49 protein-coding genes (2 of these 49 cut by a window edge) are annotated in these 56,559 nt (G+C 68.1%); 18 read left to right on the forward strand and 31 right to left on the reverse strand.

What is annotated here, in order from left to right:
- Nucleotides 1-469 carry the end of a multidrug effflux MFS transporter gene (locus FHP25_RS03360; RefSeq protein ID WP_178133245.1) on the forward strand. 743 nt of this gene lie to the left of the window's left edge, so only the last 469 of its 1,212 coding nucleotides appear in the window; the start codon falls outside the window, past its left edge; its stop codon occupies nt 467-469.
- A 15-nt stretch (nt 470-484) separates the two neighbouring features.
- Here FHP25_RS03360 and FHP25_RS03365 read toward each other — a convergent pair whose 3' ends face one another.
- The 3 genes from FHP25_RS03365 to FHP25_RS03375 form a co-directional block, all read right to left on the reverse strand.
- Entirely contained in the window at nt 485-1,450 is a 966-nt protein-coding gene (locus tag FHP25_RS03365; RefSeq protein ID WP_147845485.1) for a peptidyl-alpha-hydroxyglycine alpha-amidating lyase family protein, read from the reverse strand.
- A gap of 101 nt (nt 1,451-1,551) precedes the next feature.
- A complete protein-coding gene (locus tag FHP25_RS03370) occupies nt 1,552-2,226 on the reverse strand; it encodes a pyridoxamine 5'-phosphate oxidase family protein (RefSeq protein ID WP_147845486.1) in 675 nt (224 codons plus the stop codon).
- Between the two features lie 216 nt (nt 2,227-2,442).
- Nucleotides 2,443-3,987 carry an ABC transporter substrate-binding protein gene (locus FHP25_RS03375; RefSeq protein ID WP_147845487.1) on the reverse strand — a complete coding sequence of 515 codons (1,545 nt, stop codon included), beginning with the start codon at nt 3,985-3,987 and terminating at the stop codon, nt 2,443-2,445.
- A gap of 143 nt (nt 3,988-4,130) precedes the next feature.
- Here FHP25_RS03375 and FHP25_RS03380 point away from each other — a divergent pair, with 143 nt between their 5' ends.
- Nucleotides 4,131-5,138, forward strand: coding sequence for a GntR family transcriptional regulator (locus tag FHP25_RS03380; protein WP_147845488.1), 1,008 nt, complete (start codon nt 4,131-4,133; stop codon nt 5,136-5,138).
- Here the strand turns inward: FHP25_RS03380 and FHP25_RS03385 are convergent.
- From FHP25_RS03385 to FHP25_RS03420, 8 genes are all read right to left on the reverse strand, one after another.
- The gene (locus FHP25_RS03385; RefSeq protein ID WP_147845489.1) at nt 5,054-6,463 is read right to left on the reverse strand and encodes an amidase; all 1,410 of its coding nucleotides are present in this window, start codon (nt 6,461-6,463) and stop codon (nt 5,054-5,056) included. The genes FHP25_RS03380 and FHP25_RS03385 overlap by 85 nt on opposite strands.
- Nucleotides 6,464-6,496: 33 nt before the next feature.
- Nucleotides 6,497-8,053 (reverse strand): ABC transporter substrate-binding protein, encoded by a 1,557-nt coding sequence (locus FHP25_RS03390; protein ID WP_147845490.1) that lies wholly within the window; start codon nt 8,051-8,053, stop codon nt 6,497-6,499.
- A 146-nt stretch (nt 8,054-8,199) separates the two neighbouring features.
- Nucleotides 8,200-9,060 carry an alpha/beta hydrolase gene (locus FHP25_RS03395; protein ID WP_147845491.1) on the reverse strand — a complete coding sequence of 287 codons (861 nt, stop codon included), beginning with the start codon at nt 9,058-9,060 and terminating at the stop codon, nt 8,200-8,202.
- Between the two features lie 87 nt (nt 9,061-9,147).
- Nucleotides 9,148-10,788 carry a dipeptide ABC transporter ATP-binding protein gene (locus tag FHP25_RS03400; protein ID WP_147845492.1) on the reverse strand — a complete coding sequence of 547 codons (1,641 nt, stop codon included), beginning with the start codon at nt 10,786-10,788 and terminating at the stop codon, nt 9,148-9,150.
- A complete protein-coding gene (locus tag FHP25_RS03405) occupies nt 10,785-11,597 on the reverse strand; it encodes an ABC transporter permease (protein WP_147845493.1) in 813 nt (270 codons plus the stop codon). The genes FHP25_RS03400 and FHP25_RS03405 overlap by 4 nt, the downstream gene beginning before the upstream one ends.
- A 7-nt stretch (nt 11,598-11,604) precedes the next feature.
- The gene (locus tag FHP25_RS03410) at nt 11,605-12,549 is read right to left on the reverse strand and encodes an ABC transporter permease (protein WP_147845494.1); all 945 of its coding nucleotides are present in this window, start codon (nt 12,547-12,549) and stop codon (nt 11,605-11,607) included.
- A 19-nt stretch (nt 12,550-12,568) separates the two neighbouring features.
- A complete protein-coding gene (locus tag FHP25_RS03415; protein WP_231712193.1) occupies nt 12,569-14,128 on the reverse strand; it encodes an ABC transporter substrate-binding protein in 1,560 nt (519 codons plus the stop codon).
- A 12-nt stretch (nt 14,129-14,140) separates the two neighbouring features.
- The gene (locus FHP25_RS03420; RefSeq protein WP_147845495.1) at nt 14,141-15,286 is read right to left on the reverse strand and encodes a C45 family autoproteolytic acyltransferase/hydolase; all 1,146 of its coding nucleotides are present in this window, start codon (nt 15,284-15,286) and stop codon (nt 14,141-14,143) included.
- 151 nt (nt 15,287-15,437) lie between these two features.
- On the opposite strand from FHP25_RS03420, the gene FHP25_RS03425 reads away from it, so the two are divergent.
- The gene (locus tag FHP25_RS03425; protein WP_147845496.1) at nt 15,438-16,766 is read left to right on the forward strand and encodes an aspartate aminotransferase family protein; all 1,329 of its coding nucleotides are present in this window, start codon (nt 15,438-15,440) and stop codon (nt 16,764-16,766) included.
- 2 nt (nt 16,767-16,768) lie between these two features.
- On the opposite strand, the gene FHP25_RS03430 is transcribed toward FHP25_RS03425, so the two are convergent.
- Together FHP25_RS03430 and FHP25_RS03435 are read right to left on the reverse strand one after the other, a co-directional pair.
- Complete coding sequence (locus tag FHP25_RS03430) at nt 16,769-19,567, reverse strand: DEAD/DEAH box helicase (protein WP_178133252.1); 2,799 nt, start codon at nt 19,565-19,567, stop codon at nt 16,769-16,771.
- 97 nt (nt 19,568-19,664) lie between these two features.
- Complete coding sequence (locus tag FHP25_RS03435) at nt 19,665-21,134, reverse strand: amidohydrolase family protein (RefSeq protein ID WP_147845498.1); 1,470 nt, start codon at nt 21,132-21,134, stop codon at nt 19,665-19,667.
- Nucleotides 21,135-21,232: 98 nt separating this feature from the next.
- Between FHP25_RS03435 and FHP25_RS03440 the strand changes: the two genes are divergently transcribed.
- From FHP25_RS03440 to FHP25_RS03455, 4 genes are all read left to right on the forward strand, one after another.
- A complete protein-coding gene (locus FHP25_RS03440; protein WP_147845499.1) occupies nt 21,233-22,192 on the forward strand; it encodes a dihydrodipicolinate synthase family protein in 960 nt (319 codons plus the stop codon).
- A gap of 28 nt (nt 22,193-22,220) precedes the next feature.
- Nucleotides 22,221-23,687, forward strand: a complete 1,467-nt coding sequence (hydA, locus tag FHP25_RS03445) for a dihydropyrimidinase (protein WP_147845500.1) — start codon at nt 22,221-22,223, stop codon at nt 23,685-23,687.
- 468 nt (nt 23,688-24,155) lie between these two features.
- The gene (locus FHP25_RS03450) at nt 24,156-25,109 is read left to right on the forward strand and encodes an N-carbamoyl-D-amino-acid hydrolase (RefSeq protein WP_147845501.1); all 954 of its coding nucleotides are present in this window, start codon (nt 24,156-24,158) and stop codon (nt 25,107-25,109) included.
- Nucleotides 25,110-25,181: 72 nt separating this feature from the next.
- Nucleotides 25,182-25,793, forward strand: coding sequence for a flavin reductase family protein (locus FHP25_RS03455; RefSeq protein ID WP_147845502.1), 612 nt, complete (start codon nt 25,182-25,184; stop codon nt 25,791-25,793).
- 32 nt (nt 25,794-25,825) lie between these two features.
- On the opposite strand, the gene FHP25_RS03460 is transcribed toward FHP25_RS03455, so the two are convergent.
- The 6 genes from FHP25_RS03460 to FHP25_RS03485 form a co-directional block, all read right to left on the reverse strand.
- Nucleotides 25,826-27,031, reverse strand: coding sequence for a hypothetical protein (locus FHP25_RS03460; protein ID WP_147845503.1), 1,206 nt, complete (start codon nt 27,029-27,031; stop codon nt 25,826-25,828).
- A 130-nt stretch (nt 27,032-27,161) separates the two neighbouring features.
- Complete coding sequence (locus FHP25_RS03465) at nt 27,162-27,827, reverse strand: aspartate/glutamate racemase family protein (protein WP_147845504.1); 666 nt, start codon at nt 27,825-27,827, stop codon at nt 27,162-27,164.
- A gap of 16 nt (nt 27,828-27,843) precedes the next feature.
- The gene (locus FHP25_RS03470; RefSeq protein WP_147845505.1) at nt 27,844-28,515 is read right to left on the reverse strand and encodes an amino acid ABC transporter permease; all 672 of its coding nucleotides are present in this window, start codon (nt 28,513-28,515) and stop codon (nt 27,844-27,846) included.
- A 10-nt stretch (nt 28,516-28,525) separates the two neighbouring features.
- Entirely contained in the window at nt 28,526-29,230 is a 705-nt protein-coding gene (locus tag FHP25_RS03475; protein ID WP_147845506.1) for an amino acid ABC transporter permease, read from the reverse strand.
- 127 nt (nt 29,231-29,357) lie between these two features.
- Complete coding sequence (locus FHP25_RS03480; protein ID WP_147845507.1) at nt 29,358-30,110, reverse strand: amino acid ABC transporter ATP-binding protein; 753 nt, start codon at nt 30,108-30,110, stop codon at nt 29,358-29,360.
- A gap of 22 nt (nt 30,111-30,132) precedes the next feature.
- Nucleotides 30,133-30,999 carry a transporter substrate-binding domain-containing protein gene (locus FHP25_RS03485; RefSeq protein WP_147845508.1) on the reverse strand — a complete coding sequence of 289 codons (867 nt, stop codon included), beginning with the start codon at nt 30,997-30,999 and terminating at the stop codon, nt 30,133-30,135.
- Nucleotides 31,000-31,157: 158 nt separating this feature from the next.
- On the opposite strand from FHP25_RS03485, the gene FHP25_RS03490 reads away from it, so the two are divergent.
- A complete protein-coding gene (locus FHP25_RS03490) occupies nt 31,158-31,877 on the forward strand; it encodes a glutathione S-transferase N-terminal domain-containing protein (RefSeq protein ID WP_147845509.1) in 720 nt (239 codons plus the stop codon).
- 2 nt (nt 31,878-31,879) lie between these two features.
- Here the strand turns inward: FHP25_RS03490 and FHP25_RS03495 are convergent, their stop codons facing one another.
- A complete protein-coding gene (locus tag FHP25_RS03495; RefSeq protein ID WP_147845510.1) occupies nt 31,880-32,440 on the reverse strand; it encodes a hypothetical protein in 561 nt (186 codons plus the stop codon).
- Between the two features lie 129 nt (nt 32,441-32,569).
- Between FHP25_RS03495 and FHP25_RS03500 the strand changes: the two genes are divergently transcribed.
- Nucleotides 32,570-33,451, forward strand: a complete 882-nt coding sequence (locus FHP25_RS03500) for a helix-turn-helix transcriptional regulator (protein ID WP_147845511.1) — start codon at nt 32,570-32,572, stop codon at nt 33,449-33,451.
- A gap of 33 nt (nt 33,452-33,484) precedes the next feature.
- Nucleotides 33,485-34,645 carry a uroporphyrinogen decarboxylase/cobalamine-independent methonine synthase family protein gene (locus tag FHP25_RS03505; protein ID WP_147845512.1) on the forward strand — a complete coding sequence of 387 codons (1,161 nt, stop codon included), beginning with the start codon at nt 33,485-33,487 and terminating at the stop codon, nt 34,643-34,645.
- 27 nt (nt 34,646-34,672) lie between these two features.
- On the opposite strand, the gene FHP25_RS03510 is transcribed toward FHP25_RS03505, so the two are convergent.
- The 4 genes from FHP25_RS03510 to FHP25_RS03525 form a co-directional block, all read right to left on the reverse strand.
- On the reverse strand, nt 34,673-35,974 hold the full coding sequence (locus tag FHP25_RS03510) for an MFS transporter (protein ID WP_178133253.1): 1,302 nt from the start codon (nt 35,972-35,974) through the stop codon (nt 34,673-34,675).
- Between the two features lie 38 nt (nt 35,975-36,012).
- The gene (locus FHP25_RS03515) at nt 36,013-36,996 is read right to left on the reverse strand and encodes a 2-hydroxyacid dehydrogenase (RefSeq protein ID WP_147845514.1); all 984 of its coding nucleotides are present in this window, start codon (nt 36,994-36,996) and stop codon (nt 36,013-36,015) included.
- 89 nt (nt 36,997-37,085) lie between these two features.
- Nucleotides 37,086-37,985 (reverse strand): polysaccharide deacetylase family protein, encoded by a 900-nt coding sequence (locus FHP25_RS03520; RefSeq protein ID WP_147845515.1) that lies wholly within the window; start codon nt 37,983-37,985, stop codon nt 37,086-37,088.
- Nucleotides 37,986-38,145: 160 nt separating this feature from the next.
- Complete coding sequence (locus FHP25_RS03525) at nt 38,146-39,051, reverse strand: polysaccharide deacetylase family protein (protein WP_218578152.1); 906 nt, start codon at nt 39,049-39,051, stop codon at nt 38,146-38,148.
- Nucleotides 39,052-39,490: 439 nt separating this feature from the next.
- On the opposite strand from FHP25_RS03525, the gene FHP25_RS03530 reads away from it, so the two are divergent.
- From FHP25_RS03530 to FHP25_RS03540, 3 genes are all read left to right on the forward strand, one after another.
- Nucleotides 39,491-40,687, forward strand: a complete 1,197-nt coding sequence (locus FHP25_RS03530) for a pyridoxal phosphate-dependent aminotransferase (protein ID WP_147845517.1) — start codon at nt 39,491-39,493, stop codon at nt 40,685-40,687.
- A 132-nt stretch (nt 40,688-40,819) separates the two neighbouring features.
- Nucleotides 40,820-41,587: an ABC transporter ATP-binding protein gene (locus FHP25_RS03535; RefSeq protein WP_147845518.1), complete on the forward strand. Its 768-nt coding sequence runs from the start codon at nt 40,820-40,822 to the stop codon at nt 41,585-41,587.
- Nucleotides 41,584-42,402, forward strand: coding sequence for an ABC transporter permease (locus FHP25_RS03540; RefSeq protein WP_147845519.1), 819 nt, complete (start codon nt 41,584-41,586; stop codon nt 42,400-42,402). Before FHP25_RS03535 ends, FHP25_RS03540 begins: the two co-directional genes overlap by 4 nt.
- Before the next feature lie 115 nt (nt 42,403-42,517).
- Here FHP25_RS03540 and mepA read toward each other — a convergent pair whose 3' ends face one another.
- Together mepA and FHP25_RS03550 are read right to left on the reverse strand one after the other, a co-directional pair.
- A complete protein-coding gene (gene mepA / locus FHP25_RS03545) occupies nt 42,518-43,369 on the reverse strand; it encodes a penicillin-insensitive murein endopeptidase (protein WP_147845520.1) in 852 nt (283 codons plus the stop codon).
- Between the two features lie 383 nt (nt 43,370-43,752).
- Entirely contained in the window at nt 43,753-44,358 is a 606-nt protein-coding gene (locus FHP25_RS03550; protein WP_147845521.1) for an HdeD family acid-resistance protein, read from the reverse strand.
- A gap of 496 nt (nt 44,359-44,854) precedes the next feature.
- Here FHP25_RS03550 and FHP25_RS03555 point away from each other — a divergent pair, with 496 nt between their 5' ends.
- Nucleotides 44,855-45,313: a carboxypeptidase-like regulatory domain-containing protein gene (locus FHP25_RS03555; RefSeq protein ID WP_147845522.1), complete on the forward strand. Its 459-nt coding sequence runs from the start codon at nt 44,855-44,857 to the stop codon at nt 45,311-45,313.
- A 475-nt stretch (nt 45,314-45,788) separates the two neighbouring features.
- Here FHP25_RS03555 and FHP25_RS03560 read toward each other — a convergent pair whose 3' ends face one another.
- A complete protein-coding gene (locus FHP25_RS03560) occupies nt 45,789-46,265 on the reverse strand; it encodes a hypothetical protein (protein WP_178133254.1) in 477 nt (158 codons plus the stop codon).
- Between the two features lie 376 nt (nt 46,266-46,641).
- On the opposite strand from FHP25_RS03560, the gene FHP25_RS03565 reads away from it, so the two are divergent.
- The gene (locus tag FHP25_RS03565; protein WP_147845524.1) at nt 46,642-47,481 is read left to right on the forward strand and encodes an enoyl-CoA hydratase/isomerase family protein; all 840 of its coding nucleotides are present in this window, start codon (nt 46,642-46,644) and stop codon (nt 47,479-47,481) included.
- A gap of 1 nt (nt 47,482) precedes the next feature.
- Nucleotides 47,483-48,334: a TauD/TfdA dioxygenase family protein gene (locus FHP25_RS03570; RefSeq protein ID WP_147845525.1), complete on the forward strand. Its 852-nt coding sequence runs from the start codon at nt 47,483-47,485 to the stop codon at nt 48,332-48,334.
- A gap of 35 nt (nt 48,335-48,369) precedes the next feature.
- Here the strand turns inward: FHP25_RS03570 and FHP25_RS03575 are convergent, their stop codons facing one another.
- Nucleotides 48,370-49,134 carry a bestrophin-like domain gene (locus FHP25_RS03575; RefSeq protein WP_147845526.1) on the reverse strand — a complete coding sequence of 255 codons (765 nt, stop codon included), beginning with the start codon at nt 49,132-49,134 and terminating at the stop codon, nt 48,370-48,372.
- A gap of 1,135 nt (nt 49,135-50,269) precedes the next feature.
- Between FHP25_RS03575 and FHP25_RS03580 the strand changes: the two genes are divergently transcribed.
- A complete protein-coding gene (locus FHP25_RS03580; RefSeq protein WP_147845527.1) occupies nt 50,270-50,920 on the forward strand; it encodes an HlyD family secretion protein in 651 nt (216 codons plus the stop codon).
- Nucleotides 50,921-50,929: 9 nt separating this feature from the next.
- Here FHP25_RS03580 and FHP25_RS03585 read toward each other — a convergent pair whose 3' ends face one another.
- Entirely contained in the window at nt 50,930-52,639 is a 1,710-nt protein-coding gene (locus FHP25_RS03585) for an N-acyl-D-amino-acid deacylase family protein (RefSeq protein WP_147845528.1), read from the reverse strand.
- A 277-nt stretch (nt 52,640-52,916) separates the two neighbouring features.
- On the opposite strand from FHP25_RS03585, the gene FHP25_RS03590 reads away from it, so the two are divergent.
- Nucleotides 52,917-54,005 (forward strand): mandelate racemase/muconate lactonizing enzyme family protein, encoded by a 1,089-nt coding sequence (locus tag FHP25_RS03590; protein ID WP_147845529.1) that lies wholly within the window; start codon nt 52,917-52,919, stop codon nt 54,003-54,005.
- 11 nt (nt 54,006-54,016) lie between these two features.
- Here the strand turns inward: FHP25_RS03590 and FHP25_RS03595 are convergent, their stop codons facing one another.
- Nucleotides 54,017-54,667, reverse strand: coding sequence for a LysE family translocator (locus FHP25_RS03595; protein WP_147845530.1), 651 nt, complete (start codon nt 54,665-54,667; stop codon nt 54,017-54,019).
- A gap of 512 nt (nt 54,668-55,179) precedes the next feature.
- A protein-coding gene (locus tag FHP25_RS03600) for a flavin-containing monooxygenase (RefSeq protein WP_147845531.1) crosses the window boundary here: on the reverse strand, nt 55,180-56,559 show its 3' portion. It continues 141 nt past the right edge of the window; the window shows 1,380 of its 1,521 coding nt (coding positions 142-1,521); the start codon falls outside the window, past its right edge; it ends in the stop codon at nt 55,180-55,182.

Below are 56,559 nucleotides of genomic sequence, written 5' to 3' on the forward strand. Positions count from 1 at the left end.
CATCGAGGTCCTGCACCGTCCGACCTCCGAGATCGGCTGGTACTACATCGCGATGATGCTGTGCGTCATGCTGGGCAGCTGGATTGCCAGCCGCGTCACCGTCGGCGCGCGGGCCGGCATGATCCTGCCCGTGGCGGCGGCGCTGGGCTCGACCGGCGCGGCGGCGCTGCTGGTGATCGATCTCGCCGGGTGGCTCTCGGTGGTCTCGGTGATGGCCGCCATGTGCGTGTTCGCCTTGGGCGTCGGGCTGGCCAGCCCGGTGGCGACGGCGCGCGCGATCGGTGTCGATCCGCGCGCGATCGGGGCGGCATCGGGACTCTACGGCTTCCTGCAGATGGGCTTCGGCGCGCTCAGCACCCTGCTGGTCGGGATCTGGCATGCCGATTCGGCGCGGCCTGCCGCCTGCATCCTGCTGGCCGCGTCGCTCGTCTCCCAGCTCGCGTTCTCCGTCGCCCAGCGGCGGACGTAGAAGAACGGCGGCCGATCACGCCACCTTGGCGAGCTTCTGCAGCGAGCGCAGGGGGCGGGGCATGGGCGTATCCGGGAAGCTGGTCGACCAGTTGGTGTAGCTCACCTCGCCGACATAGATGTCGCCGCGCGAATCGACGGCAAGCCCGTGCGGCGCCAGGAACCGGCCGGCCTGCGTGCCCGGACCGTCCTCGCCGCCGAGCCGCGCCAGCAGCTGGCCGGTCTTGTCGACGACGCTCAGGCGTGGCCCGAGGTTGAGGTATTTCAGGTTGACCGGCATGCCCGGGCCCAGCTCGCCGACGATGAACCGCGGCCCGTGCGCGCCATTGCAGCAATAGAGCGCGCACGGCCGGTGGAGGTTGTTCCACTGCGCTTCGTACTTGCCGTTGCCGTCGAAGACCTGCACGCGATGGTTCTCGCGGTCGGCGACATAGACCCAGCCATCGGGGTCGGAGGCGATGTTGTGCACCAGGTTGAACTCGCCCGGCCCGGTGCCTGAGGTGCCCCAGGACATCAGGTGGCGGCCGTCAGGCGTGTATTTGTGCACGCAGGCATTGCCGTAGCCGTCCGAGACGTAGATGTCGCCGCGCGGCGACAGGGCGGTGTGGGTGCAGCGGTTGAACGGCTTGCCGCTCATGAACGGGGCAGGCGCCTCGGGCACGCCGATGGTCAGCAGCACCTTGCCCTCGGTCGTGCATTTGCGCACCGTGTGATCGCCGTCGTCGGTGCAGTAGAGATTGTCGTCGGCATCGATATGGATGCCGTGCGCGCGCCGGAACAGGCCTTCGCCCCAGGAGCGCAGAAAGTTGCCGTCGCGGTCGAACACCATCATCGGATGCTCGCCGCGATTGAACACATAGACCTGGTCCTTGCTGTCGACCGCGACCGCGGCGACATCCCTGAACTCCCAGCCGTCCGGGAGCTTCGCCCAGTTCTCGACCACGCTGTAGCGATGCTCGCCACTGCCCAGGACAACCGGCATCGCATGCCTCCCTCGCTTTGCGTCAGCGCGGGCAGGCTATCACCGGCGGGCGACCAGCGCACGCTGCCAGCCCAATCGTCATGTGATGACAGCTGCCCGCCTCACCACATGGTCTTGCGGTAGGCTTCCTCCAGGCGCTGCTCGCGCTCGGCGTTCTGCTCCGGCGGCAGCTTGAGCTGCTCGCCGATCATCACCGACAGCGACGGCAGCAGCGAGCGCTCGACCTGCGCCGCCGGGTCCCACAGGCGGCTGCGGCGGAAGGCCTTGGCGCAATGCAGGTAGGCCTCGCGCACCTTGATCACCATCACCGAGCGCGGGTTCTTGCCTTCGGCCGCCATCGCCGCCAGCAGCCGGGAGTCGACCGAGAGCCGTGCCGTGCCGTTGATGCGCACGGTCTCCTCGAACCCCGGGATCAGGAACAGCATCCCGACCTCGGGGTGGCTGAGGATGTTGCGCAGGCTGTCGAGGCGGTTGTTGCCGGGGCGGTCGGGCAGCACCAGCGTCTTCTCGTCGAGGACCTTCACGAAGCCAGGCTTGTCGCCCCGCGGCGTGACGTCCAGCCGGCCCTGCTTGTCGGATGTCGCCAGGCAGCAGAACGGCGACATCTCGATGAAGCGGCGGATATGGCGATCGATGCGGCCGATATCCTTGGCCAGCACGCCCGGGCTCGGCTGCGGATAGACTGCTTCGACCAGATGGCGGGCGCCGGCTTCGTCCAGCAGCTCGGGGTCGGACGGCAGGCCTCCGGCGAGGGGACCGACATTCGTATCGGGCATGTGAGGCTCCTGACTTGCGGCCAGCGGTGCTGCCTTTCACTGATCCTAAAAGCATTCGATGTTGCGAATCAATCGCATATCGTCGAAGGCAAGGGCACAACTGTCATCCCGAGCGCAGCGAGGGATCTCCTGCGGCAAGGCGCATGGTGCGTCATTCGCGGGAGATCCTCGCTGCGCTCGGGATGACAGGTGTGTCACGGTCCGTGATTCCAGGCACTATTCCTTCCAGACACCCCAGGGCACCGGCCGGTCCGCCGCCCAGGTCTTGTAGCCGTGGACGTTGGACCGCACGGCATCGATATTGGGATCGTAGTACATGCCGATGATCGGCACCTGCTCGGCCATCATCGCATGCAGCTTGAGGAAGATGTCCTTGCGCTTGGTCTCGTCCATGGTGCGCGCGCTCTCGGCCAGCAGCTCAATCGCCTTGGGGTCATCCCACTGCGCCCATTTCGACTTCGACTTGTCGGCGATCAGCGCCATGTACATCAGGCCCGGATCGAGCCGCGCCGAGTAGCCGAACGACTGCACCTGGAAGGTGCCTTTCAGGTAGTTGTCGAGCTGCGTCGCCCAGTCGAGCGTCTCGAGCTCGACCTTGAAGCCGGCCGCGGCGAGCATCGCCTGCGCGATCACCGAGCGCTCGTACATGCCGGTGTAGCGCTTGTTTGTCTGGATCTTGATCACCTGTCCGGCGTAGCCGGCTTCCTTGAGCAGCGCCGCGGCTTTCTTCGGATCATAGGCCGGCCACTCCAGAAAGCGCTTGTCGAAGTAGCTGCTGGACTCGCTGACCGCCGAGGGGTTGCCTTTCACGAGGCCTTCGGTGCGCGCTTCGGCGATCTGGTTGATGTCGATGGCGTGCGCCATGGCCTGGCGCAGCTTCACGTTCGACAGCAGCGGGTCCTGGGTCTGGATCAGCAGCGGCCCCCAGTTGAGGCCTGGCGTGCTCTGGATCGTCACGTCGCGCCGCTTCTTGAGCTCGGCGACACGCGGCGCATCGACCTGTGGCAGGATGTCGACCGCCCCGGTCAGCAGGGCGGCCTCGGCCGCGTTGGGGTCGGGGATGACACGGAAGACGACCTGATCGACATAGGCGTTGCGCGCGCCGGCATAGCCGCTTTGCGGATCCTTGCTGGCCTGGTAGCTGGCGAAGCGCTCCAGGGTGACGAGCTCGCCGCGCTTCCATTCCTTCAGCTTGTAGGGGCCGGACCCGATCGGTGTCATCCATTTGCCGTCGGCGCCGACGCTGTCGGGGTGCGCCACCAGGACGTGGCATTGCACATTGGCGAGCTGCTTCAGGAACACGGCCTGGGGCTCGGCGAGGCGATAGACGACCGTGCGGGCGTCCGGCGCCGCGACCTCGAGCACCTTCAAGCCGGAGCTGCCATCGAACGTGCGACGGCAGTTCCAGCCCGTCTGCGCCATCAGGCGGTCCCAGGTCCACTTGACCTCGGTCGCGGTCAGCGGCGCGCCGTTGTGGAACTTCGCGCCTTCGCGCAGGCGGAAGGTGTAGGTCCTGCCGTCATCGGAGACGGTCCATGACTCGGCCAGCGCCGGGCCGACGCTGAGGTCGGCACGATGCGCCACGAGCCCTTCGAACAGGACCTGGATCACCGTGTCGGTGTTGGCGTCGCGGTTGATGCCAGGCTCGAGGCTCCTGATATCGGCGTTCAGCGCGATGGTGAGGGTGCCGCCGTTGCGCTGCGCCAGCGCCGAGGCCGGCAGCGCCGCGCAGGCGGCGAGGATGAGGATGGTCTTCTTCATGTATCAGCCGCCCCGGTTCGTTGGCGTGGCAGGAAGCCCGCGCGAAAGTGACGCATATTTTTGTTGCGACGAAAAGCACTTTCTGGGGCAATCCGTGCCGTGCAATATGCGCGCCGTTGGGACAGCTTGCTCGGGAGACACGCGTGGCCAAGGTTCGGCACCAAGGCAGCCAGGCGACACCGCTGCAAAGCGAGCTCGCCCGGCAGATCCTGGCGCGTATCGAAAAGGATGATCTGCAGGCCGGCGCGCCGGTGCGCGAGCTGGCGCTGGCGCAGGCCTTCGGGGTCTCGCGCACGCCGGTGCGGGCGGCGCTGGGCGTCCTCGAAGGGCTGGGCTATGTCCGCCGCACGCCCGGCCGGGGATTTGTCCTGGCCAAGAAGCTCAATGGCGCGGGGCGGGCATCGGCCCGGCTGCCGCGCTCGCCGTTCGACGAGCTGCTCACCGCGCTGATGACCGACCGGGCGCGCAACCGTATCCCGGCCGAAGTGTCGGAAGCGGAGCTGATGCCGCGCTACGGCGTGTCGCGCGGCGCGCTGCGGCGCGTGCTGATGAAGCTTGCGGACGACGGCCTGGTGCGGCGCCAGCGCGGTCACGGCTGGCGCTTCGTCGAGGCGCTCGATTCGCGCGAGGCGGTGACCGAGAGCTATCGCTTTCGCATGATCGTCGAGTGCGCCGCCTTGCGCGAGCCCGGCTTCACGCCGGACCCGGCCGAGCTGCACCGCCTGCGCGAGGCGCACCTCGAGCGTTTGCGCGAGGGCAGCGACACCGATCCACGGCGCTGGTTCGAGACCAACCGCCAGTTCCATGAGACGCTCACGGTGTGGTCGGGGAACCGCTACCTGGTGGAAGCGGTACGCCGGCAGAACGCGCTGCGCCAGCTTGGCGAATACAGCACCTTCCCGCGGCTGTCGCCCGAGCGCATCGCCCAGTCGACACGCGAGCATATCGGCATTCTCGACGCCCTCATCGCCGGCGACCGCGACTGGGCGGCGACGCTGCTGCACCGTCATCTCGACCTGACGGTGCGCATCTATGGCGGAGCGGGCGGCGGGCCCACGCCGCCGCCTCAGGCGGTCGGGTCGACCGGCGTCAAGACGCCGGCGCGCCGCTCGATCGCCTCGGCCGCATCGAGGCAGAGGTCCTCGCGGTAGCGGCCGGCGATCAGCTGCACGCCGACCGGCACGCGTCCGGTGGCGCCAGTGGGCACCGACACCGCCGGCAGCCCCAGCGCCGGCACCGCGAGCTGGGTCGATTGCGCCTTCATCAGGCGCGCCGTCGTAGCGGCGTCGATCACGTCCTGGCCGACCTCGAACGGCAGCGCCGCGGAGGTGTGGGTGAGGACCAGCGGCCGCTCATCGAGGAAGAGCTGCCATAGCCGCAGCAGCCTGTCACGGTCGGCCAGGGCTTCGAGGATGCCCCGCGGCTCGGCCGCGGGGAAGACGTCGCGCCAGTAGCCGAGCGCGGTCTTGATGCCGTCGTCGCCGTATTGGGCGACGGCCGGCTCGAGCGCCGCGATCACGTCGTCCATGGCCAGCCGCGCCCACAGGTCGATCACCTCGCCGAAGGCCGGTGGCTCGGCTTCCTCGACGCGATAGCCGGCGTCTTGCAGCCAGCGCCCCGCCTGGCGGATCGCCGCTTCGACCTCGGGAGCGATGTCGCCGCGGCCGTCCGGGTCGACGACCATCGCGATGCGGATCGGCGCCGCGGGGCGTGGTCCTTCGAGCGGGACATCGACCCAGCGCGGATCGTTGCCGTCGCCGGCCGCCATGGCCGCGAACGCCAGCCGGGCGTCGCGCACCCGCCGTGTCAGCGGGCCTTGCACGGCCATGAGCTGCGACGAGATCGGCCGCTTGCCGGTCGCCGTGAAGTTGTGCGCCGGGATGCGGCCGTAGGTCGGGCGCAGCCCCACCAGGCCGCAGCAATAGGCCGGATAGCGCACCGAGCCGGCGATGTCGTTGCCCTGGCCGATCGCGCCGATGCCGGCGGCCGTGGCCGCGGCGGCGCCGCCGCTGGAGCCGCCGGCCGTGCGCGTGCGGTCCCACGGGTTCAGCGTCAGCCCGTGCAGGGCATTGTCGGTGAACCACCGCATGGAGAAGGCCGGCGTGTTGGTGCGGCCGATGACGATGGCGCCGGCGCGGCGCAGGTTGGCGATCGTGGGATTGTCCTGCGCGGCGATGAGGTCCTTGAACGCCGTCACGCCGTTGTCGGTGGCGCAACCCGCCTGGTCGAGGTTGACCTTGGTGGTGACCGGCACGCCATGCAGCGGCCCCAGCGCCTTGCCGTCGGCGGCAGCCCGGTCGGCGGCATCGGCGGCGGCCAGCGCTTCCTCGTGCAACGGCCGCACCACCGCGTTGATCGCGGGGTTGACCGCATCGAGCCGGGCCAGCGCCGAGACGATGACCTCGCGGCAGGAGACCTTGCGGCTGCGTGTCAGATCCGCCACCGCGGCGGCGTCCAGCGCCCAGAGCTCACTCATCGATCAACTCCCGTTGCACGTCGCACGAACCGGTCATTCCTTCCACACGCCCCAGAACCGCTCGTTGCCGGCCGGCCAGGTCTTGTAGCCGCGCACGCGCGGCCCGGCTGCCGAGACCTCGACCGGATTGTAGATGCCGAGGATCGGCACGGCGTCGGCCATGCGCTGGTGCAAGGACGCGAACAGCCGGCCGCGCTCGGCCGGCTCGCTGGACGCCTTGGCGGCATCCAGCAGCGCCTTCGCTTGCGGGTCATCCCATTGCGCGAAGGGGAAGCGTGTCTTGTCGCCGATCAGCGAGGCATAGCCCAGCGCCGGGTCGAGGCGCGACGAATAGACGAAGGAGGAGAGCTGGAACTTGCCCGTGTTGTAGTTCTGCAGCTGGGTCGCCCATTCCAGCGTCTCGAGCTTGGCATTGATGCCGGCCTCGGCCAGCATGGCCTGGATCATGACGGCGGCATCGAAATAGCCGCCGGGCCGCGTGCTGGTCTGGATCCGGAGCGGCTGGCCGGCATAGCCGGCCTCCTTGAGCAGGCGCTTGGCGGCAGCCGGATCATGCGCCGGCCAGGCCGCGAAGGCGCTGCCGTAATAGGGGCTGGCCAGGGGCACGGCAGCAGGGTTCGGGCCGGCGAGGCCGAAGGACAGCGACTGCGCCACCTCGCGCAGGTCGACGGCGTGGGCAATGGCGCGGCGCATGCGCATATCGGCCAGCAGTGGGTCGCGCGTCTGCATCAACATCACCTGCCAAGCGAATGTCGACTGCACGGAAACCTGGACGCCGCGCGCCTTGGCGTCATCGACATCGTTGGGCGACAGCACCGGCACGACGTCGACATTGCCGGTGAGCAGGGCCGCCTTCATCACCGAGGCATCGGTGATGGCCAGAAAGCGCAGCCGCTCGGCGTAGGCGATCTTGGCGCCGGCCATGCCGTCGCGTGTCCCCTCCGCCGGGCGGTAGCCCGAGAAGCGCGCCAGCTCGATCTGCCGGCCGCGCTGCCAGTCGCGAAGCACGTAGGGGCCGGTGCCGATCGGCGCGCGCCAGGCGCCGTCGGGCCCGACCGAGTCAGGATGCAGGATCGCGGCGTTGCACTGCAGGTTGGCCATCGCGATCAGGAACAGGCCGGAAGCTTCCTGCAGGCGGAACACGACCGTTCTCGGGTCCGGGGCCTCGACATCGAGCACCTTCGGGCCTTGCGTGCCGTCGAAGAAGCGGGTGCACGCCCACAGGGTCTTGGGATCGAGATACCGGCGCCAGCTCCAGACGACCTCTGCCGATGTGAGCGGCGCGCCGTTGTGGAACGACACGCCTTCGCGCAGGCGGAAGCGATAGGTCCGGCCGCCATCCTCGACCAGCCAGGATTCGGCCAGCATGGGCGCGACGGACAGATCCTCGCGATAGGCCACGAGGCCTTCGACGACGTGGTGCAGCACCGTGTCGGAATTGGCATCGCGGTTCACGCCGGGGTTGCTGCTGCGGATGTCCGAGATCAGCGCCACGGTGAGCGCATCGGTGCGGCGTCCCTCCTGCGCCAGCGCGCCGCCGACTGTCAGCAGGGTGGCGGCGAGAATGATGATCTTCCGCCCTCCCGTCATCCCGAGCGCAGCGAGGGATCTCCTGCGGCAGGGCGCACGGTGCGCTATCCGCGGGAGATCCCTCGCTGCGCTCGGGATGACGGGAAGGACGGCAGCGCGATGCCGCGCCACAGGTGAGCCGCCCGCCCGCCACGCGGGGAAGAGTTTCACGCTACGCTCCGCTTCGCGCCGTCCTGCAGCACCGCCGTGAAGAAGGCGATGACCGGCTCGAGCGTCTTCCAACCCTCGTGCCCGATGCCGGGCACGATATCTTGCCGCACGGCGATGCCGTGCTGCTCGTAGTTCGCCTTCAGCGTCGCCAGGCGGTCGATGCGGGTCGCGCCGGCGTCGTTGGCGCCTTCCATCCAGGCGCTGTGGTGCGGCTTCAGCGTGATCTCCCAGGTCTCGGTATCCTCTGCGCCCACCACCATGTGCACCGGCACGCGGCGCATGGCCGCCAGATCGACATCGGCGCCGAGCTCTGCCTGCAGATTTCGGGTGCCGACCCACCAGTCGCGCGTGTCGTCGAGCAGGGTCACGTTGCCTGGCGCGCCGATCGACACCGCCGCCAGCCGGTGCGGGTGCAGCAGGAAGACACGGTGGACGAACTGGCCGCCGCCGGAGAAGCCGAACAGCAGGAAGCGGCTGACATCGATGCCGTACTTGCGTCCGACCTCGTCGACCATGGCCAGCAGCAGCAGGTCGAAGCGCATGTCGTGGAACTTCAGGCGCTTGTAGTTGGAAAGCTCTTCCGGCTCGATCAGGCCGACAGGGAACAGTGGCGCCAGCACGATGCAGCGTTCGCGTTCTGCCAGGTCGGCGAATTTGTCCCGGTAGGTGGTGGCCGTGCGGCCGGTGCCGTGCATCGCCACAATCAGCCGCCAGGCCGAGCGGTCCTGGGCTTCAGCCAGCGCCCTGGGCACGTAGAGGCAGTAGGAGACACGCTGGTCAGCCTGCAGCGCGAAGAACGGCGTGGCACCGACGTCGTAGTAGCCCAGGGGCATCATCAACTCCTTGGTGGCCTTCATGGTGAGCCTGTCGAACCATGAAGGTTACGCACAGCCGTGGTGCGGCCACTTCATGGTTCGACAACCTCACCATGATGTGGCTTGCAGTCATGTCACGAGATCCGTGACAGGGATGGTGCTCGATCGGGGTTTCGGCATGTCCAGCGCCGGTGACGCCGCAAGCAAGGCCTTGGTGTAGTCGTGCTGCGGCCGATCGAAGATGTCGTCGCGCGAACCCTGCTCGACGATGCGGCCCGATTGCATCACCACGACGCGGTCGGCGACTTCCTCGACCGCCGCCAGGTCGTGCGAGATGAACAGGCAGGCAAAACCGCGCTGGCGCTGCAGGTCGCGGAACAGGGTCAGCACCTGCTTCTGGATGGTCATGTCGAGCGCCGACACCGGCTCGTCGGCCACCACGAACACCGGCCGGCGCACGATGGCGCGCGCGATCGCCACGCGCTGGCGCTGGCCGCCCGACAATTCGTGCGGCAGTCGGCGGCCGAAACCGCCCAGGCCGACCTCCTCGAGCACCTCCTCGACGCGGCGCTCCCTGTCCGCGGCGCTGAGCTGCGGCACATGGCGCAGCGGCTCGGCAACGGTCTGGCCGACCCGCATGCGCGGATCGAGCGACGAATAGGGGTCCTGGAACACCAGCTGGCAGCCCAGGCGGAAGGCACGCAGGGTGGCGCGGTCGGCCGACAGGATATCGCTGCCGCGGAACAGCACCTGTCCGCCCGATGCCGGGATCAGCCGCAGCATGGCGCGGCCCAGGGTCGTCTTGCCGGAGCCGCTGCCGCCGACCACCGCCACCGTCTCGCCGGCGCGCACCTCGAGATCCACGCCGTCGACCGCGCGCACCGAGGGGCGCCTGCCGAAGAAGCGACGCCGGCCGCCGAACGTCACCTCAAGCCCACGTGCGGCGATCACGGGTTCTCCCGGCGCATCACGATGCGTTGCTGCCTCACGACGGGGCAACGCATCGACGAGCTGGCGCGTGTAGGAATGCGTCGGCGCCGCCAGGATCCGCTGTGCCGGGCCGCTTTCCACCAGCTTGCCGCGCTGGAGCACGACGGCCCGCTGGGCATAGCGCGCGACCAGCCCGAGATTGTGGGTGATCAGCATCACCGCGGTGCCCTCCTGGCGCGCCAGCTCGACCATCAGGTCGAGCACCTCGCGCTGCACCAGGGTGTCGAGCGCCGTGGTCGGCTCGTCGGCGATCAGCAGGCTGGGGCGCAGCAGCATCACCGAGGCCAGCATGATGCGCTGGCGCATGCCACCGGAGAATTCGTGCGGGAAGGCGGCCAGACAGCGCTCCGGATCGCGGATCTGCACGCGCTGCAGCATCGCCACCGACTTGGCGCGGATCTCCTGCGGCGACAGGCGGCGATGCAGCTTCAGCCCCTCGGCCATCTGCGTGCCGATGGTGAGCGCCGGATTCAGCGAGACCATCGGTTCCTGGAACACCATGCCGATGGCGGGGCCACGCAGCTGGCGCAGGCGCTCCGGCGTGGCCTGGGTGAGATCCTCGCCGTCGAGCCGGATGCGGCCGTCGACGCGGATGATGGCCGGCGGCAGCAGGCCCAGGATGGCGCGCGCCGCCATGGTCTTGCCGCTGCCCGACTCGCCCACGACGGCGAGGAACTCACCACGGCCGATGCTGAAGGAAACATCATCGACCACCAGGGAGCCAATGCCGGTGGCGCGCAGCTTCAGGCCGTCGACGGTGAGCAGGGCAGGGCCGCTCATGCGTGCGCCATCCGTGGGTCGAGGCGGTCACGCAGGCTGTCACCCAGCAGGTTGATGCCCAGCAGGGTGAAGGCGATGCACAGGCCCGGCGCGATGCCCAGCCATGTCGCGGTTTCCATGTAGGGCCGGCTGGCCGCCAGCATGTTGCCCCAGGTCGGCGCCGGTGGCGGCACGCCCAGGCCCAGGAAGCTCAGCGCGCTTTCCGACAGCAGCACCCAGCCGAACATGCTGGTCGACAGCACCGCGATCGGCGCGATGCAGTTGGGCATGACGTGGCGCACCATCGAGTAGATCTCGCCGTTGCCGATCATGCGCGAGGCCTCGACATACTCGCGCTCGCGCACCGACAGCACCGTGCCGCGCACCACGCGCACGACCGAGGGCGCATAGGCCAGGCCCAGCGCCAGCACGATGCCGTACTTGTTGGCGCCCACCACCACCATCACGCCCAGCGCCAGCAGGATGCCGGGAAAGGCCAGCAGCGCATCATTGACGGCCATCAGGATGCGGTCGGTCCAGCCGCGGACATAGCCGGCCACGACGCCCAGGATGACCCCGACGACGACGGCGAACGCCACCGTCAGCAGCGCGACCAGCACGCTGGTGCCGGCGCCGGCCATGATGCGGCTGAGCACGTCGCGGCCGAACTCGTCCGTGCCCAGCCAGTAGAGCTCCGACGGCGGCTTGAGCCGGGCCCTGAGGTTGACCTGCAGCGGGTTGTACGGCGTCCACACCGTGGCAGTGGCGGCGGTCAGCAGCACGATGCCGATGAGCGTGCCGCCGACCAGGGTGTTGCCGCGCAGCTTCATCGCGATGTCACTCGGCCTGCACGCGGGGATCGAACAGCGGGTAGCACAGGTCGACCACCAGGTTGACCAGCACGTAGATCAGCGCCGTGAACAGAAGGCAGCCCTGAACGACAGGGTAGTCGCGCGCGAAGATCGAATCGACCAGCAGGCGGCCCAGCCCGGGCAAGGTGAACACGGTCTCCAGCACGGCGATGCCGCCCAGCAGATGGCCCAGGATCAGGCCGATCAACGTCCAGGTCGGTGCGAACGCGTTGGGCAGCACGTGGCGCATCAGCACCCGCCGCTCGGGCAAGCCCTTGGCGCGGGCGTGCGTGACGTAGTCGAGGCGCAGCACGTCGATGGCGGCGGCGCGCGACATGCGCGTCATGACGCCGATCTCGACCATGGTCAGGGTGACGATCGGCAGCACGATGTAGAGCAGCGCCTGGCCGAAATTCTCCGAGAACGGCACGTAGCCCACGACCGGCAGCCAGCCGAGCTTGAGGCCGAACAGCAGCAGCAGCAGGAGCCCGAGCCAGAAGGTCGGGATCGACAGCAGCATCGTGGCGCCGGCCACGATCGCCAGGTCCAGCGGCTGGTTCTGCCGCCACGCTGCCAGCAGGCCGGCCGGTACGGCGAGCAGCGCGGCGAAGAAGACGGCGACCAGCACGATCAGCCCGCTGACCTGGAAGCGCTCGATCATCAGCGGCAGCACCGGCAGGCCGTTGCTGATCGACTTGCCGAGATCGCCGACGGCGACCTTGCCCAGCCAGAGCACGAACTGCACCGGCAGCGGCTCTTCCAAGCCCAGCGCACGGCGCATCTCGGTCACCTGCGCCGGGTCGGCCGCATCGCCCAGCATCAGCTGCACGGGATCGCCCGGGATCAGCCGCACCAGGGTGAAGACCGCCATCGCCACCAGCAGCAGCGTCGGGATGGTGAAGGCCAGTCGGCGCAGGACGTAGCTGAGCATGGATTGCTGGTCGCCGGCGTCAGTTGAGCGTGACGCCCCACAGGCGCGGCTGGCCGGTCGGCCAGGCTTTGTACCCGTTGAGCGCCGTGCGCATCGCTGCGATCTGGACCTCGTTGTAGATCATGATCAGCGGCAATTCTTCGATCTGCCGCCGATGCAGGGTGTCGAACAGGACCTGGCGCTTGCCGCGGTCGGCGATCTGCATGGACTGGCGCAGGATCGCCTCGACCTCCGGGTTGTCCCATACCTTGCGCGGCTGCGTCGCCTTCGGTCCGGTCACCATCTCGTAGCTCAACGCCGGATCCAGCCGCGCCGAGTAGGGGAACGACTGGATCTGGAAGTCGCCCTTGGTGTAGCGGTCGAGCTGGGTCGCCCAATCCAGGACCTCGATGTCGATCTTCAGGCCCACCTGCTGGGCGGCGGCCTGGACCAGCACGGCGACGTCGAAGGAGCTCTTGAAGCGCTTATTGGCCAGCAGCTTGATCGGCTGGCCGCCATAGCCGGCCTCGGCCAGGAGCTTGCGCGCCGCGGCGAGGTCGCGCGTGTAGCCGCCGGCCTGCACCTTGGTGTAGTAGGGGCTGCTGATCGGGATCACGGAGTTGTTCGGCTTGGCCGTGCCCGCGGTCACCGCGTCGGTGATCTCGGCCGTGTCGATCGCCAGGGCCAGGGCCCGGCGGATGCGCACGTCCTGCATCACCTTGTCCCGGGTCTGGAAGATGACGGTGGCCATCGACATCGTCGTGGCCGATTCAAATTTCAGGCCAGGGCGCGCCTTCAGCTCGGCGAAATCTTCCGGCTCGATGTCGGGATCGATGTCGCTGGCGCCGCTCATCAAGGCTGCCTTGGCCGCCGCGGCGTCGGGTATGACGACGAAGCGGATCCGGTCGACGGCGGCCTTCTTGCCGCCGGTGTAGCCGTCACGCGCCTCGTCGCGGGAGGCGTACTGGTCGAAGCGCACGAGCTCGACATGTTGGCCGCGCCGCCACTCGCCCATCTTGAACGGACCCGTGCCGATAGGGTCGCGCCATTTGCCGTCGGGACCCACGGAGTCGCGATGGGTGCTGCCGGAGCCGCCGCAATCGACCCGGGCCATGGTCGCCGGGATCAGGGCCGATGGCCGGTCGAACGTGAACACGACGGTGTGGTCGTCCGTCTTCGCGATCGATTCGAGCTTCGCCAGCCCGCCGGTGAACTCCGGCCGGCAGCGCCACTGGGTTGCCGCATCGAGATAGCGCTGCCACGACCACACGACGTCATCGGCCGTGAGCGGCGCGCCGTTGTGGAAGCGCACGTCGGGACGCAAGGTGAAGGTGTAGGTCTTGCCGTCGGCGGAGACGTCGTATCGCTCGGCGAGCAGCGGACCCACCGACGTGTCCTCGCGGAAGGCGACAAGACCTTCCACCATATGCTGCACGACGCCGTCGGTCGGGCCGTCGCGGTTGGTGCCGGGATCGGTCGAGCGGATGTCGGTCTTCATCCGCAGCCGTATGGTGGTGTTCTGGGCATCGGCGGCGCAGAGCGGGGCGAGCGTTGCGGCTGCCGCGATGCCGGCGGCAGCCAGCGCAGGGCGTCGGAGCACGTCTTGGTCCTCTCAGTCGCTGGCGGCGGCGCGCATTGTGGGCTCGGCGCGATCCAGGCGATAGGTCGTGAACGTCCGGTCCAGCGCCGGCAGCATGGCGACATCCATCGTGCCCTGCGTCGGCTGCATCACGATCATCGCCACCGTGGCGCTGAGGTTGCTGGTGAGGTTGGGGCGCGGCGGCCGGCAAACCGACCAGGGCGCCTGGAAATCATCGAACAACGCCGACTTGACCGCATCAGGCGTGATCGCGCCGATCTGCGGCGCCAGCAGGTCGCGCACCCGGATGTCGCGGTAGAGGCTGTCGGGCGTGTTGACGATGCCGGTGTCCTTCAGCTTGGACAGCGCCACCGGGCTCACGAAATGATTGGCATGCGCCAGCAGCCCCTGCTGCGGGTGCACCTGGAACGTCTCGTCCGGCGCGCATTCGAAATCGATGGCGACCCCGTCCTTGTGGCTGACGATCATGTTGTTGGCGGCCGATTTGGGTGTCACGTAGACGGCCCGCATCGCCAGCGCCAGCTGCGTCTGCTCCAGCACCTTGCGGCGGATCAGCGCCAGGGGCACGCCGATCTGGCAATAGTCGCGGTCGGATTCCAGATAGTTGGCCGTGATCACGATGCCGGCGGAATTGAAGCCCGAGCGCGCCAGCCCGCCGGCCTCGGTGAAGGTGAGGATGTCGGGCCCTTCGTCGTTGCGGATGCGCAGCACCACGGCGGTCTCGGCACATTCCATCTTCCAGTCCCAGTTCTGGGCGTGGATAAGCGTGCCGTCACGGCTGGCGCCGGGCAGGACCACCACCCCGGTGCAGCCGTCGGGCTCATCGGCCGTCATCAGCTTGCGCCGCAGGTCGGGCCGCTGGCCGAGCTTCAGGATCTCGGTGCGGGCATTGAGCAGGGCGATGCTGTCGAAATCGACGCCGGCGCCATCGGCTATGCCGCGCATCTCCTCGATGTAGGCCGGCTCGAAGCCTTCGATCACGGGCAGGTAGTCGCGGACAAGCCGATGGATCTGGCCGGCATCGACCGACATCGCCGCGAGCTGACCGGAATAGTGCGAGATGCCCTTGATGATACGCGGCCGCGCCTTGCGGCCATAGTCGCGGCCACGCTCGAACGGCGGCCCGGCCAGCTCGATCAAAGGACAGGCTTCAGCCATCGCCCGCGTTCCTTCGCAAACAACACGTTCCGACGCTAATGCACTTTATGCCGTCATGAAACAGAAAATTTTGCAGTATCTCAAGGTTGACCCTTTCAGGGCATCCAGATCGAGTGCATTTTATCGCGATGAGAAGCAGACGAGGCTTTCGATGACCATCATGACGGTGCCGAACCAGAGCGAGATGGAGTCCTATTGGCTGCCGTTCACGGCCAACCGCCAGTTCAAGGCCAATCCGCGCCTGTTCGTCGGCGCCGACGGCATGTACTACACGGCCGCGGACGGACAGCGGATCCTGGACGGCATGGCCGGCCTGTGGTGCGTCAACGCCGGCCATAACCAGCGGCCGATCGTCGAGGCGATCAAGCACGCGGCCGAGCGGCTGGACTACGTGTCGTCGTTCCAGATGGCGCACCCGCTGGCTTTCGAGGCCGCATCGCGCATCGCCAGCATCGCGCCGGCCGGCATGGACCATGTCTTCTTCGCCAATTCAGGCTCTGAAGCGGTCGATACGGCGTTGAAGATCGCACGTGCGTATTTTCGCGTCAAAGGCGAGGTCGGCCGCACGCGCTTCATCGGCCGCGCCAAGGGCTACCACGGCATGGGATGGGGCGGCCTGTCGGTGGCCGGCATCGGCCGCCACCGCAAGGATTTCGGACCCCTGCTGCCGGAGACAGATCACCTGCCGCACACGCTGGACCTGGCGCACACCGCGTTCTCGCGCGGCCAACCGGCCTGGGGGGCGCATCTGGCCGACGAGCTCGAGGCGCTGGCCCAGATTCACGATCCCTCGAGCATCGCCGCCGTGATCATCGAGCCGGTGACGGGCTCCGGCGGCGTCCTGCCGCCACCCCAGGGCTATCTCGAGCGGCTGCGCGCGATCTGCGACCGCCATGGCATCCTGCTGATCTTCGACGAGGTCATCACCGGCTTCGGCCGGCTCGGCGCGCCGTTCGCCGCGCAGGCGTTCGGCGTGACGCCCGACCTCATCACCTGCGCCAAGGGCATGACCAACGGCGCCGTGCCGATGGGCGGCGTGATCGCCGGCGACAAGGTATGGAACGCCTTCATGGCCGGGCCGGAGAACATGATCGAGCTGTTCCACGGCTACACCTATTCCGGCCATCCGCTGGCTTGCGCCGCCAGCATCGCGACGCTCGACGTTTACCGCGACCAGGATATCTTCGAGCGCGCCGCCAGGACGGCGCCGCTATGGGAGGCGGCGGCGCATGCCTTGAAGGGCCTGCCCAACGTCATCGACATCCGCAACATCGGCCTGCTCGCTGCCATCGAGCTGGCGCCGCGGCCCGACGGCGGCGCTGTGCGCGCCATCGAGGCGGCGAACCGCTGCTTCGACGAAGGGGTGCTGGTGCGGTCGGCCGGCGATGCGCTGGTGCTGTCGCCGCCCTTGGTGATCTCGGACGCGGAGATCGAGCGGCTGTTCGCGACAATCGCACGCGTGCTGAAGCTGCTGCAGTGAGGTCAAGCGGCCCGGGCGAATGTTTGCAGGCTGCCGCGCAGATCGGCAAGCAGCCGCTCCATCGAGCTGGTGACGGTTGCCAGCGTCTCCGGCTCGGAACGCGGCGCCTCCTGCGCAGGCCTGGCCATGGCCGACGGTGCTGATACGGGCTCGGGCACTGGCTCATCGGGCGGGGTGCTGCCCGTGATCATGGCCCGCGCCTGGGCAGCGAGCCCAAGGCATTCGGTCAGCACCGGCGCCGCCTCCTCGGCGAAGCCGCGTTCCGCCAGGAGGAGGGCCATGCGCAGCTTGCGCTCGGCGTTGCCCAGCAGCTCGGCACCGCGCGCGGCGCGTTCCTGGTCGCGGGCGCCGGCTGTCGAGGCCAGGGCTGGCGAGCGCACCAGCTCGCGCCGCGCGTCGTCGGCCGGCCGCAGGATGCCCGACGCGATCAGCCGCTGCATGGCGTCGTAGGCGAACCGGTCGAGAACCTCGATCTGCGGCGCATTGCCGTCGTTTGCCGACAAGCGCTCCCGCTCCCGGCTTGCAGCGTCCTCGCTGTCGAGGACGACCAGGAAGCGATCGACACCGTCGGCGCCGCGGTGCGCTTCCAGCAGCATCAGCGTGCCGGCATGGCGGGCCACCAGGTCGTCCCGCAGCTGGATGTCCGGCGCAGGCGGCTCGGGAGGCGCCGTGGGCGCTGCGGCCGGCTCCAGGACGGCGGCGATGCGTTCGACCATCGCCCCGCGGCCCGAGGGCATGCGCAGCCCCTTGAGATCGCCGGCACCGTCCAGCACGCCGTCGGCCAGGGCCTGCTTCTGCGATAGCAGGCCGAGCATGTTGTGCTCGATGCTGTCCTCGGTCACCAGGTTGATCACGTCGACCGACCGGTGCTGATGCTTGCGCCAGGCGCGCGCGATGCGCTGCTCCAGGCGCGCCGGGTTCCACGGCAGGTCGAGGTTGATGACCACGCTCGCGGCCTGCAGGTTGAGCCCGACGCTGCCGCTGTCGGTGGACAGGAACAGCCGGCAATCCGGATCGCGCTTGAAGCGGGCGATCTCGGCGCGGCGGCGCTCCTGCGGCACCGAGCCCGTGTGCCAGGCGAACTCCACCTCCATCTCCTGCGCCAGCTCGCGCACCAGGGTCAGCATCCGCTCCCATTCCGAGAAGATGATCACCTTGCGCTCCGGATCGGCGAGGACCTCGGTCAGCACCCGTTCCAGCTCCTCGAGCTTCGGGCTCAATCGGCAGCCCGGGTCGAGGATGAAAGGGGTGTCGCATAGCATGCGCATGCAGGCGAGCAGGAGCTGCAGCCTGTCGAACTCCTTGGGCGTGAGCGGCCGGCGCTTGGCGATGGCGGCCAGCTTCGCCGCCTGCGCCTTGTATTCGTCATAACGGGTGCGCTGCTCGTCGGCCATGCCGACGATGTAGTTGGTGACGGTGCGTCCCGGCAGCTCGGTCTCGACATCGTGCTTGCGCCGCCGCAGCATGACCGGCTTCAGGCGGCGCTGGAGCTCCTCCAGGTTCTTGTAGTCGACTGGCCGGCCGCGTTCGTCGAGCTGGTAGAAGTCGCGATTGAAACGGAACAGCGGCCCCAGCAGCCCGGGATCGAGGTACTGGACGATCGAGTAGATCTCGTCGATGCGGTTCTCGATCGGCGTGCCGGTCAGCACGAAGGCATGAGGCGACACCAGCGACTTCACGGCGGCCGCCGTCTTCGTGTGCCAATTCTTGATACGCTGGGCTTCGTCGAGGATCACGATGTCGGGCTTCACCCGCTCGTTGATCTCGTCAGCGTCGATCACGACCTGCTCGTAGTTCACGACGGTGAAGAAGGGTGGTTGCGTGTACGCCGCCAGGCGTTGCGGCCGTCCGCCGTGGACCAGCAGCGTGTCGGCGCCGCTGAAGCGCGCTATCTGCTCCTGCCATTCGCCTTTCAATGAGGCCGGGCAGACCACCAGGACCCGGCTGACGCCCTTGAGATGGCGCAGCAGCTCGCATGCCGCGATGGCCTGGATGGTCTTGCCCAGGCCCATGTCGTCGGCGAGCAGCGCGCGCTCACCGAACGCCAGGTGCAGCATGCCCTCGCGCTGATAGGGCAGCAGCTTGTGGCGCAGCAGGTCGAGTGTCTGGCGGCCGGCCTCGACCTCGGCCAGGAACCGCGTGCGTGCCTCGGCGCGCGCCTCGCGGCGCTTGGCGGCCTCGGTCCAAGAGGGCAGATACCGCGAGGCCCGGATGTGCCGCCGCACGTTGCTGGGGGCAGCATTGACGGCGGCCAGCAGCGCCTCGATTCCGGCAGGAGAGGGATCCCGCAATGCGCCGTCGTCGGTCAGGAAGGGCGCCAGGTCGTGGCGGACGGCATTGGCGGCGGCGCCACCCGACGGCCAGGTCAGGCACGGGGTTGCCTCCTGCGCGCGGGACAGGAAGAGCTCCACGCGCGGGCTGCCCGTCCGGGCCGCATCGGCAAAGGCTCGGACGCCGCGGCGGCGTAGCACTGCAAGCACGCCTTCGATATGCTTGCAGGTGCCGAGCCCGTTGACGCGGTGATCGGCGCAGCCGCAGCTGTTCTCCAGCCGATCCAGCGAGCGGATCTCGACGTCGTAGCTGCCGCCCGAGCCCGACGCGACACGGAACGTGCCGAAATAGGGAAGCGACGCCTCGCATGCCTCGACCGCGGTGATCTCGGTCCGGCCGCGCCAGCGCCGCCGCTCGATCTCCTCCGTGTCCGTCGAGTGCCAGCCCTGCAGGCTTGGCGCCCGGTCGATGACCCGCTTGGCCTTGCGCGAGCCTCGCCCGCTGCGATTGCCGTTTTGCCGCGTCGCCACAATGGCCTCCGGTCCGATCCCTGCAACGCAATATATTGCGTGAATCTGGGCTGAGGCCACCATCGTTAGATGGATGTTATCCCCACCCGATTCTGGCTCAGCGCGCCGGCCGGCTCTGCGGCAGGCGGTCGCGTGCGGCCAGCACCGGCGGCGCCAGCTGCTGGGCCGTGCGGCCGGCCCAGTCGCGCTGCGGCACCGTGGCCAGGCGGCGGCGCTGGCCGTCATTCATGGCGGCGACGGCGGCATCGATGTCGATGGTGAGCACGTTGCCGTCGCGGACCACCTGGATGCCGTCGACATAGACGTGGCGCACGGCGCGGTCGCTGGCCGAGTAGATCAGGCTGCGCATCGGCTCGAGCGGCGGCTGCATGTAAGGGTGGTGGAGGTCGATCAGCGCGAAATCGGCCTTGCAGCCGGGCAGCAGCCGGCCGAGATCGGGGCGCCGCAGGATGCCGGCGCCGCCCACGGTCGCGGCCTCCAGCGCATGGCGCGTCTGCCCGTGCTTGTAGTTGCCGGAGACGACACGCGCCACGTAGCAGGCCAGCCGCATCTCATCCAACATGTTGTGCGGGAAGGTGTCGGTGCCCATGCCGAGGGGAATGCCGGCATCCATGTAGCGGCCGATCGTGTTGAGCGCGATGCCGCGGCGCGCGAACACGGTCGGGCAGTGCGCCACCGCGGCTCCGGAAGCGCGCAGCCGCGCGAAGTCGTCGCTGTGCGGCCAGTGCAGCTGCGGATGGTCGCTCAGGAAGATACCGTGGCCGATGATGAGGTCGGGCCCCAGCACCCCGATCTGGTCCAGCCACTCGATGGGCGTCTTGCCATGACGGCGCACCATCTCGTTGAACTCGACGATGGCCTGGCCGGCATGGGTCTGCATCGGGATGCCGCGCCGGCGCGCCTCGGCCAGGCTGTCCTTGAACAGGCCTTCGGTGCAGGTGTCGATCTGCGCCGGCCCGACCATGCCCGACAGGCGGCCGCTGGGGTGCTGCGCCGCGTGGTCGATGGTCTGCAGCGCCGCGGCGAATGCCTGCTCGCCGGCCTTCTCGTCCCAGGCGTAGTCCACCGCATGGCCGTTCTTCGTGTACCAGTGGCCGGAGCGGTACATCGGGCACAGCACGGCGCGGATGCCGGTCGAGGCGAGGTCGTCGATCCAGCCGTCGCGGTTGATCGAGAGGTCGCAGATGGTGGTCACGCCGCTTTTGAGCAGCTCCGACAGGGCGAACCGTGACGACGCGCCGGCAGCGTCGGCCTCCATGCCGAACACGGGCAGGTATTCATAGAGCGAGCTCTGGCCGAGCCTGTCGCTGGCCACCTCCTCGGTCAGGCCCTTGTTGCCGGGCTCGGAGAAGGGGTGGCTGTGGATGTTCACGAGGCCCGGCATCGCCATCATGCCGCCGCCCTCGATCACCGTGTCGGCGGCATCGGCATAGCCTGGCCCGGCATGCACGATCTCGTTGCCTCGGAACACCAGGTCGGCGCCCTGGAGATACACATGGCACTGCTCGGCCTCGTCCCAGGCCACGGCGACATCGAGGTTGCGGATATGCGTCGTCTTGGGTGTCATGATTCCTGCTTCCATTGCAGGGCAGGCTGCCCAGACCACAGCTTCCCGGTGCGGGCGCCCGGTGGCAAGATGGTCTTGACCCTGCAGGAGATAGCGCCATGGCCGCCAAGCGCCTCGACGAATCCGCCACGGGCGTGTTCATCATCGCTGCCACGCCTTTCACCGAAAACGGCGCGGTCGACTACGACAGCATCGACAGCCTGACAGATTTCTACATCCGCAGCGGTGTGCACGGCTTCACCCTGCTGGGCATGATGGGCGAGGCGCACAAGCTCTCGGGCGAGGAGTCGCTGGCCGTGGTGCGGCGCGTCATCGCGCGTGCCGGCGACCGGCAGGTGATCGTGGGCACCAGCCACGCCGGCATCGACAATCTGCGGCGGCTGTCGCACGAGGTGATGAGCGCCGGCGCGGCGGGCGTGATGGTGGCGCCGACGCCGGGCCTGAAGGGCGACGACGGCCTCTATGGCTACTATGCCCAGGTCTTCGCGGCGCTCGGGCCCGATGTGCCCGTGGTCTTCCAGGACTATCCGCAGGCGACGTCGGTGTTCCTGCCGGTGCCGGTGTTCGGCCGCCTGGTCGACGATTTTCCGCAGCTCGTGATGCTCAAGCACGAGGACTGCCCCGGCCTGGGCAAGGTCACGCGCGTGCGCGAGGACGAGAAGCGGCCGGGCCGTCGCCGTGTGTCCATCCTGGTGGGCAATGGCGGGCTGTACTACGTGCAGGAGCTGCGGCGCGGCGCCGACGGCGCCATGACCGGCTTTGCCTGGCCCGAGATGCTGGTGCAGGTCCACGCGCTGTTCGCGTCAGGCAAGGCGGAGGAGGCCGAGGACCTCTACGACCTCTACCTGCCGCTGGTGCGTCACGAGCAGCAGCCCGGCATGGGGCTGGCGCTGCGCAAGGAGGTGCTGCGCCGCCGCGGCGCGATCCGCAGCGCTCGCCAACGCGCGCCGGGCTCGTCGCTGGGTGCCACCGACCTCGCCGAGCTCGACAACCTGATCCGCCGCCTGGAACGGCGCCTGGCCGCCGCCGGCCGGTCCTCGCCGCTGGCGGCGGAATGACAGATCCTGATCTGATCCGGAGCTCACCGTGCCTGCCTACGACCTCGTCATCCGCAACGCCCGCATCGTCACCGCCGAGCACGCCGCCGAAGGCGATATCGCGATCAAGGACGGCGCCATCGCCGCGCTGGGCCGCGTCGCCGGCGACGGCGCACGCGAGATCGACGCGGCCGGAAAGTTCGTGCTGCCGGGCGGCGTCGACAGCCACGTGCACGTCGAGCAGCGCTCGGGCATGGGGATCATGTGCGCCGACGATTTCTACACCGGCACCGTGTCGGCGGCGTATGGCGGCACCACCACCATCATCCCGTTCGCGGCGCAGCATCGCGGCATGTCGCTGCGCAAGGTCGTGCAGGACTACCACGAGGCGGCGACGCCCAAGGCGGTGATCGACTATGCCTTCCACCTGATCGTCTCGGATCCGACGGAGCAGGTGCTGGGCCAGGAGCTGCCGGCGCTGATCCGCGACGGCTACACCTCGTTCAAGATCTACATGACCTACGAGGCGTTGAAGGTCAGCGACTACCAGATGCTCGACATCCTGGCGCTGGCGCGCCGCGAGGGCGCGCTGGTGATGGTGCATGCCGAGAACCACGACATGATCCAGTGGCTGGCGCATCATCTGGTCGATCAGGGCCACGTGGCGCCGCGCTATCATGCCATCGCCCATGCCCGCGTCGCCGAGGCCGAGGCCACCAACCGCGCCATCGCGCTGGCGCGGCTGGTCGATGCGCCGATGCTGATCGTGCACATGTCGGAGATCGAGGCGATCGACACGGTGCGCCAGGCGCGGGCGAGGGGCCTCAAGATCTTCGCCGAGACCTGTCCGCAGTACATCGCGCTGACCGGCGATGACCTCGACAAGCCCGACGTGCAGGGCGCGATGTGGTGCTGCAGCCCGCCGCCGCGCGATTCGGCGGCGCAGGAGGCGGTGTGGGCCGGGCTGAAGGACGGCACGTTCGACGTCTTCTCGTCCGATCACGCGCCCTACCAGTTCAACGAGGGCGGCAAGATCCCCAAGGGGCTCACGACCACCTTCAAGGAGATGGCCAACGGCGTGCCCGGCCTGGAGCTGCGGCTGCCGCTGCTGTTCTCGGAGGGCGTGCAGACGGGCCGCATCGACCTGCACCGCTTCGCGGCATTGTCGTCGACCAACCACGCCCGGCTCTACGGCCTCTACCCGCGCAAGGGCACCATCGCCGTGGGCAGCGACGCCGACCTCGCGATCTGGGATCCGCAGCGGCAGGTCACCGTGCGCTGGGCCGACCTGCACGACAATGTCGGCTACAGTCCCTACGAAGGCCGGCAGATCACAGGCTGGCCGACCACGGTGATCAGCCGCGGCCGGGTCGTTGTCGAGAACGGCAAGCTCGACGCCGCCAGGGGCAGCGGCCGGTTCCTGCGCTGCGAGTCGCCCGATGCGTCGCGGCCGCTGGGCAAGCCGGCACCGGAGATGGCGAAGATGGGGGCGTTCGGGGTACGGCCGCTGTTTTGACAGGGCTCAGCGGGTGCGCTCCGATCGCAAGGTGCTGCCTGCATTGCAGGAGTGTAAAGCCGAGCAGAAGGCCCGGCTGAAGGCGTTGATACGGGAGGGCGATAGGAGCGGTGCACCTGTGGCGTGGGATCCGGCACGGATCAAGTCGGAGGCGAATCGTCGGGTAAGAAGAATGCCGCGCTCCGTTCGGGATGCAGTAGCGCTTCATGGTGAGCTTGTCGAACCATGAAGCGCCCCGCGCGGACGGCCGTGCAAGGCCTTCATGGTTCGACAAGCTCACCATGAAGGCTTGGCGCTGAAACCTGCTTTCCCCTGAGAACCGGAAGAATGCCCTGCGGAGCGCAAGAGTTGTGCAGATCGTGCATCACGAGCAAGATCACAAGATCATATGAGTCACTTTCGCGTTGAGGACGCGGAGAACGTGATTCGCGCTGCAAGAGACGCCCGTCTTCAACGCCGAGGAACGACATGTCCCGCCGACTGAAAGTCGCCGCCGCCCAGATGGGGCCGATCCATCTCGCCGACAGCAAGGCCTCGGCCGTGAAGCGCATGATGACGATGCTGCGCCAGGCCGCGGATGCCGGCTGTCGCTTCGTGGTGTTCCCTGAGCTGGCGCTGACGACCTTCTTTCCCCGCTGGTGGATGGCCGACCAGGCCGAGATCGACCGCTTCTTCGAGGCGCAGATGCCCAGCCCCGAGACAATGCCGCTGTTCGAGCTGGCGCGAGAGAAGAAGGTCGGCTTCTATCTGGGCTATGCCGAGCTGACCGAGGACGGGGGCCGGACGCGGCGGTTCAACACGTCGATCCTGGTCGGCCCGGACGGACGCATCATCGGCAAGTATCGCAAGGTGCATCTGCCCGGACACAGCGATCACCTGCCGCAGGCGCCGTTCCAGCATCTGGAGAAGCGCTACTTCGAGGTCGGCGACCTCGGCTTCAACGTCTGGCGCATGTTCGACGAGGACGTCGTGATGGGCCAGTGCATCTGCAACGACCGGCGCTGGCCGGAGACCTTCCGCGTCATGGGCCTGCAGGGCGTCGAGATGGTGGCGCTGGGCTACAACACGCCGACCGACAACATCTATTTCCACGAGCCGCCCTATCGCCGGGTGTTCCACCACCTGCTGTCGGTGCAGGCCAACGCCTACCAGAACGGCACCTGGATCGTGGCCACGGCCAAGGCCGGCAAGGAGGACGGGTTCGGCATGTACGGCGCCTCGGTGATCGTGGCCCCCACTGGCGAGATCGCCGCCCAGGCGATGAGCGAGGCCGACGAGGTGATCATGTTCGACTGCGACCTGTCGCTGGGCGAGAGCATCCGCCAGAACGTCTTCAACTTCGCCAGGCACCGCCGGCCGGAGCACTACCGGCTGATCACCGAGCGCGCCGGGGCCGAGCCGCCGCCGCCGACCCGGAAATAGCCCCGCATCGCTTCCGTCTGCGGTCCGCAACGGTATAGTCGCGGCTTCGTCTCCTCATGCCAGCCGGGTCCCATGCAATACGCCGCGTCCGAGGTCAGCCATCACGAGCGCTACAAGCTGCTCATATCCTTCATCCTGCCGCGCCCGATCGCCTGGGTGACGACGGTCGGGCCGACGGGTGTGGTCAATGCCGCGCCCTTCAGCTTCTTCAACGCGTTCGCCGAGGATCCGCCATTGATCATGTTCGCGATCAACAAGCGGCCGGACGGGCGCATCAAGGACACCTGGGTGAACATCGAGCGCACCGGCCAGTTCGTCGTCAACCTCACCGACGAGCCCCTGGCCGAGAAGATGCACCAGTCCAGCGGCGACTTCCCGCCCGAGATCGGCGAGCCCAACTATCTCGGGCTGAGCCTGGCGCCGTCGGTCGACGTGGTGCCGCCGCGCATCGCCCAGGCGCCGTGGGCCATGGAGTGCCGCATCTGGCAGGTGATCAACGTCAAGGACGACCGCCAGCTCGTGATCGGCGAGGGGCTGCGCTTCCACGTCCGCGATGATCTGTGGGACCCCAAGGCGATGCGCGTCCATACCGAGAAGTATCGCCCGGTCGGCCGCATGTTCGCCGACCGCTATTGCCGCACTGACGATCGGATCATCTTCCCGCCGGCCGAAGGGCCGGCATGAATTCCTTCTCCCCGCGCAGGCGGGGAGAAGGGCTACAGCACCGCCTTCACCGCGTCGCGCACGGCGGCGTAGGCGGCCTGCAGCAACGCGGGCGTGGTCGCCGCCTCGGGCGTGTCCTGCGGCGTGTGGAACAGCGGGAAGCTGCCGGCGAAGGAGAGCAGCGGCGTGGTCGCGGGCAGGTGCTTGGCCCAGGCCTTGGCCTCGCCGAAGAAGTGCGGCACGAGCTGGAAGCCGCCGGCCTTCATGGCGGCGGTGAGCGGCGTGTCGGCATCGAGCGGCCGGTTGGCCGACGCCAGCCGCCCGGGAGAGAGCTGCAGCGCGGCCGAGCCGGGCGGAAACCAGCCGGCCGCCAGCGAGGCGCCGATATGGACGACGGCAAGCGGCGCAAAGTCCAGGCCGGCCGTGAGCTGCTGGCGGATGCCGTAGTTCTCCAGCTCGTGTCCTGTCGTGGCGATGACCACGACCGGCATCGCGGCGGCCATCTCACGCGCCAGCTCCAACGCCACGGCGATGCCGGTGCCGCGTTCGCCGGCGCATGTGAACCACCCCGTGAGCGGGGTGGTGATCACGAGCGGCGCACCGATGCCGCTGCCGAAGCGCGCGATCAGGTTCTCCGCCCGGTCGGGCACGCGCTTGGCGCTGATCGTGGCGCCCACCGTGCCGCCGGCCATCGCATCGAGATGCACGCCCGACACCAGCAGGGTCGGCAGGCCTGAGGTCGGCTTGTCGGGATCGACGTTGATGCCCACCAGCCCGGGACGCGGCGGCAGGGCGCCGAACTTGCCGAAGGTGAGGAGCACGCACAGGCGCAGGTCGCTGCCTTTGGCCTCGGCCAGCGCCTGCTCGAGGTCCGCCGTGTCGAAATTGTTGGCCAGCGTCACCGGCCGCACGAAGGGCGCGTCGGTCGCAAGCTCGCCGACGCCCTCGTAGTACAGGGGCAGGGCCTCGACAGGTTGGCCGTCGACCGTGACGGAGGCCTGCCAGTCATAGCGCTCATAGCCGTACGACCAGCGGCTGGTCGCCGCGCTACGCTCGCGCAGCTGGGCCTCGACCCAGTCGACCGTCGCCTTGCCTTCCGGCGTGCCGGTGCGATGGTGCGGCCACTGGCTGTAGCCGGTGACCAGCTGGTAGAGCTGGCCGCCTATCGTCGGGCCGGGCTGCGCAACGGCGGGGTAGGGTGGTTGCAGCAAGCCGGTGGCGCTGGAGGCGGCGAGGAAGGTGCGCCGTTTCAATCTCATGGTGCCTTCGGACCGCGGGCGTCCACGCCCGCATCGGCGCGAAGCGCCGACTGGAGGAAGGTGGCTCGCCCTGCGCTTTCGCTTCGGGCGATTGCGGGCGTGGACGCCCGCGGTCCCAGGAGGAAGGCCCTCACGCGGCCCATTTCAGCCGCGCCTGGCCGATGGCCATGGCGACCGCCGCCTGGGTCGGCTCGACGACGGGCACGCCGACTGCCTGCTGCAGGCGGTCGCGGTAGCGCGCCATGCCGGCGCAGCCCATCACGAGCACGTCGGCGCCGTCCTGGTCGCGCAGCGCCGTGCCCGTATCGATCATGCGCGACAGGGTACGGGCCTCGTCGGCGAGCTCCACGACGCCCAGGCCGACAGCGCGGTCGCCCGCGAAGCGGGCCTGCACCCCCATCTGGCCGACATAGCGCAGATGCCGCGGGATCGAGGTCTTGAGGATCGCGATCACGCCGAAGCGCTGGCCCAGGGTCAGCGCCGTCAGGATGCCGCTCTCGGCGATGCCCAGGACCGGCCTGCGCGTGGCCTCGCGGCAGACATGCAGGCCGGGATCGCTGAAGCAGGCGATGACGAACGCGTCGCAGTCGTTGTCGCGTGCCGCCACGGTGCGTGCCAGCGGCTGCACCACCCGCTCGACATCGGCCTGGCTCTGCACGCCGGGCGGACCTTCCTTCAGGGTCATGCACTCGATCTGCGGCCCGCCCGCCATGCGCAGCGGCACCATCGCCTCGTCGATGCCCTGCGTGCAGGCCTCGGTGGAGTTGGGGTTGATCACCAGGATACGCTCGGCCATGCAGGACTCCCGGGACTTAGCGTGCCGCGATCTTCCGGTGCTCCAGGCGGCTCAGCAACCGTACCACCGGCCACAGCAGCACGAAATAGATCACCGTGGCCAGGATCAGGGGCGAATAGTTGAAGGTTGCCTGCTGCGCCGAGCGGGCCGCGAACATCAGCTCATGCAGCGCGATCACGCTGGCGATCGATGTCAGCTTGGCAACCTCCAGGGTGTTGCTGACCAGGTCGGGCAGGACGTTGCGCACGGCCTGCGGCAACACCACCCAGCCCATGGTCTGCCACCAGCCCAGGCCGGTCGAGCGCGCGGCTTCCCATTGGCCGCGACCGACGCTCTCGATCCCGGCACGGAAGATCTCGCCGTAGTAGCTCGAGGTGTTGAGCAGGAAGGCGATCACCACCGCCTCGAGCTCGGAGATCTTGTAGCCTGCGAACGGCGGCACGTTGTAGACGAAGACCAGCAGCACCAGCGGCGGCAGGGCGCGGAAGACGTCGACATAGATCACCAGCGCGATGTTCAGCCAGCGCCGCTTCAGCGCCGCGAGCACCGCCACCACCAACCCGCCGAGCGCGCCCACGGGGATCACCACCAGGCAGAGCAGCACGGTCATCCACAGGCCGTCGAGCAGGAAGCCCGCGGTCTTGGCCATGATCTCGGCATTGAAGAAGAGGGCGGTGACGTCGCTCATGCTCCGGGCCTCATCGCCGCCACGCGAAGCGTGTCTCGATCCAGCGGCCGGCGACGACCACCGGCAGGAACAGCACGAGGTAGGCGAGCGCGCCCAGGGTCAGCGGCGAGGGGTTCGACGAGAAGGAGAGGCCGCTATAGGCCTGGTACAGGATCTCCTGCACCGCCACGACCTGGCCCAGCGCCGTGCCCTTGGTGATGGCGATCGTGCGGTTGGTGAGCGGCGGGACGGTGAGCCGGATCGCCTGCGGCAGGACCACGTAGATCAAGGTCTGCAGGAAGCCCAGGCCGGTCGAGCGCGCGGCTTCCCATTGCCCCTTGGCGACGGCGATCAGCCCGGCCCAGTAGATCTCCTCGGCGAAGGCGGCCAGCACCAGCGACAGCGCCAGCCACGTCGCGCCCAGCCCGGCGATATCGAGCCCCAGCGCCGGCAGGCCGTAGAAGAACAGCACGATCAGGACCAGTGGCGGCACCGAGCGCATCACGTCGACGAAGAAGATGATCAGCAGCCGTAGCGCTTCGGCCAGCCATGACAATGGCGCCGGCATCTTCTGCGACAGGGTCGAGCGCAGCACCGCCAGCAGCAGCCCCAGGGCCAGGCCCGTGGCGATGACGAAAGCGGCGAGATAGGTCGTGACCCACATGCCCGAGAGGATCTTGGGCAGGTACTCCCACATCACCTCGCCGTTGAAGAACGTGAAGAGGAAGCGGTCCATGGTGCATCCTATGTCGGACCGCGGGCGTCCACGCCCGCATCGGCGCAACGCGCCGAACCGAAACGAGACCGCCCTTCGCTTGCGCTGCGGGCGATTGCGGGCGTGGACGCCCGCGGTCCGAAGGGCATCACCGGTGTCCGTCGATGCGGGCCACGAAAGCCCGGGTGCGGGCCTGCTGCGGTGCGCCGAAGACCTGCTCCGGCGGGCCTTGCTCGACGATCACGCCGTCCTCCATGAAGACGACCCGGTCGGCGGCGGCGCGCGCGAACTGCAGCTCGTGGCTCACCACCAGCATGGTCATGCCCGTCTCGCGCAAATCGCGCATCACCTGCAGGACCGAGCCCACCAGCTCGGGATCGAGCGCGCTGGTCGGCTCGTCGAACAGCACGATCTTGGGCTCCAGCGCCAGCGCCCGCGCGATGGCGACCCGCTGCTGCTGACCGCCGCTCAGCTCGCCGGGATGGGCCTGGGCCTTGTGGGCGAGGCCGACCCGCGCCAGGGCGGCGCGGCCGATCTCGAGCGCCTCGGCCTTCGATTTGCGCGACGCCAGCCGCAGGGCCAGCGTCACGTTGCCCAGCGCCGTCATGTGCGGATAGAGGTTGAACGACTGGAACACCATGCCGATGCGGCGGCGCACGGCATTGATGTCGACGCCCGGCGCCAGGATGTCGGTGCCGTCGACATGGATCGAGCCGCTGGTGGGCTCCTCGAGCCGATTGCAGCAGCGCAGGAAGGTGCTCTTGCCCGAGCCGGAAGGCCCGATGACGAAGGCCAGCTCCCGCTCGCGCAGCCGGAAATCTATTCCCTTCAGCACCGCCAAGGTGCCGAAGCTCTTGTGCAGCCCGCGCACATCGAGGATGTGGCGCCCAGCAGCCGCCATGGTCGGAGATTCTGCCGGCACCTCACCCGCACTGCGGCTTGTGCTCGGTCGGGTCGTAGCCATCCGTGCCGGGCACGCCGTAGCCCTTGAAGACGGTGACCGCCGCCGATCCCGGCTCCGGCTTGATGCCGAACCATTTCTCGTGCAGCCGGGCGATGGTGCCGTCGAGCTTCATGCATTCGATCGCGTTCTCGACCAGGTTGCGGCCGGCGACGTCGTCCTTGCGGAAGGGCGCCGCCCACATCAGGCCTTCGTCGATCCTGGCGCCCAGCTTCAGGGTCGGGTTCTGCTTGGCCGCCCATGCCACCACGGTGTTGCCACCGAGATTGGCATCGGCCCGGCCGGCCATCACCGCCTGGACCGCATCGGTCTGGGTCGGGAAGGCCAGCACCTCGAAGCCATACCTGTCCTTGTTGGTGTCGGCCCATTTGTCATAGGCCGAGCCCTTGTTGACGGTGATCTTCTTGCCCTTGAGGGCATCGAGGCCGGCGATATCCGGGGCGCTCTTCTTGAGCACGAGCTGATAGTAGGTGTTCAGGTAGCCCTCGGTGAACAGCAGGTTCTTGGCCCGCTCCGGGGTGACGGTGGTCGGTGCCGCCAGCCAGTCGAAGCGGCCGGCATTGAGCGCCGGGATCAGGCCGGAGAACTCCTGCGCCACGATGTTGATCGGCCGCTTCAGCCGCTTGGCGACCTCGGTGGCCAGGTCGACATTGAAGCCTTCGACCTCGCCCGGCTTGCCGCCGACCTTGGGCATGGCATGCGGCGCGAACGTGCCGTCCAGGCCGACGGTGATCGGCTTGTCGGTCTGGGCCATGGCGAGGCGCGTGACGAGCAGCAGGCTGATCCCGGCTGCGGCCAGCATCGCCAGCGAAGGGTTGGAATGGCGCATCGTATCCCCCCGGTGAAGCCGAGCCGCGAGCGAAGCACATCGGCCAAGGCGGCTCAAGCCGTGCACGGCGCGTGCCAAGCGCGGGAAGTCGGTGAAGAGCGCTTGCCGAGGGTGAGGTTATACGGTTGGTTTGCGGCCCATCACACGAGGAGCGCACGATGAGCCTGATCCTGTACGAGCGCGTTGGTCACGAAGGGCGGCGGCCCAGCCCGTTCTCCTGGCGCATCCGCTACGCGCTGCGTCACAAGGGGGTGGCCGTCGACTATGTGCCGATGCGGTTCGCGGATGTCGAGACGGTCAGGCGCCTGAGCGGCCAGCACATGGTCCCGGTCCTTGTCGACGGCGACCGCGTCGTTCACGACAGCTGGAACATCGCCGTGCACCTGGAAGAGCGGTTCCCGGACCGGCCGCCGCTGTTCGGCAACGAGGCCGCCCGCGGCATGGCGCGCTTCATCACGGTCTGGGCCGATACCGCGCTGGCGCCGTTGATGCGGCGGCTGATATACGCCGATTTCGTCTGGTGCCTCGATGCCGGCGATCGCGCCTATTTCCGCCAATCGCGCGAGCGCGAGCTGGGCATGACGCTGGAGGAGGCCTGCGCCGATCGCGCCACGGCGATGGCGAGCTTTCGCCGCGCGATGGGGCCGCTGGAGCGGACCCTGGCCGGACAGGCGTTCCTTGGCGGCGCGGCGCCGACCTATGCCGACTACGCCGTGTTCTCCTTCTTCCAATGGGCGCGGCTGGGAAGCCCCGGCGAGATCCTGTCGGAAGACAGCGCCGTGCACGCCTGGCGGGCGCGGATGATCGGGCTGTTCGACGGGCTTGGCGACCTGTTTGCCGGCTATCCCGCGCCGCAGGATGCTGCCGCGGCGCGCTGAGCTCAGCGCCGCCTGTCGTAGGGTATGCCCGGCACGACGCGCACCGAGCCGTCGGGGAAGGCGGCCTGGACCGGTGGCGCCCAGTCGAGCGCCTGGCCGTTGCCTTCACCGGCCTGCACCTCGACGCCCCAGGCCGCGGCCAGCTTCTTCATCACGCTCGGACCCTCGCCGCGTGCCACGCCGCAGCCGCGCAGCTCGACCCGGGCGCCCGGCGCGAAGATCCCGGACAGCCGCTCCAGGCGGCTGCCGAGCTGGGTCAGGGTGTCGAGCCGGAAGGTCGAGCGGTGCACATCGCCGTCCCAGCCGCTTGAAACGGCGTGCACGCCGATGCCCTTGTGGTCCCGGTCGACCAGCCCGTGCCCCCAGAGCGCGAGGCAGCGTATGCTGCCGGTCCTGCCGCCGACGGCCGCATGGACCAGGTCAAGCATCGCCGAGACGGCGTTGGACATCGGGCCGATGGGGATGATCCGCGACGAATGGGGCTTCAGCAGGTCGGTCCAGTAGTTGGCCGTGTCGGTGTTGTCGCAGTTGATGACGTCGATCACGTACGGAGCCGGGGACATCGTGACCTCCAGGGCCTGCCGGATGCGGCGCAAGACGGGCAGATTCGTGGATTGTAGTGGAGGGCGGCCGGTGGCGATTGTACAAACGCGACAAGATGGCGTGTTCCCTGCCGCGCCGCGAAGCCGGGGATGATGATGTCGCAGGCGACAGTCAGCTTTCATCTGCCGGCGCCGGAGCTGCGCCATGCGATCTCGACCTACTACATCCTGCGTGTCGCGGGATCGGAGCCGGTCGAGGACATGGTCCATCCGGAATGGGCGAATGTGCGCCTGGTCCTGTCGGGAAAATGGCGGGCACGGTTGATTGGCCAGGCCGCGCAGCCGGTGCCGCCGGCCGCGATGAGCGGCGCGCTGGAGCGCGGCGCCGTGGTCCGGGGAACGCCGGGAATCCTGATCGGGGCGGGCCTCCTGCCGCAGGGCTGGGTCGAGCTGACGGATCAGCCGGCGAATGCCTTCGCCAATCGGCTGCGGCCGTTGTCAGACGCGCTGGGCAGCGGTGCTGACGACCTCCTGCCGGCCCTGCGTGCGGCAGCATCGGACGGCGATGCGCTGGCGATCCTGGATCGCTTCTTCACGGGCAAGCGGCGCCGGCCGTCGCCGGCAGCGCCGATCGTGCGCGACATCCATGCCGTCCTGGTCGACGCGGAGACAAGCTCGGTCGAGGATTGGGCGGACCAGGTCGGCGTGGTGCCGCGGCAGCTCGAGCGGCTGTGCCAGCGCTATCTCGGCCTGCGTCCCAGCCGCCTGCTGCGGCGTCAGCGGTTCCTGCGCACCCTGGCGGCCATCCGCGAGGTCAAGGCCGGCGGCTGGAGCGGACTGATCGATGATCACTATGTCGATCAGTCGCATTTCATCCGGGACTTCCACTATTTCCTCGACATGTCGCCCAGCGCCTATTTCGCGCGGCCGCAGCCCTTCATGCGCGAGGCCGGCGATCGGCGCAAAGCCCTGCTGGGATCGCCGGTGCAGGGCCTGCACGCGCCGGCCGCGGCTCAACGGCAAGCGCCATGATACGCTGGGGCGACACACGCCAGGGAGAAAGCGATGCACCTCAGCACCGATCGCATCCTGACAACGCATGTCGGCAGCCTGCCGCGATCGCCGGCGCTCACCGACCTGCTGATCCGCCAGGAGCGCGACGAGGCGATCGACACGGCGCTGCTGGCGCGCGAGGCGCAAGCGGCGGTCGCGGCGGTGGTCGAGCGGCAGATCGCGGCCGGCGTCGATATCATCAATGACGGTGAGCAGCCGCGGGTGGGCTTCCAGACCTATGTGCCGCAGCGCATGAAGGGCTTCGGCGGCGCCTCGAGCCGGCCATTCCCGACCGACTACCGCGACTTCCCGGACTTCGCCAAGGCCATGGCGTCGCGTTTCGCGCGGCGCTCGAAGGTGCGCGATGCGCCGCAGGCCATCGCCGAGGTGCGCTACGACGATCTGTCGGCGGCCGAAGCGGAATGCGCGCTGTTCGAGGCCGCGAGCGCCAAGCATGCCGGCCGCTATGTGGAGCGCTTCATGACCGCGGCGTCGCCCGGCATCATCGCCACCACGATGCTGAACGCCTGGTATGACAGCCACGAGAAGTACGTGTTCGCGCTCGCCCGCGAGATGCGGAAGGAATACGAGCTGATCGTGGCGCGGGGCTATGTGCTGCAGCTCGATGCACCCGACCTGGCGATGGAGCGGGTCGTGCTGTTCCAGGATAAGCCGCTGGCCGAGTTCCTGGCCGTCGTCGAGCTGCATGTCGCGGCGCTGAACGAGGCCCTGGCCAACATCCCGCGCGATCGCGTGCGGCTGCATTGCTGCTGGGGCAACTGGGAGGGCCCGCATGTGCACGACGTGCCCGTGGGCGAGATCCTGCCGCTGCTCTACCAGGCGCGTGTCGGCGGCCTCAGCCTTGAGTTCGCCAACCCGCGGCACCAGCATGAGTATGCCGAGCTGAAGCGGCAGAAGCTGCCGGCCGGGATGGTGCTGCTGCCGGGCGTGCTCGATTCGACCACCAACTACGTCGAGCACCCCGAGGTGGTGGCCAACCGCATCTGCGAGGCGGTGGCGGCGGTGGGCGACCGCACGCGGGTCATCGCCAGCACGGATTGCGGCTTCGGCACCTTCGCCGGCTACGAGTTCGTGGCACCCGACGTGGTCTGGGCCAAGCTGCAGGCCGCCGCCGAGGGCGCCCGCATCGCCACCAAGCGCCTATGGGGGTGAACAGGCCCGGCCATAAGACGCCCCGGGTCAGGCCGGCTTCGGGCGCACGATGCGGTGGATCTGGCCGGCCACCGCCCGCACCTTGCGCGGGGAAGCGAACCAGATCGCGATCGCGGAGATCACGCTCAGCCCGGCCGAGATCCAGAAGCCCGGGGCGTAGCTGCCGGCGACATCGTAGATGATGCCGGTCAGCCACGGGCCGGCGGCGCCGCCGCCGATCATCAGCAGCATCACGGTGCCGAAGATCACACCATAATGGCGGCCCTGGAAGATCTCGGCCACGATCGCGCCCATCACCGAGGTGTAGCCGTAGCCCAGCGCCCCCTGGGCCACCACCATCAGCCACAGCAGCGCCGGCGAGGGCAGGTGCTCCATCGCGATCAGCGCCAGGTAGCAGATCACGAAGCCGACGCAGGCCACCGTCCATACCCACTCGCGGCCGATCCGGTCCGATATATGGCCCAGCGCGATCTGGCCGGGCACGGCCACCAGGCTGACGGCGCCCAGCGCCCAGGCGGCGTCGGAGGTCGAGAAGCCGATCTCGACCAGGTACTTGGTCTGGTGCACCTGGACCGCGTACCAGGCATAGAGGCCGCTGATATAGGCCACGGCGATCCACCAGAACCGGCTGGTGCGCAGCGCCCGCGCCAGGGTCCAGTCGATGGCGGCCCAGGCCGGGTCGACGATATTGGCCGCCGGCCCGGCCGTGGTCGCGCCCGGGCTGTGGGCGTCGCCGTCCGGCCGCAGCCCGAGATCCTCGGGCCGGCGCCACAGCAGCAGGTTCAGCGGCGCCAGCACCACCAGCACCACCACGCCCAGCGTCCAGCAGGCGGTGCGCCAATCGGTGCGGTCCATGAACGCCTGCATCCAGGGCAGCAGCACGATCGAGCCGACACCGACGCCGGCGAACGCCAGGCTCAGCGCCAGGCCGCGGCGGCGCACGAACCAGTTGGGCAGGAACAACGACTGTCCGGTGTAGCCCAGGCAGATGCTGCCGCCGCCCACCAGCACGCCGAGCGTGGCATAGAGATGCCAGGGCTGGGTGACGTAGCTGGCCAGCAGCAGCCCGGCGCCCATCAGCACGACGCCCAGCTCCATCACCACCTTCGGGCCGCGCCGGTCCATCAGCCAGCCCAGCGCCGGGCTGAGCGCTGCCGAGACGAGGAAGCCGAAGGAGAACGCGCCGGCGACCACGCCACGCTGCCAGCCGAACTCGCCCAGGATCGGCGGCAGCAGCAGCGAGAACGCGGTGCGGGCGTTGACACCCAGCGCCATGGTCACGAAGACGACGGCGACGATGATCCAGCCGTAGAAGAAGGGCAGGCGCACGATGGGGTTCCTATTCGCTTGTCGTCATCATACGGCGATCAGGCGGCTTGCGGCGCGATCAAGTTCACCGGCCTCTCGCCTCGCGCAACACGCTGGATGTTTTCCGCGATGATCGCGGCCCGCGCATCCAGCATGCCCTCGGTCCATCCCGACACGTGCGGTGTCATCAGCACGTTGGGCAGGGTGTGGAACGGCTGCCGGCTGGGCAAGGTTGGGCCGGCGCCGGCCGGATAGCGCCACCAGACATCGAGCGCGGCGCCGGCGATGCGGCCTTCCGCCAGCGCGCGGTACAGCGCGTCCTCGTCGATGATCTCGGCGCGCGCCACGTTGATCAGGATCGAAGATGGCTTCATCAGCGCCAGCTCGGGCGCGCCCAGCAGGCCGCGCGTCTCTTGGTTGAGCGACAGCGTGACGGCCAGGTAGTCGGCGCATGCCAGCAGCTCGGGCAGCGACTGCGGGCCGCCGAGGAAGCTCAGCGTTTCGTCGGCGCCACCCGACACGTCGCGCCGCAGCGCGCGCACGTCCATGTCGAAGGCGCGGGCGCGCCGTGCCAGGGCCTGGCCGATATGGCCGTAGCCCAGGATGCACAGCGTCTTGCCGGCCAGCTCCGGCCATGGCGGTGGCGGCGGCGCGTCCGTCGCCCATTGGCTGTCCCAGGCGCCCGTGCGCAGGCGCGCATCGAGCCGGCCGAAGCTGCGCTGCGTGGCGAGCATCGCGCCGATGATGTATTCGGCGATCCCGGTATCGTGGCCATAGGCGTTGGCGAGCCACGTGGCGGCCGGCAGCGCGGAGCGGTCGATGCGGTCGAGGCCGGCGCCGGGCACCTGAACGAGCTTCAGTCGGCTTGCGGCAGCGCCCATCGCGCGATTGAAGGCCAACGTCACCAGCATGTCGACACCCGGCAGGTGGGCCACGATGCCGGCCTCGTCATCGACGACGATGTCGTAGCCGGCGCCCAGGCGCTGCCGCACCTGGGGCGCAAGGCTGGCGGCGAATGTTCCGGCGAAGGCGATCTGCGGCATCGGGTGAGCTCACGACCTGGCTGCCGGCATATTGGACCCCGATGCGGCGGCTTCAATTACGTGCCAGGTTATAAGCGATGCCGACCTCCTTACCGCGGCGCGGCATGGTTGAAGGCATCGACGATCTCGCTGGCGGTCGCCTGCCAGACCTGGGGCCGGCTCGTGATCCGCTCGAGCGCGGCGTCGAGATAGGCGATGCGGTGGGCCATGCCGATCAGCCAGGGATGCAGCGCCAGGCAGAAGACGCGGCCGCCCTCGGCATGCAGGCCGTCGAACGCCTCGCCGACGATGTCGGGATAGCGCGGCATCGTCAGCCGGCGCAGCAGCAGGAGCTGCACGTCGTCCCATTCCGGCTGCGCCGGCAGCGAGACGAACCGCCTGTCCAGGGTCATGGTGTAGGGCTGGTCGTCGTTGGGCCAGTCGGCTACGAAATCGAGCCCTGCCTCGGCCAGCAGCCGCGGCGTGCGCTGCGATTCGCCGTGGTCCTGCCCGTGCCAGCCGCGCGGCCGCTTGCCGGTGGTGCGGCCCAGCGTGTCGAGCGCATCGCGGATGGCGGCGCGCTCCTCTTCCTCGCTCATCCTGGCGGTCAGCATGCGCGTGGCATGGCTGCCATGGCCGATGAACTCGTAGCCGCGCCGCCGGCACTGCTCGACGAGGTAGGGATAGCGCTTGGCTGCCGCGCTGTTGAGCGCGACGGTCGCCTTGATGCCGTGGCGGTCGAGCACATCCAGGACACGGAAGATGGCGACGCGGTTGCCGTATTCGCGCTGCGTCCAGGTGCGGTAGTCGGGCTCGTAGCTGCCGTACTCGCCCACGAAGCGCGGGTCACGATGCGCGCCGGGCGGCGGCTGCAGCTCCCAGTGCTCGATCGCCAGCATCACCCAGAACGCGATGCGGTTGCCGTTGGGCCACGCCAGCGCCGGCCGCCGGTCGATGGGCGAGAACGTGTAGTAGGGGTTGTCCATGCCCGAGGGGATGCGGTCGGTCATGGCAGATCACTCCTTCCCCGCTTGCGGGGAAGGTGGCCGAAGGCCGGATGGGGAGCCGACGTGGTCTCTCGATAGGAGACACCGCGTCGGCTCCCCTCCGCCCCTTCGGGGCACCTCCCCACGCTGTCGCGTGGGGAGGGACGTATGTAGTCCGACCCGCTCATGCCTCGCCTCCCAGGTGCTGGCGGTAGGGGGCGAGCCCGTGCGCGATGTACCAGTCGGCGATCTCGGCGCCCGTGGTGATCCAGGCGTCGCTGTGGCTGCGGATATAGGCCAGCGCCCGGTCGAGATGCTTCACCCGGTGCGGCGCGCCCATCATGTAGGGATGCAGCGCGATGCACATCACGCGCGGCTGCGTGGCGCCTTCGCGATAGACCGTGTCGAAATGGTCGATGATCATCTGCGCGAACTCGGCGGCCTCCAGCGGCTGGCGATAGATCAGCGCATCGTTGATATCCATCGAGTAGGGGATGCTGATCAGGTTGCCGCTGCGCACGCGGATCGGCGTCGGCTGGTCGTCGTGGTAGAAGTCGCAGTAGTAGGTGATGCCGGCCTCGGCCACGAGGTCGGGCGTGTTGGCGGTGAAGGACACGGCGGGCGAGAACCAGCCGCGCAGCTTGCGCCCGGTGAGGCGCTCGTGGATCTCGCAGCAGCGTGCGATCGCGGCACGCTCCTCGTCCTCGCCGTAGTTCCAGTGGTAGCGCGTGTTGTAGAGGCCGTGCGACATGTACTCCCAGCGCCGCGCCTCCATCGCCTCCAGGATCTCGGGATACATCTCGATCACGGACAGCGACAGCGACACGGTGCAGCGGATGGCGTGCCTGTCCAGCACCTCGAACATGCGCCACAGGCCGACGCGGTTGCCGTAGTCGCGCCCGCCATAGCCCAGCACGTCGGGATGCGGCTGCCGCGGCCAGGGATCGCGCACGCGCACCTCGGCCGGGATGTACTCATAGTGCTCGATGTTGGGCACGACCCAGACCGCGACGCGCGCATTGTCGGGCCATGCCAGCTTCGGCCGCTCGATGATCGGCGAGTAGGTGAAGCGTTGTTCGGGGTCGATCATTGTCCTCATACGCTAGCACGTGAGCGAGGGGGTGCCAGCCGGCTGTGCCAGCTTGTGTCCCGACGCACGGGAGAAAAGTTGATGCCGGATTTACCGGGAACGCAATTCATCAGCGTTTGCAGAGGCTTGGCCGGCTGCTGCCGACTACCGGAAATTACCGGAAACCTGGGTCGGCTATCGGTGGAAGGTGAGTCGGGCGACTGTCATCCCTCGCTGCGCTCGGGATGACGGATGTATCAGCGACCTGCGATTCGCAGCACTCGATGCTCTGATGATATCCATACACCATTCTCGACTGGAGATCAATTTTTCTGTGCAAGGGCGCCCATGGCCCCGGCGGTTGTGCGCCTGCCTTGAGATAACCCCCGACCCCTGACATAGTGCGGCCCTTCGCCTCGACGAGGCTTAGGCCAAGTCATTGATAGAGCGAGATTTTTTGATGCTCCCCTCGCGTGCGTTCCTGCCCGGCGCCAAGGCCCCGATCAGCGGCCACATCGCCGACATCCCGACCTCGAGGATCGGCGATGTCGCGGCCGTCGGGCGCGGCAATCCCGACGTGATCCCGCTGTGGTTCGGCGAGGGCGACCTGCCGACGCCGCGCTTCATCTGCGATGCCGCCGAGCGCGCCATGCAGGCCGGCGAGACCTTCTATACCTGGCAGCGCGGCATCCCGGAGCTGCGCGACGCGATCGCGCGCTACACCGGCGCGCTCTACGGCATCGACTGTGGCGCCGAGCGCATCACCGTCACCGGCTCGGGCATGCAGGCCATCATCCTGACCTGCCAGGCGCTGATCGACCCCGGCGACAACATCGTGGTCGTCTCGCCGGTATGGCCCAACATCGTCTCGGCGCTCAGCATCGTGCGCGGCATCAGCAAGCCGGTGCTGCTGGAGCGCGCCGACGGGGTGAACTGGTCGCTCGACCTCGACAAGCTGTTCGACGCCGTCGACGAGCGCACGCGCGCCATCTTCGTGAACTCGCCCAGCAACCCGACCGGCTGGACCATGCCGTCGGCGCAGCAGAAGGCGATCCTGGAGTTCGCGCGTGCCCGCGGTATCTGGGTGATGGCCGACGAGGTCTATGCCCGCATCGTCTACAACGCGCCGCACGCGCCGTCTTTCCTCGAGCACGCCGCGCCCGACGATCCGCTGATCGTGCTGCAGAGCTTTTCCAAGCCCTGGGCGATGACCGGCTGGCGGCTGGGCTGGATCACCTCGCCCGACAGCCTCGGCGAGGAGATCGCCAAGCTGCTGCAGTTCAACCTCAGCGGCTCGCCGGCCTTCCTGCAGCGCGGCGCGGTGGCGGCGATCGAGCATGGCGACGACTTCGTGAGGTCGATGGTGGACCGCTGCCGTGCCGGCGGCGAGCTGGTCTTCCAGCGCCTGTCGGCGCTGCCGCAGGTCAAGGTGGCGCGTCCGGAGGCGGCGTTCTATGCCTTCTTCTCGGTCGACGGCATCAGCGACAGCCTGGCCTTTGCCAAGAAGCTGGTCACCGACCACCAGGTCGGGATCGCGCCCGGCGTCGCCTTCGGCCCGGGCGGCGAGGGCAATTTCCGCCTGTGCTTCGCCTCCGGCACCGAGCGGCTGAGCGCGGCGATGGACCGCATCGAGGCCGGCATCCGCGCGGCCTCGTGACACCAATACCGTCATCCCGAGCGCAGCGAGGAATCTCCCGCGAGCGGAGCCTCGATCCTCAGGAGATCCCTCGCTGCGCTCGGGATGACACTATCGGACGGAATGACAGGCTGCTCGGAACTGGATGAACCCATGTACGCCGTCCTCGATGTGCGCAACCTGCGCAAGGTGTACGACAAGATCGTCGCCGTCGACGATCTGACGTTCGCCGTGCCCGGCGGCGCCGTGCTGGGCCTGCTGGGCGGCAACGGTGCGGGCAAGACCACCACCATCTCCATGCTGCTGGGCCTGCTGGTGCCGACCTCGGGCCAGATCCGCATCCTGGGCGAGGACATGCTGCGCCATCGCTTCCGCGTGCTGCCGCGCATGAATTTGTCGTCGCCTTATGTCGACCTGCCGCACCGCCTGACCGCGCGCCAGAACCTCACCGTCTACGGCCGGCTGTACGGCGTGCCTGACCTCGCCAGGCGGATCGACGCGCTGGCCGGCCAGCTCGACCTCGTGGACCATCTCGACCGGCCGTTCGGACACCTCTCGTCGGGGCAGAAGACGCGGGTCACCCTGGCCAAGGCGCTGGTCAACACCCCGTCCGTGCTGCTGCTGGACGAGCCGACCGCGTCGCTCGATCCGGACACGGCCGACTGGGTGCGGACGCTGCTGAAGGATTACCAGCGCCAGACCGGCGCCACGATCCTGCTGGCGTCGCACAACATGCAGGAGGTCGAGCGCCTGTGCGATGACGTGATCCTGATGCAGACCGGCCGGGTCTTCGACCGCGGCTCGCCAGCCGAGCTGATCGCGCGCTTCGGGCGCGAGAGCATGGAAGAGGTGTTCCTCGACATGGCGCGCGGCCGCGGCCGCAGCATCGAGGCGCTGCGCAAGGTGGAGGCGGTGCGATGACGACGGCCGCGGCGGCGAGCGGATCGCCGCTGACCCGGGTGGCGGCCCTGGTGCTGCGCCACTGGTATATCTTGCGCGGCTCGTGGCTGCGCATCCTGGAGCTCGCCTACTGGCCGGCCGTCCAGATGGTGATGTGGGGCTTCCTCAGCGAGTTCCTGGCGCGGCAGACCAGCTACGTGGCCCAGGCCTTCGGCGTCCTGCTGTCGGGCATGCTGCTGTGGGATGTGCTGGTGCGCGGCCAGCTCGGGCTCTCGATCTCGTTCCTGGAGGAGATGTGGTCGCGCAATCTCGGCCATCTCTTCGCCAGCCCGCTGCGGCCGATCGAGTTCGCTGCCGGCATCGTTACCATGAGCCTGATCCGCACCGTCGTCGGCATGGTGCCGGTGACGATCCTCACCATCGCCTTCTTCGGCTTCTCGATCTACTCCCTGGGCTGGCCGCTGCTGGTGTTCTTCTTCGCGCTGCAGATGTTCGGCTGGGGCGTGGGGCTGGCGATCTCGGGCATGGTGCTGCGCAAGGGGCTGGGCGCCGAGACCTTCGCCTGGGCCGCGGTCTTCATCCTGCTGCCGGTGAGCGGCGTGTACTACCCCATCGCCGTGCTGCCGGCCTGGCTGCAGCCGGTCGCCTGGGCGTTGCCGCCGGCCTATGTCTTCGAAGGCATGCGCGCGGTGCTGGCCAACCACGCCGTGCGGCCGGAGCTGCTGGCCGGCGCGCTGGCGCTCAGCGTGGTGTACCTCGTGCTCGGGTTCGGCTGCTTCATGTGGCTCTTCAACGGCGCCCGCCGCAAGGGCCTGCTGTCGACCCAGGGGGAGTGACTTTTGTGAACCGCGCGCGTCCACGCGCGCACTCGCCTGGAGCGAAAGCGGAGGGCGATTTCAGCTGTTCGCCGCTTCGCGCCGATGCGGGCGTGGACGCCCGCGGTCCGAAAAATCAAGGCGCGTGCAGCACCGACAGGCAGGAAGCGGGATAGCGCGGCGGACGCGGCTTGGGCGGCGGCGTCGTCACGGGCGGCCGGGGCGGCGGCGGCACGAACCAGTCGTCGAGCGACTTGCCGCAACCGTCACCGGCCGGCACCGGTGCCTGGCGCACGCATTCCGGGCTATCGGGCGGGCACACGAGGCGCACATGGAAATGCTCGTTGTGGAAGTACCAGGGCGTGATCTTGTGCAGCCAGGATCGGTCGCCCGTCACGGTCTGGCACAGCTGCCGCTTGATCCACTTGTTGACGAAGATGCGGTCGACCAGGGGATGCTCCGACGCCAGGCGCAGCAGCGTGGCATGGCCAGGCTGCCATACCGACTCGTCGATGCCGCTGTCATCCGGCAGGGTCAGCGAGCGCAGCACCGGCTGCTCGCGCGCGGCCGCGGCCAGGCGCGGCTTGGGCGACAGCTCGAACCAGATGTCGACATCGAGCCCGACCTGGTGGCTGGCATGGCCGAAGCCCATGCGTCCGCCCCGGGGTTGTGAGATGTCGCCGATATAGACAGGGCCCAGCCGGCTGGCCTGTACCCGCTGCCCGAACTCCTGCACGAAGCGGATCAGGCTGTTGTGGCCCCAGTAGCGGTTGCGGCTGATGCGGATCACCTCGTAGCCCGGCCCCTCGAAAGGCAGGGGCACGGCGCCCGAGATGCAGCCAGCGGCATAGCTGCCGATGACGCGGGCCGGGCCGGTGCTGGGCGCGGACAGCGAGGCGAAGGAAAGCTCGCTCTGGGCCGAGGCAGCGGCCGGACAGGCCAAGGCGAGGATCGAGGCAAGAACTACCCGAACTGTACGCGACATCATGGGCGACCCTGGAAATCGGCATGCGCGCCATGCCGCTGCGACCGCCGGCCAGTATAGCGGAAGGCCGCAAGGGGGGCCACAGGGTCGCGGCGGCGTGTCGTAGGCCGAGGAGTTGTCCGGGTTGGGTAGCAGACGGGTTCCAGGTCGATGAGCTGGCGGGTGGGCCGACTATCCAACAGGTGGTACGGACAGAGGCCGCGCCTTCATGATTGACGATGATCATGCAGCAGGCCGTCGTCTCTGTGGCGACGGCCTGTCTTCCCGCGGGTGGCTTCGGGCCGGCTATGGAACTAACGTCGATTGGTGCCGTTTTCAGCTACCACAAGGTGCGGCGCCCCCCATGAGCATCCACTTTGGGAAATCGTGCAAGGCGGCGATTGCTTTCATGTGGGCGGTGGAGGAGAAGGTTGGTCGGGCCCACTCCGCCTTGTCTGCCAGGCGAGGTATCCAATTGCTGCGCCGACGCTGATAAGCTTGATCCCAAGCATGAGCCCAATCAACCACAGCGCCGTCACCGGCAGACTGGCCCACAGCAACCCCGCGAGCAGAATGCCGACAAGTCCGCTTGCCAGCACCCAGGCCCAGTTGGGAAACGGCCGGATCGTGAGCGCGAAGACCACCTTCGAGATGCCTTCGATCATAAAGAAGACGATCAGGAGCAGGGTGATCGTCAGCAGCCCCTGTTCCGGGTCGCGCAGGAACAGCAAGCCGATCAGCACGGCAAGGATGAGGGAGATGAGCTGAAGCCAGAAATGTGGCGCATGGCGGGCGCCGATCAGGCTGACGCCTTGAACGATTCCGCTGATGACCAAAAGCCACCCGAGCAGGACGATCACCGCCACGGATGAGATCACAGGGTAGATGATCGCCAGGGCCCCGGCCGCGACCAGCATCGCTCCCTGGATCAGATACCAGAGCGAGTGCCGCTTGACGGTTTCGCGCATCGCCTCCCGAAAAGCTTCCGCGGCGGCATCCAGTGACATTGGCATGGCCGACCCTCCGGTATGGGTTTTGGCTGCGATCGCTTCTTCCCGCACATTTCGGCGCGCCGCGCCGTTGGCGGCAGGGCATCGCGTCGGCTTGCACCTTTCACCCGTTCGGCCAACATGCCTGACGCGCGTGGAAACCACAAACCTCCAACGAAGTCACCTTGCCGACCAGCCGCCCTTGCGCCTCGATCGGCCCCCTCGGAGGAGGCAGTCATCCGGGTCGCGGCGAAGTCGGTGGTCCGCGGAATGCGCGTACTTTTCGCTGATCGTTCTGCCGAAGGGCTAGTCTTAGCCTAACCCGGCTTCCAGGCACCCACCCTGTCACGTCCTTGTGGGGCCTCACGGGCGTCGCGGCAGACACGCTTGGGGTCGAACGACCGCTCGTTTCCTCGGTCATCTCGGAACCTTCCCAGCCGGAGCACGTTTTTATCACCGTCTCGACGCGCCGTGGCGGTCATGCCGGCAAGCCTGCACGCACGGCGTGAAGGAGGAAAACATGACCAAGATAGCGCAGCTCACGATGGTTGTCGGCCTGCTGGCAGCGCCAACGGTGCCGGCGCTAGGTCAGATGGACCGAGACTACCGAGGGTACGACCAGTATGAAGCCATGCGCACCCGCCCGATCGAACACCGGCAGGGCAGCGTGACGTTCATCACCGGGGGTGTTGGCAGGGACGAGGCCGCCGCCTTTCGGGCGTCCATGTCGCGCTATGCGCTGGGTCTTGAGTTTGCGCGGGCGGGCGCACCCCATGGCGCCTTCCTGGCAGATGTGCATGTCAGCGTGATCAACAACCGCGGACGCACGGTGCTGCAAACCGTCGCAGAGGGGCCGTTCCTGCTGGCTGACCTGCTGACCGGCACCTACACCATCCGCGCCTCTTTCAACGGTCAAGTGAAGACACAGACTGTGACCATCCTGCCGGATCTGCATCAGCATTTGAGCTTCGTGTGGTAGCCTTCCAGTCTGAAAGACCGCGTCAGGACGATCGGAGCGCAAGGTCTGGAGTGTTTCACGTTTCAATGGAAGCGTACCCGGCGTTGGCGAAGCAGTTGGCGCACTCGTCGGACCGGAAGGTCGCGACGAGGCTGCTGAGCTGTCGCCGGGTATCGTCGAGGACGCGGGAACGCCGAGCTGGACCGCTCCTGGTCGGTAACGGCGCCGCCGGCACGCTGACGGTCCAGAACGGCGGCGCCGTCACAAGCAGTCCGGCCTCCATTGGCATTTCCGGCCCGACCGCGGTCGTGACAGTGGATGGCCAGGATCGTCCTGGACAGATGCCGACACACTCGGCATCGGCGTCACAAGCAGCGGCACGCTGACGATATGTGGTGGACCATCGGCGATGTCGGACATGGCGGCGTTGTCGGTGGCATAGCGGACATCAAACGCGCCGTGATCCGCGGCGCCTTGAGTTACGAGCACACGCCCTTCAGGGACATGCCCTGTCGTCATGATCTCCCTGGAATTTGGTGTAGCCGGCCTTGAATTCGAATACGTCTCCTGCCTCTATGCCGCCGATTGTTCCAGATTTCCCGGCGATCTTGCGACCCCAGTGCACGACTTCGTGCAAAAGGGTTCTCTCGAAATTGCGGGCGTTGTAGGGGGCGTTGTATCGCTCCAGATCCTGAGCAACATTCCAGTTGACGAAGACTTTGTTCAGGTCGGCAGGATCGCAGTCGCCTGAATACAGTCCGCCGACACGACGATCCCATACGCCGTTGCTTACCAGCTTGACGATATTCACTCTGGGATAGGTGCCGGCACTCAGAGCTTTCGTACCGAGCGCATCACTCTCGATGCACTCCAGCAGTGCTGAACGGACCCGTTCGGAGAGCTTTCCGCCTACGATTCGCAATCGAATGACGGAGGCGCATCTGGGAAACTGCGCGTCCTGAAAGAACATCATGACTGCTCCTCCACGCGGCCTCATCGACCATCCGGCTCTCATCCGCGACCCGACCGATCGCACGCGATAGATCCGGCGGTTGCAGAACTCGGTGGACGATCATGCCAGGTGAGTTTGCACGCGCCGCCCGCGGCGTCTATCCAGTCCTGGCAGAGCCTATCCGTCGGTTGCCGATTTCGAACGAGTGCTCCCCTCTACGGCCCGGGTTTGGGTCGCTGGACTGAGGGAAGCCAATCATGTCGCGTCAGGCCGGGCGGCCGAAGCGCATCGGATGGTGGCGTCGCCGCTGACGCCACCGCAGCGGGTCATAGCTGCTAAGTGGTTGAAAACAGGGACCACAATTGCTTCGGTATGACCGGTCATCTAGACTCCGGCCATGTCCGAGTTTCCCGTTTACGAGACCATCCTGCTGGCACGGACCGCCGATGTCGCGCGGCTGACGTTGAACCGGCCGCAGCGGCGCAACGCGCTCACGCATGCCATGATGCAGGAGATCGGCGACGCCGTCGCCCGGGTGGCCGCCGACGCCTCGATCCGCGTGCTGGTGCTGCGCGGCAGCGGCGGCGCCTTCAGCGCCGGTGGCGACATCAGCGCCATGACCGCCATGCCGCCCCCGCCGCCGGATGGGCAGGCCGATCCCCTGGTGGCCCCGTACCGGCTGTTCGGCGATGTGCTGCTGGCGCTCAACGCGCTCACGATCCCGGTCATCGCCATCGTCGAAGGGCCGGCGGTGGGCGGCGGCTTCGGGATGGCTTGCTGCGCCGATGTCGTGATCCTGCTGCAGAGCGCCCGGTTCGGCATTCCCGAGCCGCGCACCGGCTTCATCCCGTCGCAGGTGCTGCCCTTCATCGCGCGCCGGATCGGCGAGGGGCCGCTGCGCGAGCTGGCCGTCACCGGCCGCGTGATCGACGCCCAGGAGGCGCTGGCGCTCGGCATCGGCCGCCATCTGTGCCAGACGCACGATCAGGTCAATGCCACTTTGCACGCCGTGATCGCCGATATCCGCCGCAACTCGCCGGCGGCCCTGGCCGCGGTCAAGCGGCTGGTGATGGCCTGCGCGGCCAGGACCGATGCCGAGGTGCTCGACGCGGCCGCCGTCGAGCTGGTCGCCTTGCTGCGCCGGCCCGACACGCAGGCCGGCATGCAGGCGTTCCTGAGCAAGCAGACACCGCCATGGGCCGTAGCCGATGTGCCGCCCGGCGATGGGAGGGAATGAGATGACCCAACGGGTTCTGCGCAATTTCCGGCATATCGAGGTGCAGCCGATCGCCGGCGCCCTGGGCGCCGAGCTGCATGGCGTCGACCTGGCGCGCGACCTCGACGACGATGTCGTCGCCGAGATCCGCCAGGCGTGGCTCGACCACCTCGTCGTGTTCTTTCGCGGCCAGGCGCTGACGCCGGCGCAGCAGGTCGCGTTCGCGCGCCGCCTGGGCGAGCCGATGGAGTATCCGCAGCTCAAGGGCCTGCCCGAGGAGCCGCTGATCACGCCGGTGATGAAGCTGGAGCACGAGCGCACCAATTTCGGCGGCGTCTGGCACTCCGACACGACCTATCTGGAGCGCCCGCCGATGGCGAGCATGCTCTACGCCAAGGAGATCCCGCCCTACGGCGGCGATACCGAGTTTGCCAATCAGTACCTGGCCTACGAAGCATTGTCCGACGGCCTGCGCCGCATCCTCGACGGCCTGGTCGGCATCAGCTCCTCGCTCAAGGCCGATGCGTCCAAGACGCGCGAGGACCGATTGAAGGCGGCGGGCGAGGCGCAGAAGACGCTGATCGCCGAGCATCCCGTCGTGCGCACCCACCCCGAAACCGGGCGCAAGGCGCTTTATCTCAATACCGGCCACACGACTCAGTTCAAGGACTGGACGGTGAAGGAAAGCCAGCCGCTGCTCGACTTCCTGTTCCAGCATCAGGTGCGGCCGGAATTCACCTGCCGGTTCCGCTGGCAGGCGGGTTCGCTGGCGCTCTGGGACAACCGCTGCGCCATGCACAACCCGATCAACGACTACCACGGCTATCGCCGCATCCTGCATCGCATCACGCTGGCGGGCGACCGGCCGGTGTAAGGAACCCTGCACCGGGTGCAACCGGTGTCCTGAAATCACGGCTTCATTGACGCAAGCTGATCGATATACGGCTGGTAGCTGGCGCGGATGAGCCCGTAGTGCGGCCGATCCAAATCTATGGTCATCCAGAAGGCCGTCGCGGTTATGGCACAGAACAGGCCGTTGAGGACCGGATAGCGACGCTTCTTCAGGCCGTTGCCGTAGCCGACCAGGACAAACCCGAGCACGGCGATTGCAACGAGCAGGCCCAGGACGAGCATCGGGATGTGCCGTCGCGATGCGGACAAATGGGTGGTGTGAAGGTCGATGAGGTCGTTGAACGGCGGCAGCACGACGAGCATGAGCTGTGGATCTCCGGCCACCCCCTTCAAGACGGCATCCCACATCCTCGTATGGTGCTGCGATGCCCTGGCGATCACCCGATCCATCTCGGCCTGATCCTGCGATTGCATGATGGCAATACGATCGGCCGTGTATTGCCGCAGGGTCTCCTGCAGATCCGAGCGTTGCGGCTCGGGCAGGACCATCGTGCGCAAATACGCGGTCCCGATCGCGTTGGCTTCCTTCACGATCATGTCCAGCCGGTCGATATAGCGGGAGCCGGCACCGGAGAAGGCAAAGCCGATCAGGAAGGTCAGCAACGCCAATGCCGCGCCGCGGATCACGCTCAGCTGTGACGTGAAGTCCTCATCCCTGGCACCGCTCCTGCGGCCGATGAGATACCCCACTTCCAACGCGGCGATGGTGATCAGGAACAGACCGACAGCGACGACTGCCGGCAACGAAAGGATGGCTTGCAACTTCCCACACTCCCACAACCGGGGAATACGTCGACTTGCCGGGAACAATTACACCGCCTGCGCAGCGGCGGGAAGCTCATGTTCGAGTGGCACGTGCCGAATTGCGGCTCAGCCTGCCGAAGGCATTCGCATTTCGGCTAGACGAACATCCTCGGTTCGGCAGCATTGCCGCCTGTCATGGTCAAAGGGCGTGCTGAGATATGACCTGGTTTTAGGCGAGCGACGATTCCCGACTTCACGCCCATGGCGCGCTTCGGCGACAACATCCAGGCCTGCCGCCACAGTTCTTCCGGAGCCCCGCCATGCCATTGTCCGTTGTCGACCGCCAGCAGAACGTCAGCATGCCGGCGGGCGGCCAAACTCGAATCGAGCGTGGCGTGCGGAGGAGCGCGCAGCGCTGCCGTGATCGGAAATGGGCCGCTGTAGGCTGCCTGCTTGCGTCCCTGTCAGGTGCGCCGGCGATGGCCCAGAGCAGCAAGTCCGCCGAGGATCTGGCCAAGCAGCTCAGCAATCCCGTCGCCAGCCTCATCAGCGTGCCGTTCCAGTTCAACTATGATGGTGAGATACGGAGACGACCTACGACTGGAAGGCCGAGAAGTGGTCCGTGCCGGTGAACTTCCTCATCTCCAAGCTCGTTCATGTCGGGCATCAGCCCGTGAGCCTCGGGGTCGGCATGCGCTACTGGGCATCCAGTCCGGATACTGGTCCGCATGGCGTAGGTGTGCGCGCGCTCGTGACGTTCCTCTTCCCGGAGTGAGCAGAGGGAGGCGTTGCGTCAGGCGCCGCGGACCGCAGTCGCGCCGAGGCCATCTTTTGCCAAGGATGGCGAGAACACTTCGACAGCCCGTTCTCATCCGCCGTTCGTCGTAAATACCTGTCACTTTCCAAGCCGCGGCTCGAAGGTCGCGGTGGCGAGACCGTTTGGGGTGCTCATATCCCAGGCCAGAACGAGGATGAGGGATACTGTCACAAGTGCAAAGAAAATAGCCAACAGCTTGGCCTGACGGTCCTGAGACATCGCTCCCCCCTCGATCTCCTGCGCCTGCTCTGGTGCGTTCCTGGCACTATGCCAGCCTCGGTCGCCTTGCGCATTTCCGGGGTGACTACGGCAGGATCACTGGAACAGCGTCTTGTAGTGTGCGCAAGCGAGCTCCGCGGCTACAGAGGCGATCACGACGAGCCGCTGGCGACGTCCGCCGATGGTCCGCCGACCCCGGCGCAGCAGGCCTATGCCGCGCGGTTCGGCGCCTCTCCGCTGCTGGCGCTGATGGGACCCAACCACCGCCTGGGACTTGCCACGACTTTTCGCGAAGGCGCGGTGCCCGCCGAAGCAGCGCCCGGCCTCGCATCTGCCTTGGCCCTGCTGGAGCGCACCCTGTCGCCACGGCCGCCGCGGCTGAACCCGCGGTCGCGCCGTACATGGCTGATTGCCATGGCTGGCATTGCCGCGGTCATCGGCGTGCTGGCGGTGCTGCCGCGGGCGGCGGTGGTCGAAGCGCCGGCAACCCTGCAGCCTGACTGGCAGCAGGTGGTGTCCGCGCCCTACGACGGCGTGCTCGACGCATCATCGGTGCAGCCGGGTGACGCGGTTGTCGCCAACAGCATCGTGCTGGCGCGCCTGATGACGCGCGAGATCGAGCTGGAGATCGCCGCGGCGCGAGCGCGCGCCGCCAACGACCTGCGCGATGCGACGGTGGCCCGAGCCGCCAGCCAGCCGGCGCAGGAGCAGCTCGCGCTGCTGTCGGCGAAGCGCAACGAGGCGCAGCTCGCGCCGCGCGGAGCGTAGAAGCGCCTGTCACGCCGCCTGTGGCCCGCGGACGAGGCGGCCGGGCAGGGCGCCCGTCGCCTCGCCGTCGCGCCATGTCACCTGGCCGGAGACGATGGTGGCGCGATAGCCGCTGCCGCGCTGCAGCAGGCGGCGGCCGTCGGCCGGCAGGTCGTAGGCCATCACAGGCGGGTCCAGCCGCATGTTGTCGAAGTCGATGACGTTGATGTCGGCCTTCAGGCCGGCCTTGAGCAGGCCGCGGTCGCGCAGGCCGTAGACCTCGGCCGTGCGGCGGGTCTGCAGGTGCACGGCCTGCTCCAGCGTCAGCCGCGGCCCGCGCGTGCGGCCCTTGACCCAGTGCGTCAGCAGGAAGGTGGGGGCGCTGGCATCGCAGATGATGCCGCAATGGGCGCCGCCGTCCGACAGGCTGAGCACCGTGTTGGGATGGCGCAGCATGGTGTCGAGCGCATCGAAGTTGCGGTCGGCATAGTTCAGCGACGGGAAATACAGGAACTCGCGCCCGCCGCGCTGCAGCAGCAGCTCGTAGACGTACTCGTTCGGCTCGCGGCCGGCCGTAGCGGCAAGGCGCCCGATCGACTGCTCCGGCGGCGGCTCGTAGTTGGGCGGATCGCCCAGCGCGAACATGTTGTCGAACTGCTCCATCGGCCGGCGGCGGAAGCGGTCGGTGATGGTGGTGGTCTCGGCCAGGATGCGCGCCTTCAGCGCCGGGTCGCGCATCAGCCGCACGCGCTCGTCCAGCGGCTTGTCGGCGATCGCCATGTAGGACGGGTGCGCGACGAACGGATGCACGCGGCTCTGCAGGCCCAGCAGCATGCCGACCGGCCGGCAGCCGACCTGGGCCGTGATGTTGGCGCCCTGGGCGCGCGCCTGCGCCGTCTGGTCGAGCAGCTCGCGCCACTTGCCCGGCTGCAGCTCGTTCTGCACCAGGGCGTAGGTGATGGGCAGGCCGGTCTCGCGCGACAGCGCCGTCATCCAGGCGAACTCGTCCTGCTTGGGCGTCAGGTCGGAGGCGATCTCCACCACGCCATAGCCGCCGCGCTTCACGGCGCGGCCCAGCTCCATCATCTCCGTGGCATTGGCGAAGGTGCCCGGCACCTCGCGGCCGTCGATGGCGCGGTGCAGGCGGGTGCGCGAGGTCGAGAAGCCCAGCGCGCCGGCGCGCACGCCGTCGGCGACGATGGCGGCCATCTGCGCGATGTCGTCGGCGCTCGCGATCTCGTTGTCGGCGCCGCGATCGCCCATCACATAGGCGCGCACGGCGCCGTGCGGCACCTGCGTCGCCACGTCGAGGGACCGCGGCATCTTCTCCAGCGCATCGAGATATTCCGGGAACGTCTCCCAGTCCCAGCGGATGCCTTCGGACAGCGCCGTGCCGGGGATGTCCTCGACGCCTTCCATCAGGCCGATCAGCCAGTCGTGGCGGTCCGGCCGCGCCGGCGCGAAGCCGACGCCGCAATTGCCCATCACGGCCGTGGTGACACCGTGCCAGCCCGACGGCGTCAGATGCGGATCCCACGTCACCTGGCCGTCGTAGTGGGTATGGATGTCGACCCAGCCCGGCGTCACGACGAGGCCGCGGGCATCGACTTCCTCGCGGCCGCTGCCGGCCTTGCCGCCGACCGACGTGATGGTGCCGCCGTCGATCGCGACGTCACCCTCGGCCGCCTCGGCACCGCTGCCGTCGACGATCGTGCCACCGCGGATTACCAGATCGTGCATGGGTCGCTTCCTCCGTAGCTACGCTTCCACGAGCGCATTTGTAGAATTTGGCCATACTGCACGAACACCGTCGAGTCGCCCGATCCGCGCTCGCGTCGCGGCAGCTATGTGCGAAGCGGTGCATGGATTGAAATGAATGGGACCGGCCCAGTAGCCTTCATGGTGAGCTTGTCGAACCATGAAGGCGTCGTACAGTTGGTGATGCGGGCGCTTCATGGTTCGACAAGCTCACCATGAAGCGTCTTCTGGGCCGTCCAGAATCGGTGGGGAGGACACCATGACTGCGATCGCTGCGCTCGAGGTCGGCTGCTATCACGTGCCGTTGCCGGTCGTGCTGTCGGACAGCACGCACGGCGACATCCATCACTTCGCCCTCATCACCGTGCGGCTGCGCGACGCCGACGGCGGCGAGGGGCTGGGCTACACCTACACCGTCGGCCACGGCGGCCGCGCTGTTGCCTCGGTGGTGCGCGACGACCTGGCGCCGCTGCTGCTGGGCCAGGACAGCGAGCGCATCGAAGCCCTGTGGCAGCGCATGTGGTGGGGCACGCATTACGGCGGCCGCGGCGGGCTCTCGGCGCTGGCGATCTCCGCCGTCGACATCGCCCTGTGGGATCTGGCGGCGCGGCGGGTCGGCAAGCCGCTGTGGCGGCTGCTCGGCGGCTTCGATCCGAACGTCCCGTGCTATGCCGGCGGCATCGACCTGCAGTTTCCGCTCGACAAGCTGCTGGCGCAGAGCGACGGCTTCCTGGCGCAGGGCTTCCGCGCCATCAAGATGAAGGTGGGCCGGGCGCGCCTGAGCGAGGACGTCGAGCGCGTGCGCGCCATGCGCCGGAAGCTGGGTGACGGCTTCCCGCTGATGGCCGACGCCAACATGGGCTGGTCAGTCGACCAAGCCGTCGCCGCGGCGCGGGCGCTGGCCGAGTTCAACCTGGTGTGGCTGGAGGAGCCGACGATACCCGACGACGTCGCCGGCCATGCGCGCATCGTGGCCCAGGGTGGGGTGCCGATCGCCACCGGCGAGAACCTCCACACGCTCTACGAGTTCCAGCAGATGATCAGCGCCGGCGGCGTCACCTATCCCGAGCCCGATGTCAGCAACTGCGGCGGGGTCACGGTGTTCATGAAGGTCTGCCGCCTGGCTGAGGCGTTCAACCTGCCCGTCACCTCGCATGGCGTGCACGACCTGACGGTGCACCTGCTGGCGGCCGCGCCCAACCGGTCCTATCTCGAGGTCCACGGCTTCGGTCTCGACCGCTACATGGCCGAGCCCATGGGCATCGTCGAGGGCAACGCCATCGCGCCGGAGCGCCCAGGCCACGGCGTGAGCCTGCTCTGGGACAAGCTCGCGCCGCTGGCGGTCTAAGCCTGCCGACGCTACTTCTTGCCGTTGCCGGTGAACGCCGCGGTCACGCCCAGGCCGATGAACAGGCTGCCGGTGACATAGCGCTCGAGCTTGAGGTAGCCGCGGCTGCGCTTGAGCCAGCTTCCGGCGGTGCCGGCGGCCAGCGCGTAGCAGCCGTCTGTCACGAAGCCGATGGCGGCGAACAGGATCCCGAGGAAGGCGATCTGTGTGGCGACATGGCCGCGGCTCACCTCGACGAACTGCGGCAGGAAGGCCAGGAAGAACAGCGCCGTCTTGGGGTTGAGCAGGTTCACGATGAAGCCGTCACGGAACAACCGGCGGTAGCTGTAGCGTGTCAGGGCCTGGCCTTCGTCCGCCGCCTCGGCGCGCCCGAAGATCTTCCTGAGGCCGATCCAGATCAGGTAGGCGGCGCCGGCGTATTTGACGATGCTGAACGCCAGGGCCGAGGACGCCAGCAGCGCCGAGAGGCCGAGCGCCGCCGCCGCCACATGCACCAGCGTCGCGGTGTGGATGCCGAGGTCCGAGATGAAGCCCGCGAGGCGGCCCTGCTCGACGGAGCGGGCGACGATGAAAAGGACGGCCGGGCCGGGCGTCAGCAGCAGCACGAGCGCCGCGGCGGCGAACAGGCCGATGCTGGCGGCGCTGGGGATGACGAGCTCCATGAGCCTTGCTCCTATCGTTGGGCCGCTGACTCTAGCGCCGGCAAATGCCGCGCGGAAGCGGCGGCCGGTTGTCATCCCGAGCGCAGCGAAGGCTCTCTCGCCAATGGCGCACCGTATCGGCCAAACCGTCAGAAGGCGAACCACAGAGGCACAGCGCAGCCTTTGGCCGCAACCCAAAGGGCGGAGGAAGCGCTTCATGGTGAGCTTGTCGAACCATGAGGCGCCGCACCACTGCCCGTGCGACGCCTTCATGGTTCGACAGGCTCACCATGAAGGCTACCAAATCACCGCGGCTCGCGAAGATTCTTGGGGTTAGTAGTACAGAGACACAGAGGTCACACAGAGGAAGACGCCACGGCGCGCCGAAGGCGCGCAACTCCTTGTTCTCTGTGTTGTCTCTGTGCCTCTATGTCTCTGTGGTTAGCTTTCATGGCGCCATATGCGATTGCCTTCCCCCTCCGGGGGAAGGTTGAAATCACAAACGCTCGGGATGACTGGAGGCTCGCACGGCCTCAGCGGTAGACGAAGGCGGGGTCGTCGAGGTCGATGGCCGGGAAGATGTCCTTCTCGCCCCAGTAGTCCTGGGTGTGCTGCCATTCCGGCTTCTCGCCGCGCCTGGGCAGCAGGTGCATGCCGCGCAGGATGTAGCCGGGATTGAAGTTCTCCGTGTCGATCCAGGACAGCAGCTTCATGTCCTTGTCCTCGGGGCGCAGCGCCACCTCGACGCGGCGGGCGCCCTTTTCCTTCATGTGCGCCAGCAGGCGGCACACGAAGTCGCCGACCAGGTCGGCGCGCAGCGTCCAGCTGGCACGGAAATAGCCGAACACCCAGGCCATGTTGGGCACGCCGGTGAACATCATGCCGCGATAAGTCACGGTGTCGGAGAACACCAATGGCTTGCCGTCGATGGCGAAGTCGATGTCGCCCAGCACGTTGAGGTGGAAGCCGGTGGCGGAGACGACGATGTCGGCCTCGAGCTCCTGGCCGGATTTCAGCAGGATGCCCTTGGCGGTGAAGCGCTCGATCTCGTCGGTGACGACCGAGGCCTTGCCGCTGCGCACGCCCTTGAACAGGTCGCCGTCGGGCACGTAGGCGATGCGCTGGCGCCACGGCCGGTAGCTGGGCGTGAAGTGCTTGTCGACATCGTAGTCGGGCCCCAGGTGCGCGCGCACGCCAGCCAGCAGCTCCTTCTTCACCGCGTCGGGCTCCTCGAAGGCGCGGCGGGTGAAGACGGCCTGATCGTAGATGATCTTGCGGCGCACGATCTCGTGGATCCAGGTCTCGTCGATCTGCAGCTCGCGCAGCGTGTCGGCCAGCTGGTTGGCGTTGCGCGCCGGGATGAAGTAGGTCGGCGTGCGCTGCAGCATGATGACGTGCTCGACGTCCTCGGCGATCGCCGGCACCAGCGTGGCGGCCGTCGCGCCCGAGCCGATCACGACCACCTTCTTGCCCTTGTAGTCGAGGTCCTGCGGCCAGGTCTGCGGGTGCACGATGCGGCCCTGGAACGACTCCATGCCGGGCCATTGCGGCGTGTAGCCCTCGTCGTGGCGGTAGTAGCCCTGGCACATCCACAGGAAGTTGGCGCTGATGCGCACCGTCTCGCCGGTGTCGGCGCGCACCGCCTCCAGGGTCCACTGGCTGTCGGTGCTCGACCAGCGCGCCGCGCCGATCTTGTGGCCGTAGCGGATATGGCGCTCCAGGTCGTTGTCCCGGATCACCTCGCCCATGTAGGTCCGGATCTCGGCCGCCGTCGCGATCGGCGCGCTGGTCCAGGGCTTGAAGCGATAGCCGAAGGTGTAGAGGTCGCTGTCGGAACGGATGCCCGGGTAACGATGGGTGAGCCATGTCCCGCCGAAGCTCTCCTGCGACTCCAGGATCGCGAAGCTGGTGCC

Origin of the sequence: Vineibacter terrae (assembly GCF_008039615.1) — a bacterium.
In the GTDB taxonomy this organism is placed as follows: Bacteria; Pseudomonadota; Alphaproteobacteria; order Reyranellales; family Reyranellaceae; genus Vineibacter; species Vineibacter terrae.

What these genes read in the sequence shown, in the direction of transcription:
- FHP25_RS03400 (WP_147845492.1), bottom strand. Translation starts at nt 10,788, where the DNA reads ATGAGCGGCCCTGCCCTGCTCACCGTCGACGGCCTGAAGCTGCGCGCC.
- FHP25_RS03465 (WP_147845504.1), bottom strand. Translation starts at nt 27,827, where the DNA reads ATGGCCGAGCGTATCCTGGTGATCAACCCCAACTCCACCGAGGCCTGC.
- FHP25_RS03440 (WP_147845499.1), top strand. Translation starts at nt 21,233, where the DNA reads ATGGCCGCCAAGCGCCTCGACGAATCCGCCACGGGCGTGTTCATCATC.
- FHP25_RS03450 (WP_147845501.1), top strand. Translation starts at nt 24,156, where the DNA reads ATGTCCCGCCGACTGAAAGTCGCCGCCGCCCAGATGGGGCCGATCCAT.
- FHP25_RS03435 (WP_147845498.1), bottom strand. Translation starts at nt 21,134, where the DNA reads ATGACACCCAAGACGACGCATATCCGCAACCTCGATGTCGCCGTGGCC.
- FHP25_RS03590 (WP_147845529.1), top strand. Translation starts at nt 52,917, where the DNA reads ATGACTGCGATCGCTGCGCTCGAGGTCGGCTGCTATCACGTGCCGTTG.
- FHP25_RS03490 (WP_147845509.1), top strand. Translation starts at nt 31,158, where the DNA reads ATGAGCCTGATCCTGTACGAGCGCGTTGGTCACGAAGGGCGGCGGCCC.
- FHP25_RS03460 (WP_147845503.1), bottom strand. Translation starts at nt 27,031, where the DNA reads ATGAGATTGAAACGGCGCACCTTCCTCGCCGCCTCCAGCGCCACCGGC.
- FHP25_RS03550 (WP_147845521.1), bottom strand. Translation starts at nt 44,358, where the DNA reads ATGCCAATGTCACTGGATGCCGCCGCGGAAGCTTTTCGGGAGGCGATG.
- FHP25_RS03535 (WP_147845518.1), top strand. Translation starts at nt 40,820, where the DNA reads ATGTACGCCGTCCTCGATGTGCGCAACCTGCGCAAGGTGTACGACAAG.
- FHP25_RS03560 (WP_178133254.1), bottom strand. Translation starts at nt 46,265, where the DNA reads ATGATGTTCTTTCAGGACGCGCAGTTTCCCAGATGCGCCTCCGTCATT.
- FHP25_RS03410 (WP_147845494.1), bottom strand. Translation starts at nt 12,549, where the DNA reads ATGCTCAGCTACGTCCTGCGCCGACTGGCCTTCACCATCCCGACGCTG.
- FHP25_RS03375 (WP_147845487.1), bottom strand. Translation starts at nt 3,987, where the DNA reads ATGAAGAAGACCATCCTCATCCTCGCCGCCTGCGCGGCGCTGCCGGCC.
- FHP25_RS03530 (WP_147845517.1), top strand. Translation starts at nt 39,491, where the DNA reads ATGCTCCCCTCGCGTGCGTTCCTGCCCGGCGCCAAGGCCCCGATCAGC.
- FHP25_RS03495 (WP_147845510.1), bottom strand. Translation starts at nt 32,440, where the DNA reads ATGTCCCCGGCTCCGTACGTGATCGACGTCATCAACTGCGACAACACC.
- FHP25_RS03570 (WP_147845525.1), top strand. Translation starts at nt 47,483, where the DNA reads ATGACCCAACGGGTTCTGCGCAATTTCCGGCATATCGAGGTGCAGCCG.
- FHP25_RS03515 (WP_147845514.1), bottom strand. Translation starts at nt 36,996, where the DNA reads ATGCCGCAGATCGCCTTCGCCGGAACATTCGCCGCCAGCCTTGCGCCC.
- FHP25_RS03370 (WP_147845486.1), bottom strand. Translation starts at nt 2,226, where the DNA reads ATGCCCGATACGAATGTCGGTCCCCTCGCCGGAGGCCTGCCGTCCGAC.
- FHP25_RS03505 (WP_147845512.1), top strand. Translation starts at nt 33,485, where the DNA reads ATGCACCTCAGCACCGATCGCATCCTGACAACGCATGTCGGCAGCCTG.
- FHP25_RS03365 (WP_147845485.1), bottom strand. Translation starts at nt 1,450, where the DNA reads ATGCCGGTTGTCCTGGGCAGTGGCGAGCATCGCTACAGCGTGGTCGAG.
- FHP25_RS03540 (WP_147845519.1), top strand. Translation starts at nt 41,584, where the DNA reads ATGACGACGGCCGCGGCGGCGAGCGGATCGCCGCTGACCCGGGTGGCG.
- FHP25_RS03385 (WP_147845489.1), bottom strand. Translation starts at nt 6,463, where the DNA reads ATGAGTGAGCTCTGGGCGCTGGACGCCGCCGCGGTGGCGGATCTGACA.
- FHP25_RS03480 (WP_147845507.1), bottom strand. Translation starts at nt 30,110, where the DNA reads ATGGCGGCTGCTGGGCGCCACATCCTCGATGTGCGCGGGCTGCACAAG.
- FHP25_RS03565 (WP_147845524.1), top strand. Translation starts at nt 46,642, where the DNA reads ATGTCCGAGTTTCCCGTTTACGAGACCATCCTGCTGGCACGGACCGCC.
- FHP25_RS03395 (WP_147845491.1), bottom strand. Translation starts at nt 9,060, where the DNA reads ATGAAGGCCACCAAGGAGTTGATGATGCCCCTGGGCTACTACGACGTC.
- FHP25_RS03555 (WP_147845522.1), top strand. Translation starts at nt 44,855, where the DNA reads ATGACCAAGATAGCGCAGCTCACGATGGTTGTCGGCCTGCTGGCAGCG.
- FHP25_RS03525 (WP_218578152.1), bottom strand. Translation starts at nt 39,051, where the DNA reads ATGATCGACCCCGAACAACGCTTCACCTACTCGCCGATCATCGAGCGG.
- FHP25_RS03455 (WP_147845502.1), top strand. Translation starts at nt 25,182, where the DNA reads ATGCAATACGCCGCGTCCGAGGTCAGCCATCACGAGCGCTACAAGCTG.
- FHP25_RS03405 (WP_147845493.1), bottom strand. Translation starts at nt 11,597, where the DNA reads ATGAAGCTGCGCGGCAACACCCTGGTCGGCGGCACGCTCATCGGCATC.
- FHP25_RS03520 (WP_147845515.1), bottom strand. Translation starts at nt 37,985, where the DNA reads ATGACCGACCGCATCCCCTCGGGCATGGACAACCCCTACTACACGTTC.
- FHP25_RS03595 (WP_147845530.1), bottom strand. Translation starts at nt 54,667, where the DNA reads ATGGAGCTCGTCATCCCCAGCGCCGCCAGCATCGGCCTGTTCGCCGCC.
- mepA (WP_147845520.1), bottom strand. Translation starts at nt 43,369, where the DNA reads ATGATGTCGCGTACAGTTCGGGTAGTTCTTGCCTCGATCCTCGCCTTG.
- FHP25_RS03585 (WP_147845528.1), bottom strand. Translation starts at nt 52,639, where the DNA reads ATGCACGATCTGGTAATCCGCGGTGGCACGATCGTCGACGGCAGCGGT.
- FHP25_RS03475 (WP_147845506.1), bottom strand. Translation starts at nt 29,230, where the DNA reads ATGGACCGCTTCCTCTTCACGTTCTTCAACGGCGAGGTGATGTGGGAG.
- FHP25_RS03470 (WP_147845505.1), bottom strand. Translation starts at nt 28,515, where the DNA reads ATGAGCGACGTCACCGCCCTCTTCTTCAATGCCGAGATCATGGCCAAG.
- FHP25_RS03390 (WP_147845490.1), bottom strand. Translation starts at nt 8,053, where the DNA reads ATGACGGGAGGGCGGAAGATCATCATTCTCGCCGCCACCCTGCTGACA.
- FHP25_RS03420 (WP_147845495.1), bottom strand. Translation starts at nt 15,286, where the DNA reads ATGGCTGAAGCCTGTCCTTTGATCGAGCTGGCCGGGCCGCCGTTCGAG.
- FHP25_RS03485 (WP_147845508.1), bottom strand. Translation starts at nt 30,999, where the DNA reads ATGCGCCATTCCAACCCTTCGCTGGCGATGCTGGCCGCAGCCGGGATC.
- FHP25_RS03500 (WP_147845511.1), top strand. Translation starts at nt 32,570, where the DNA reads ATGATGATGTCGCAGGCGACAGTCAGCTTTCATCTGCCGGCGCCGGAG.
- FHP25_RS03425 (WP_147845496.1), top strand. Translation starts at nt 15,438, where the DNA reads ATGACCATCATGACGGTGCCGAACCAGAGCGAGATGGAGTCCTATTGG.